This window comes from Streptomyces sp. NPDC001407, from assembly GCF_042895325.1.
Classification (GTDB): Bacteria; Actinomycetota; Actinomycetes; order Streptomycetales; family Streptomycetaceae; genus Streptomyces.
In genome coordinates this window covers 1-57671 of the sequence record NZ_JBIAWF010000026.1, presented here as the reverse complement: position 1 = coordinate 57671, position 57671 = coordinate 1, and the positions used below count along the sequence as shown (strand labels likewise).

At 71.9% G+C, this 57671-nt stretch carries 45 protein-coding genes, 1 tRNA gene and 1 riboswitch (1 of these 47 running past the window's edge); of the genes, 16 read left to right on the top strand and 30 right to left on the bottom strand.

Translation table 11 applies throughout. The annotated features are described in order from the left end of the window. Nucleotides 1–287: the 5' portion of an STAS domain-containing protein gene (locus ACFY1P_RS28880; RefSeq protein WP_361534137.1), read on the bottom strand. Its footprint begins 82 nt before the window's first position; 287 of the gene's 369 nt are visible here — the first part of the coding sequence; it begins with the start codon at nucleotides 285–287; its stop codon lies off the left edge, out of view. A 238-nt stretch (nucleotides 288–525) separates the two neighbouring features. Between ACFY1P_RS28880 and ACFY1P_RS28875 the strand changes: the two genes are divergently transcribed. Beyond that, nucleotides 526–1416, top strand: coding sequence for an RNA polymerase sigma factor SigF (locus ACFY1P_RS28875; protein WP_390752242.1), 891 nt, complete (start codon nucleotides 526–528; stop codon nucleotides 1414–1416). Nucleotides 1417–1813: 397 nt separating this feature from the next. After that, nucleotides 1814–2926, top strand: coding sequence for a DUF5937 family protein (locus tag ACFY1P_RS28870; protein WP_390752260.1), 1113 nt, complete (start codon nucleotides 1814–1816; stop codon nucleotides 2924–2926). A gap of 194 nt (nucleotides 2927–3120) precedes the next feature. On the opposite strand, the gene ACFY1P_RS28865 is transcribed toward ACFY1P_RS28870, so the two are convergent. Beyond that, the gene (locus ACFY1P_RS28865; protein ID WP_390752241.1) at nucleotides 3121–4371 is read right to left on the bottom strand and encodes a helix-turn-helix domain-containing protein; all 1251 of its coding nucleotides are present in this window, start codon (nucleotides 4369–4371) and stop codon (nucleotides 3121–3123) included. A gap of 70 nt (nucleotides 4372–4441) precedes the next feature. Between ACFY1P_RS28865 and ACFY1P_RS28860 the strand changes: the two genes are divergently transcribed. Both ACFY1P_RS28860 and ACFY1P_RS28855 read left to right on the top strand, forming a co-directional pair. Continuing rightward, nucleotides 4442–4672 (top strand): hypothetical protein, encoded by a 231-nt coding sequence (locus ACFY1P_RS28860; RefSeq protein ID WP_390752240.1) that lies wholly within the window; start codon nucleotides 4442–4444, stop codon nucleotides 4670–4672. Nucleotides 4673–4749: 77 nt separating this feature from the next. Further along, on the top strand, nucleotides 4750–4989 hold the full coding sequence (locus ACFY1P_RS28855; protein WP_361534149.1) for a hypothetical protein: 240 nt from the start codon (nucleotides 4750–4752) through the stop codon (nucleotides 4987–4989). Nucleotides 4990–4993: 4 nt separating this feature from the next. Here the strand turns inward: ACFY1P_RS28855 and ACFY1P_RS28850 are convergent, their stop codons facing one another. The 5 genes from ACFY1P_RS28850 to hutU form a co-directional block, all read right to left on the bottom strand. Beyond that, entirely contained in the window at nucleotides 4994–6145 is a 1152-nt protein-coding gene (locus ACFY1P_RS28850; RefSeq protein WP_390752239.1) for a serine hydrolase domain-containing protein, read from the bottom strand. 160 nt (nucleotides 6146–6305) lie between these two features. Next, nucleotides 6306–7475, bottom strand: a complete 1170-nt coding sequence (gene hutI, locus ACFY1P_RS28845; protein WP_390752238.1) for an imidazolonepropionase — start codon at nucleotides 7473–7475, stop codon at nucleotides 6306–6308. Between the two features lie 110 nt (nucleotides 7476–7585). Beyond that, nucleotides 7586–8995 carry a formimidoylglutamate deiminase gene (locus ACFY1P_RS28840; protein ID WP_390752237.1) on the bottom strand — a complete coding sequence of 470 codons (1410 nt, stop codon included), beginning with the start codon at nucleotides 8993–8995 and terminating at the stop codon, nucleotides 7586–7588. Then, complete coding sequence (locus ACFY1P_RS28835; protein WP_361533988.1) at nucleotides 8986–10188, bottom strand: allantoate amidohydrolase; 1203 nt, start codon at nucleotides 10186–10188, stop codon at nucleotides 8986–8988. The genes ACFY1P_RS28840 and ACFY1P_RS28835 overlap by 10 nt, the downstream gene beginning before the upstream one ends. Before the next feature lie 308 nt (nucleotides 10189–10496). Continuing rightward, on the bottom strand, nucleotides 10497–12161 hold the full coding sequence (hutU, locus tag ACFY1P_RS28830) for a urocanate hydratase (protein WP_361533979.1): 1665 nt from the start codon (nucleotides 12159–12161) through the stop codon (nucleotides 10497–10499). A gap of 205 nt (nucleotides 12162–12366) precedes the next feature. On the opposite strand from hutU, the gene ACFY1P_RS28825 reads away from it, so the two are divergent. Then, nucleotides 12367–13668, top strand: coding sequence for a diaminopimelate decarboxylase (locus tag ACFY1P_RS28825; RefSeq protein ID WP_390752236.1), 1302 nt, complete (start codon nucleotides 12367–12369; stop codon nucleotides 13666–13668). Here ACFY1P_RS28825 and ACFY1P_RS28820 read toward each other — a convergent pair. Next, nucleotides 13652–14257 (bottom strand): hypothetical protein, encoded by a 606-nt coding sequence (locus ACFY1P_RS28820; RefSeq protein WP_361533985.1) that lies wholly within the window; start codon nucleotides 14255–14257, stop codon nucleotides 13652–13654. The genes ACFY1P_RS28825 and ACFY1P_RS28820 overlap by 17 nt on opposite strands. A 408-nt stretch (nucleotides 14258–14665) precedes the next feature. Between ACFY1P_RS28820 and ACFY1P_RS28815 the strand changes: the two genes are divergently transcribed. Continuing rightward, nucleotides 14666–15922, top strand: coding sequence for an alpha/beta hydrolase family protein (locus ACFY1P_RS28815; RefSeq protein WP_390752235.1), 1257 nt, complete (start codon nucleotides 14666–14668; stop codon nucleotides 15920–15922). Between the two features lie 7 nt (nucleotides 15923–15929). Here ACFY1P_RS28815 and ACFY1P_RS28810 read toward each other — a convergent pair whose 3' ends face one another. Both ACFY1P_RS28810 and ACFY1P_RS28805 read right to left on the bottom strand, forming a co-directional pair. Next, entirely contained in the window at nucleotides 15930–16781 is an 852-nt protein-coding gene (locus tag ACFY1P_RS28810) for a MurR/RpiR family transcriptional regulator (protein WP_390752234.1), read from the bottom strand. A gap of 107 nt (nucleotides 16782–16888) precedes the next feature. Then, nucleotides 16889–18253 (bottom strand): acyl-CoA synthetase, encoded by a 1365-nt coding sequence (locus ACFY1P_RS28805; RefSeq protein ID WP_390752233.1) that lies wholly within the window; start codon nucleotides 18251–18253, stop codon nucleotides 16889–16891. Between the two features lie 103 nt (nucleotides 18254–18356). Here ACFY1P_RS28805 and ACFY1P_RS28800 point away from each other — a divergent pair, with 103 nt between their 5' ends. Beyond that, entirely contained in the window at nucleotides 18357–18788 is a 432-nt protein-coding gene (locus tag ACFY1P_RS28800) for a hypothetical protein (RefSeq protein WP_361523104.1), read from the top strand. A gap of 379 nt (nucleotides 18789–19167) precedes the next feature. Here the strand turns inward: ACFY1P_RS28800 and ACFY1P_RS28795 are convergent, their stop codons facing one another. Beyond that, nucleotides 19168–20568, bottom strand: coding sequence for a cystathionine beta-synthase (locus ACFY1P_RS28795; RefSeq protein WP_361523107.1), 1401 nt, complete (start codon nucleotides 20566–20568; stop codon nucleotides 19168–19170). Between the two features lie 734 nt (nucleotides 20569–21302). Between ACFY1P_RS28795 and ACFY1P_RS28790 the strand changes: the two genes are divergently transcribed. The 3 genes from ACFY1P_RS28790 (at nucleotide 21303) to ACFY1P_RS28780 (ending at nucleotide 25310) form a co-directional block, all read left to right on the top strand. Next, the gene (locus tag ACFY1P_RS28790) at nucleotides 21303–22328 is read left to right on the top strand and encodes an SGNH/GDSL hydrolase family protein (protein ID WP_361523110.1); all 1026 of its coding nucleotides are present in this window, start codon (nucleotides 21303–21305) and stop codon (nucleotides 22326–22328) included. Between the two features lie 715 nt (nucleotides 22329–23043). Beyond that, on the top strand, nucleotides 23044–24264 hold the full coding sequence (locus tag ACFY1P_RS28785; RefSeq protein ID WP_390752232.1) for an acetyl-CoA C-acetyltransferase: 1221 nt from the start codon (nucleotides 23044–23046) through the stop codon (nucleotides 24262–24264). 218 nt (nucleotides 24265–24482) lie between these two features. Continuing rightward, nucleotides 24483–25310 carry a hypothetical protein gene (locus ACFY1P_RS28780; protein ID WP_361525501.1) on the top strand — a complete coding sequence of 276 codons (828 nt, stop codon included), beginning with the start codon at nucleotides 24483–24485 and terminating at the stop codon, nucleotides 25308–25310. Between the two features lie 12 nt (nucleotides 25311–25322). Here the strand turns inward: ACFY1P_RS28780 and ACFY1P_RS28775 are convergent, their stop codons facing one another. Continuing rightward, nucleotides 25323–25661 (bottom strand): hypothetical protein, encoded by a 339-nt coding sequence (locus tag ACFY1P_RS28775; RefSeq protein WP_361525498.1) that lies wholly within the window; start codon nucleotides 25659–25661, stop codon nucleotides 25323–25325. Between the two features lie 98 nt (nucleotides 25662–25759). Between ACFY1P_RS28775 and ACFY1P_RS28770 the strand changes: the two genes are divergently transcribed. After that, nucleotides 25760–25990, top strand: a complete 231-nt coding sequence (locus ACFY1P_RS28770; RefSeq protein ID WP_361525495.1) for a DUF4287 domain-containing protein — start codon at nucleotides 25760–25762, stop codon at nucleotides 25988–25990. A 136-nt stretch (nucleotides 25991–26126) separates the two neighbouring features. On the opposite strand, the gene ACFY1P_RS28765 is transcribed toward ACFY1P_RS28770, so the two are convergent. Together ACFY1P_RS28765 and ACFY1P_RS28760 are read right to left on the bottom strand one after the other, a co-directional pair. After that, nucleotides 26127–26972: a Bax inhibitor-1/YccA family protein gene (locus ACFY1P_RS28765; RefSeq protein WP_361525492.1), complete on the bottom strand. Its 846-nt coding sequence runs from the start codon at nucleotides 26970–26972 to the stop codon at nucleotides 26127–26129. Between the two features lie 167 nt (nucleotides 26973–27139). Further along, a tRNA-Leu gene (locus ACFY1P_RS28760) sits at nucleotides 27140–27222 on the bottom strand. A 402-nt stretch (nucleotides 27223–27624) separates the two neighbouring features. On the opposite strand from ACFY1P_RS28760, the gene ACFY1P_RS28755 reads away from it, so the two are divergent. Next, entirely contained in the window at nucleotides 27625–28413 is a 789-nt protein-coding gene (locus ACFY1P_RS28755; RefSeq protein WP_361525489.1) for an ABC transporter ATP-binding protein, read from the top strand. 56 nt (nucleotides 28414–28469) lie between these two features. Beyond that, complete coding sequence (locus ACFY1P_RS28750; protein ID WP_361525487.1) at nucleotides 28470–31001, top strand: FtsX-like permease family protein; 2532 nt, start codon at nucleotides 28470–28472, stop codon at nucleotides 30999–31001. A gap of 271 nt (nucleotides 31002–31272) precedes the next feature. Here ACFY1P_RS28750 and ACFY1P_RS28745 read toward each other — a convergent pair whose 3' ends face one another. The 12 genes from ACFY1P_RS28745 to ACFY1P_RS28690 form a co-directional block, all read right to left on the bottom strand. Then, nucleotides 31273–32586: a class I SAM-dependent methyltransferase gene (locus ACFY1P_RS28745; protein ID WP_361525484.1), complete on the bottom strand. Its 1314-nt coding sequence runs from the start codon at nucleotides 32584–32586 to the stop codon at nucleotides 31273–31275. Nucleotides 32587–32780: 194 nt separating this feature from the next. After that, complete coding sequence (locus ACFY1P_RS28740) at nucleotides 32781–34169, bottom strand: NAD(P)/FAD-dependent oxidoreductase (RefSeq protein ID WP_361525481.1); 1389 nt, start codon at nucleotides 34167–34169, stop codon at nucleotides 32781–32783. Nucleotides 34170–34602: 433 nt separating this feature from the next. Continuing rightward, nucleotides 34603–35544, bottom strand: coding sequence for an exopolyphosphatase (locus ACFY1P_RS28735; RefSeq protein ID WP_390752231.1), 942 nt, complete (start codon nucleotides 35542–35544; stop codon nucleotides 34603–34605). After that, nucleotides 35541–36071 (bottom strand): DUF501 domain-containing protein, encoded by a 531-nt coding sequence (locus ACFY1P_RS28730; protein WP_361525475.1) that lies wholly within the window; start codon nucleotides 36069–36071, stop codon nucleotides 35541–35543. Before ACFY1P_RS28730 ends, ACFY1P_RS28735 begins: the two co-directional genes overlap by 4 nt. A 77-nt stretch (nucleotides 36072–36148) precedes the next feature. After that, complete coding sequence (locus ACFY1P_RS28725) at nucleotides 36149–36622, bottom strand: septum formation initiator family protein (protein ID WP_390752230.1); 474 nt, start codon at nucleotides 36620–36622, stop codon at nucleotides 36149–36151. A gap of 128 nt (nucleotides 36623–36750) precedes the next feature. Then, on the bottom strand, nucleotides 36751–38031 hold the full coding sequence (eno, locus tag ACFY1P_RS28720) for a phosphopyruvate hydratase (RefSeq protein ID WP_116212154.1): 1281 nt from the start codon (nucleotides 38029–38031) through the stop codon (nucleotides 36751–36753). A 612-nt stretch (nucleotides 38032–38643) separates the two neighbouring features. Beyond that, nucleotides 38644–39387, bottom strand: coding sequence for a transglycosylase family protein (locus ACFY1P_RS28715; RefSeq protein WP_361525468.1), 744 nt, complete (start codon nucleotides 39385–39387; stop codon nucleotides 38644–38646). A 3-nt stretch (nucleotides 39388–39390) separates the two neighbouring features. Next, nucleotides 39391–39557, bottom strand: a riboswitch (cyclic di-AMP (ydaO/yuaA leader). A 260-nt stretch (nucleotides 39558–39817) separates the two neighbouring features. Continuing rightward, nucleotides 39818–40858, bottom strand: coding sequence for a transglycosylase family protein (locus tag ACFY1P_RS28710; protein WP_390752229.1), 1041 nt, complete (start codon nucleotides 40856–40858; stop codon nucleotides 39818–39820). 164 nt (nucleotides 40859–41022) lie between these two features. Continuing rightward, entirely contained in the window at nucleotides 41023–42273 is a 1251-nt protein-coding gene (locus ACFY1P_RS28705) for a cytochrome P450 (protein ID WP_361525462.1), read from the bottom strand. Nucleotides 42274–42523: 250 nt separating this feature from the next. After that, nucleotides 42524–42955 carry a DUF6479 family protein gene (locus ACFY1P_RS28700; RefSeq protein WP_361525459.1) on the bottom strand — a complete coding sequence of 144 codons (432 nt, stop codon included), beginning with the start codon at nucleotides 42953–42955 and terminating at the stop codon, nucleotides 42524–42526. Between the two features lie 78 nt (nucleotides 42956–43033). After that, nucleotides 43034–43999 (bottom strand): nucleoside triphosphate pyrophosphohydrolase, encoded by a 966-nt coding sequence (locus ACFY1P_RS28695; protein WP_361525456.1) that lies wholly within the window; start codon nucleotides 43997–43999, stop codon nucleotides 43034–43036. Nucleotides 44000–44247: 248 nt separating this feature from the next. Next, nucleotides 44248–44862 (bottom strand): SurA N-terminal domain-containing protein, encoded by a 615-nt coding sequence (locus ACFY1P_RS28690; RefSeq protein ID WP_361525453.1) that lies wholly within the window; start codon nucleotides 44860–44862, stop codon nucleotides 44248–44250. Nucleotides 44863–45156: 294 nt separating this feature from the next. Between ACFY1P_RS28690 and ACFY1P_RS28685 the strand changes: the two genes are divergently transcribed. After that, nucleotides 45157–46626, top strand: coding sequence for a DUF2079 domain-containing protein (locus ACFY1P_RS28685; protein WP_390752228.1), 1470 nt, complete (start codon nucleotides 45157–45159; stop codon nucleotides 46624–46626). A 31-nt stretch (nucleotides 46627–46657) separates the two neighbouring features. On the opposite strand, the gene mfd is transcribed toward ACFY1P_RS28685, so the two are convergent. Then, nucleotides 46658–50212 carry a transcription-repair coupling factor gene (gene mfd / locus ACFY1P_RS28680; protein ID WP_390752227.1) on the bottom strand — a complete coding sequence of 1185 codons (3555 nt, stop codon included), beginning with the start codon at nucleotides 50210–50212 and terminating at the stop codon, nucleotides 46658–46660. A gap of 168 nt (nucleotides 50213–50380) precedes the next feature. Here mfd and ACFY1P_RS28675 point away from each other — a divergent pair, with 168 nt between their 5' ends. Next, complete coding sequence (locus ACFY1P_RS28675; RefSeq protein WP_361525445.1) at nucleotides 50381–50971, top strand: Uma2 family endonuclease; 591 nt, start codon at nucleotides 50381–50383, stop codon at nucleotides 50969–50971. 15 nt (nucleotides 50972–50986) lie between these two features. Here ACFY1P_RS28675 and ACFY1P_RS28670 read toward each other — a convergent pair whose 3' ends face one another. From ACFY1P_RS28670 to ACFY1P_RS28660, 3 genes are all read right to left on the bottom strand, one after another. Then, entirely contained in the window at nucleotides 50987–51688 is a 702-nt protein-coding gene (locus tag ACFY1P_RS28670) for a DUF4097 family beta strand repeat-containing protein (RefSeq protein WP_390752226.1), read from the bottom strand. Nucleotides 51689–51924: 236 nt separating this feature from the next. Continuing rightward, nucleotides 51925–54489 (bottom strand): ABC transporter permease, encoded by a 2565-nt coding sequence (locus ACFY1P_RS28665; RefSeq protein ID WP_390752225.1) that lies wholly within the window; start codon nucleotides 54487–54489, stop codon nucleotides 51925–51927. Continuing rightward, a complete protein-coding gene (locus tag ACFY1P_RS28660) occupies nucleotides 54486–55274 on the bottom strand; it encodes an ABC transporter ATP-binding protein (protein ID WP_361525436.1) in 789 nt (262 codons plus the stop codon). Before ACFY1P_RS28660 ends, ACFY1P_RS28665 begins: the two co-directional genes overlap by 4 nt. Before the next feature lie 498 nt (nucleotides 55275–55772). On the opposite strand from ACFY1P_RS28660, the gene ACFY1P_RS28655 reads away from it, so the two are divergent. Then, on the top strand, nucleotides 55773–57470 hold the full coding sequence (locus ACFY1P_RS28655; protein ID WP_390752224.1) for a lytic transglycosylase: 1698 nt from the start codon (nucleotides 55773–55775) through the stop codon (nucleotides 57468–57470). Nucleotides 57471–57671: the final 201 nt, after the last annotated feature.

Below are 57671 nucleotides of genomic sequence, written 5' to 3'. Positions count from 1 at the left end.
ACCGGCTGCATGGCGGCGAGGTGGATGGACCCACCCGCGGCCTCGGCGACCAGCCGGGCGCCGAGCAGCACATTGAGCCCGGTGGAGTCGCAGAACTCCAGCTTCGAGCAGTCCACGACCACGCGCGCGCTGATATCGGCCACGCTCGCCTCGAGGGGCTCGCGCAGCAGCTCGGCGGTGTGGTGATCGAGCTCACCCGCCGGCGTCACGACCGCACTCGCTCCGTGGCGCCGGACCTCTACATTCAGCCGGCCTTTGCTTGCGCTGCCGACCATCCCGCGGTCCATGCGCATCCCTTCCCGGTTGCCTGCGTGGACGGCTGAACACTACGCCTTCGATACGACGTCCGGTAGCCGAACATCCGTCATTTAACGACAAAGTCGGACAACACGGACTTGCCAGGGGGTGGTGAAGACCGGTAGGGCTAGTAGAGGACATCCACCACGGACGGCTTTGGAGGCGCCGCAAACCGCAGCAAGAGGTCAAGGCATCGGCGGCCATATGCCGAGAATGATGGAGGACACCATGTCACCCCGGCTCGACGCACCGCGCACCGGAACCCTTCGGGAGACCGCGTCGTCGGCGACCCCGCACGAAGAGAGTGAGCCCGGCATCTCCGGGCTCCCCGAGATCCCGCCCTACGACGAGGTGGGGCCGGACGACGCGCGGGCCCTGTCCAAGACCCTCTTCGCCCGCCTCGCGGAGCTTGAGGAGGGCACCCACGAATACGCGTACGTCCGCAACACCCTGGTCGAACTCAACCTGGCACTGGTGCGGTTCGCCGCGTCGCGGTTCCGCACCCGCAGCGAGCCGATGGAGGACATCGTCCAGGTCGGCACGATCGGCCTGATCAAGGCGATCGACCGGTTCGAGCTCAGCAGGGGCGTCGAGTTCCCCACCTTCGCGATGCCGACGATCATCGGTGAGATCAAGCGGTTCTTCCGTGACACCAGTTGGTCCGTGCGCGTCCCCCGGCGGCTCCAGGAGCTCCGCCTCGACCTCGCGAAGACCCGCGACGAGATGGCGCAGCAGCTCGACCGCTCCCCCACGGTCGCCGAGCTCGCCGAGCGGCTCGGCCTGGCCGAGGAAGAGGTCATCGAGGGCATGGCCGCGAGCAACGCGTACACCGCGAGCTCGCTGGACGCCCAGCCCACCGAGGACGACACCGAGGGCACGCTCTCGGCCCGCATCGGCTACGAGGACCACGGTCTCGAAGGCATCGAGTACGTGGAGTCCCTCAAGCCGCTGATCGCCGAACTCCGGCCCCGCGACCGGAAGATCCTCTCCCTGCGCTTCGTCGCGAACATGACGCAGTCGGAGATAGGCGAGGAGCTGGGCATCTCCCAGATGCACGTCTCGCGGCTGCTCTCGCGCACGCTCGTGCGGCTGCGCCGGGGGCTGCTGGTCGAGGAGTGACCCCCCGGTCACTTGCGATGGCAGACGAACTGCCGGCTGCCGTCGTCACCGGTCTGGATCACGGCACTCGCACACCCCTCGGGGCACCGTGGCGGCGCGGCATGCGCGCTGCGGCGGCGCTCCGGGGGGTGATCGCATGTGGAGCAGTACCACACGGGCGCGTACGGGTAGGTGACGTCCCACCACATCGGACTGCCGCAGCGCCTGCACCTGACCAGGGGCGGCCTGCTCTGATCGACGTTCACCCGGGCATGGTCCCGCCCGGCCGCCGCGTGTGACGGGCGTGCCGCCCCTGCCTCACCCGTACGAGGGCCACGAGGACGACCGCGCCGATTCGCACCGGCCGTCAATCCGGGCGACCTCGCCATGTGAACAAGTGCAAGATGTCGCCATGAGCGTGAGCATAGACATCACCGGCCTGCCTCCCGAGCGCATCGTCTTCGAGACGTCCCCGCTGGCAGAGCTGTGCATCACGCTGCACGTGCTGTCCGAGCCCGGCCACCACCCCGGGCAGGCGGCCTGGGCCACCGCCACGGCCGGCGCGCTCCCGCAGGACCTCGCCGACCGGCTGCGCGAAGCGGACTTCCTGTGGCGGCACGCCTTCTCCGACCTCTTCATGCCGTACGCCGGGCTGCGCGAGGGTGACGGCCGTACGGGCCGGACGCTCGCCGAGGAGCTGGACCAGCTGGACCGGCTGGACGACGACCAGTTCGTCACCACCGCGCTGGAGTTCACCTGCCTCGCCTCCTACAACACGGGCGCCCCTTCGCCGCTCGCCGACCCGGCCACCCGCACCAGGGCACTGGAGCTGGCCGCCGCCCGCGGCCCCCGGCAGCTGGACTTCACCGCGCGGCTGCTGAAGGACCCCGCCTCCGTACGCGCCTGGGTGCGCCGCCTGCTGGAGGACTGCGACGACGCCTTCTTCGCGGCCCTCTGGCGGGAGGGCGAGCCCGCGCTCGCCGCCGACACCCGGCACAAGACGGAACTGCTGCGCCGCAAGGGGCTGAGCGGGGCCCTGGCCGAGGTCTCCCCCGCGATCACCCTGGAGGACGGCGGCCGGCTCATCCGCGTCGACAAGTTGACGGAGGGACACACGTCGGCGGTGGACCCTGCGGTGGGTACGGGCCTGTCGTTCGTCCCGTCGCGCTTCGGGTGGCCGCACCTGATGGTGCTGCACCGGCCGGGCTGGCGCCCGGTCGTCCACTACCCGATCGGCTCGCCCGAACTGCCGCCGCCGACGTCGCTTGAGCTCCTCAAACTGCGCCTGGAGGCCCTGGCCCACCCCGTGCGCATCCAGCTGTGCCGCAGCACGGCCCGCGCGCCGCACACGACGGGCGAACTGGCGGGCATCCTGGGCCTCAGCGCACCGGAGGTCTCGCGCCACTTGGGTGTGCTGAAGAAGGCGGGCCTGATCACGACCCGCCGGCGCGGCCGGTACGTCAACTATCAGCTGGACGTGCTGGCGGTGGCGCGGCTGAGCGGGGAGTTCCTGGAGGGGATCCTGCGCTGACGGTTCGCGGCCGGCGACTCAGTCGTGCCCACCGGCCGGCGCCGGGCCTTGCGGCAAGGCGGTCCGGCGTACGGCTGCGCCGGGGCTCAGGCGTGCTCGCTGAAGGCGGTGGCCGACGCCTCCGCCGCATCAGCAACGCGGCTCGCCGCTACGCGGCAAGGGCCGTCCGGCTGAGCCGGGGGGCGTAGGCCGACTCAGTCGTGCTCGCTGAGGGCAGCCGCCAGCCGGCGCCCCTCCGTGGCGCCCCGTCGCATCAGCAGCGCGGCGGTCGTGTGCAGCTCGTTCCACGCGTGCGGGCGGCCGATCGCGGCGGCGTCGCCGAGGGAGCCCAGGGCCACGGAGAGTGCCTGCTGCGGCTCACCCGCGCCCGCCAGGGCGTGGGCGAGGCAGGCGCGGTACCACGTGCCGTCGCGGCGGTAGCCGTCCGGCAGGGCGGCGAGCCCGGCGGTGAGCTCTTCGACGGCGCGTGACCACGCCCGCAAGTGCAGCTCGGCCATGCCGCGTTGGAGCGTGAACCACGTCTCGTCGTAGAAGTACATCCACGGCGGCTGGTCCTCGGGGCGCTCGGCGGCGAGCGCCATGAGCTTCTGGCCCTCGTCCAGCAGGCGGCGCGCCTCGTCGGCTTCCTGGTTGAGCGCGTGCCCGCGTGCCGCCATCTGTACGGCCATGGCCTGTACCCCCAGGGAGCTGCCGGGCGCGGACCACCGCGACGCCTCGGCCATCCGCACGCAACGGGTGGCGCGGCCTTTGGACCACGCCATGTGCGCCTTCATGTTGAGGGTCGTCGCCGCCATGTCCGCGTCCCCGGCCTCCAGCGCCCACTCGTGGGAGCGGTCGTACCAGGCCAGCGCGGTGGCGGTGGCGTCCTGGTCCTGCGCCATCCAGGCGAGGAACTGGGCGTGCTCCGAGGCGAGCAGCACCAGGCGGTCGGCCATGGCCCCGCGCGCGCTCGCGTGCAGGTCCATGACGGTACGGAGCTGGCCGCGCACGAGGGCGACCAGGGGGCGCGAGCCGATCACGTCCTCCGCCCGGCGGTGCTCGGCGAGCAGCCGGTCGAGCCAGTCCAGTGTGGCGGCGTCCACGCGCGCGGAACCGTCGACCACGCTGGTCACCCGCGCGAGGAGATCCACGTCCGGAGCGGTGCCGGGAAGCCGCAGGCCCGGGACGGCGCCGGCGTCGGCCCGCTCCCCCGTGAGCGGCCACGACTCCGGCGGGACGCCGAGGCCGGAGGCGATGCGCTGACGCACCTCCACGGAGGTCACGCGGCGCCGCCCGCGCTCGATGTCGGACACGTCGGACTGCGCGAGCCCGGTCAGCTCCCCGGCCTTCGTCTGGCTGATGCGCGTGAGCTTCCGGTAGGTCCGCAGGACAGCCCCCCAGTCCTCGTCCGCGACTGCCGCCACCAGCTGAGGATGAGCCCAGATGTCCACCACGTGATCCCTCACCATCCGAATATAGGGCGCCCTATAGGGCCTTGGGATGGGTTCGCCCTTCGGAGTGCGTGACGGTACCGGCATGGATGACACGCAGAGCTCCGCGCAGGAGCGAACGAATCCGGGCGGGGTGCCCGAGCCCGGAACGGAGCAGGGCGCACGCATGACCACGGCACCCCGCCCCACCCGCTCGTGCCTCGCGTGTTCGAAGATCCTGCTGGCGCGGGCAAGTGCGGTCCGGGAGGGGCGCTTCGGCGTCGTCCAGGACCTGACGCGGCAACTCGAAAATCATCGGCGGGCCGCGCAGGCGTGACGCGGCCCGTACGCGGATAGGAGGAGACGAGAACGAAGCGTCACCGTGCGGCACCCTCCCGGAGGATCATCACCGGCATGAGCGAAGAGTGCTGCACCGGCCCGCATCAGTTCTGCAAGGGGTGCCGGGGAAGCGGCTATTACCAGGCACTCACGCTCTATGTGAGTCAGTCGGGCCAGGCCGGTGAGATGTCGGCGGCGCACACGTGCACGGCGTGCAGGGGGCGCGGGTTCTTCTGCAGGCGGTTCGCGCCGTGCGAGGAGGAGCACGAGGACGAGACCCCGGCGATCGGCCCGGACGTCGTCCCGCCGGTGTGACGGGCTACTTCGTGCACAGCGCTGTGGACAGGACCTTCAGGGCAGCGGTGTCGGCCCGCTCGGTCTTGGTCATGTCCTTGGACAGGGCGAGGGTGATCTGGCGCTTGCCGTCGGCCGAGGTGAAGCTGAAGGTGTTGTAGCCGGGGACGCTGCCGGTGTGGCCCCAGGCCGGCTTCTCGCCGGGGCAGTAGGCGGCGTTGCTCTCCAGGCCGAGGCCGTACTTGCGGGTCTCGCCGCGGTCCGTGTCGTGCAGGGTGTTCATCTCGCGCCACAGGTGCGCGGGGAGCAGCTTGCCACCGGCCAGCGCGCGGTAGAAGCGGTTGAGGTCGGCGGTGGTGGTGACGAGGTTGCCGGGGCCCCAGAAGGCCGTGGGGCTGAAGTCGGCGTAGTCGGTCGGGGCGCCCTCGCCGGGGAACTGTTCGTAGCCGTGCAGATGGGGCCCGGACAGCCGCTCGGAGGTGGGCATCGAGGTGCCGGTGAGGTGGAGCGGGCGGATGATGCGCCGGGTGACGGCCTGGTCGAGGGTGGTGCCGGTGCGCTTCTCGATCAGCATGCCGAGGATGACGTAATTGGTGTTGGAATAGGCCCACTTGCCCGCCTCGCCGGGCTCGAACGTGCGCGGCTCCTTCAGCGCCATGTCCACCAGCTCTCGGGGCGTGTGGTGGGAGTGCTGGAGGGTGCGCAGGGGGTCGGGCTCCCGCCGGAGCACGTCGGTGTAGTTGGCGATGCCGCTGGTGTGGCCGAGCAGCTGCCGCACGGTGACGGGCGCGCCCTTCGCGGTGTCCGGGACCAGGCCGGGGAGGTGGCGCCCGATGGGGTCGTCCAGCTTGACCTTGCCCTCGTCGACGAGCTGGAGGACGACGGTGGCGACGAAGCTCTTGGTCACGCTCCCGGCCCGGAACCGGTCGCCGGGCTGGGCCCGCCGCCCGTCCGCGAGGTCGGCGACGCCGCTGCCGCCGCGCCAGACGCCGCCGGCGTCCCGTACCTCGGCTATCGCGCCGGGCACGCCCTCGGCGACGACCGCGTCGAGCGCGTGCTGGAGGGCGGCGCGGTCGGCGCCGCGGGCGGCGGGTGCGGCGGCGTAGGCAGGTGCGGCGGCGGGCGCGAGGGCCGCGGCGGCGAGCACTACGGAAACGACGGCGGTTCTGCGGCGCATGATCGGGGTGCCTCTCGATGGCGGCGGCTGATGCTCCGTCAACCTATGCGGCGGTTGCGCCCTCCACGCTCATGACCAGGAAGGATTCCCGGCCGGCCGCCCCTTGGGGTGCACCCTTAGGCGCACCCTGAGGAGCCCCCCCCTGAGGAGCCCCCTGAGGTCAGACCTCCCGCACGCCGCCCCGCCAGACCGCCGACACCAGCGGGACGCCGGGCCGGTAGGCGAGGTGCACGTGCGAAGGAGCGTCGAGGAGGGCGAGGTCGGCGCGGGCGCCGGGGGTGACGCGGCCGATGTCGGTGCGGCGCAGGGCGGCCGCGCCGCCCGCCGTCGCCGCCCAGACGGCCTCGTCGGGGGTCATCCCCATGTCGCGCACGGCGAGGGCGATGCAGAAGGGCACCGAACTCGTGTAGGACGAGCCGGGGTTGCAGTCAGTGGAGAGCGCGACGGTGGCGCCCGCGTCGAGCAGTCGGCGCGCGTCGGGCCAGGGGGCGCGTGTGGAGAACTCCGCGCCGGGCAGCAGCGTGGCCACCGTGCTGCCGTTCGCGAGCGCGTCGACGTCCGCGTCGGTGAGGTGGGTGCAGTGGTCGGCGGAGGCCGCGCCCAGCTCGACGGCCAGCTGCACGCCGGGTCCGTAGGAGAGCTGGTTGGCGTGGACGCGGGGGATCAGGCCGCGCGCCGCCCCGGCGGTGAGGATCGTACGCGCCTGGTCGCCGTCGAAGGCGCCCTTCTCGCAGAAGACGTCGACCCAACGGGCGTGCGGCGCGCAGGCGTCGAGCATCGCGCCGGTGACGAGGCCGACGTACGCGGCGGGGTCGTCGGCGTAGTCGGGGGAGACGATGTGCGCGCCGAGGTAGGTGACCTCGTCGGTGTGGGCGGCGGCGATCCGCAGGGCGCGGGCCTCGTCCTCGACGGTGAGGCCGTAGCCGGACTTGGTCTCCAGGGTCGTGGTGCCCTGGCGCAGCGCCTCGCGTATGTGGCGCAGGAGGTTGGCCTCCAGCGCCTCGTCGGTGGCGGCGCGGGTGGCGGCGACGGTGGTGCGGATGCCGCCCGCGCTGTAACTCTGCCCGGACATGCGCGCGTTGAACTCGGCGGTGCGGTCGCCCGCGAAGACCAGGTGGGAGTGGGAGTCGACGAAGCCGGGGAGCGCGGCCCGGCCCTCGGCGTCGACGTGATTGTCAGTGGCGGGTGCTTTGCTGGAAGCACCGACCCAGGCGATGCGGTCACCGTCGATGACGACGGCCGCGTCCTGGATCTGACCGAGGGGGCCTTCACCGAGGGAGGGGTCGTTGGTGACGAGATTGCTGATGCCGGTGATGACCGTGGTCGCCATGGGGGTGTGGCTCTCCTTCGGCTTCTGCTGGTTCGGTTCGTGGGCGGACGCGGGGGCCGGGCGGGGGGCCGGGCAGGGGCGGCGGGCCCCCGCCCGGGATGTCCCGGGGATCAGTCCCGCAGCGCCGCGATGGACTCCGCGAGCGCGCCCGGCACGTCGGGCACGAGCTGGTGGACCCCGTCGCGTACGACGTGGCGGCCGCCGACCACTGTGTCCCGCACATCCGCGCCGGTCGCCGCGAATACGGCCGTCTCGGCGCCCAGGTGCGGCGGCGGGCCCGCGGTGCGCACGGAGTCCAGCGCGATCGTGGTGAGGTCGGCGAGCGCGCCCTGCTCGATGCGGCCCGCCTCGTCCCAGCCGAGGGCCGCGTGGCCGTCGGCTGTGGCCGCGCGGAGCAACTGGGCCGCGGTCCAGTGGCCGCGGGTGTGGGAGTGCAGCCGCTCGTCGAGCTCCATCGCGCGCGCCTCTTCGAGGATGTCGATGACGGCGTGGCTGTCGCTGCCCAGCGACAGCGGGGAGCCCGCGCTCTGCAGCCGGTGTGCGGGGCCGATGCCGTCGGCCAGGTCCCGCTCGGTGGTGGGGCACATGCAGATGCCGGTGTGCGAGTGACCGAGGAGGCGGATGTCACCGGGGGTGAGGTGCGTGGCGTGGACGGCCGTGGTGCGCGGGCCGAGCACGCCGTGGTCCGACAGCAGCGCGGTGGGGGTGAAGCCGTGGGCCTCGACGCAGGCGTCGTTCTCGACGGTCTGCTCGGAGAGGTGGACGTGCAGCGGGGCGTCCCGCTCCTGCGCCCAGGCGGCGACGGTGCCCAGCTGGTCGACGGGCACGGCGCGTACGGAGTGGACGGCCGCGCCGATGCGGGTGTTGCCGTCGCCCTTGAGCGCGGCGGCGCGCGTGGCCCACTCCTCGGCGGTGCCGTCGCTGAAGCGGAGCTGGTGCTGATTGGGCTCCGCGCCGAAGCCGGAGGAGAGATAGCAGGTGTCGAGGAGGGTGATGCGGATGCCCGCCTCGGCGGCGGCCGCGATCAGTGCCTCGCCCATGGCGTTGGCGTTGGCGTAGCGCCCGCCGCCGGGGGCGTGGTGGAGATAGTGGAACTCCCCGACGGCCGTGATGCCGGCGAGGGCCATCTCGGCGTAGGTCGCCCGCGCGAGCGCGAAGTAGCTGTCGGGGGTGAGGCGGTCGGCGACGCCGTACATCACCTCGCGCCAGGTCCAGAAGTTGCCGGGCGCCCGCTCGGCGGCCTCCGCCGCGGCCTGCCCGCTGTGGGCCCGCGCGGGGGCGGCCGTGGCGTGGCCCGCCTGGACGACGCCGCGCAGGGCGCGGTGGAAGGCGTGGCTGTGGGCGTTCGCCAGGCCGGGGAGCGTGAGTCCGCGCAGGGTCACCGAGCCGGGCGGCGGGGCCGTGGCCCGGCGCACGGCGGAGATCCGGCCGTCGTCGCCGGTCTCCACGATCACGCCGGGTTCGACCCCGGTGTCGAGGAGGGCGTGCTCCGCCCAGTAGGTCTGCCTCGTCAGCGACACGCCAGGCCCTCCAGTACGTCGGCGAGTGCGGTCACCCCGGCCAGGCAGTCGTCCTCGGCCGCCGTTTCGGCGGGTGAGTGGGAGACACCCGTGGGGTTGCGTACGAACAGCATGGCGGTCGGGACGGCTCCGGAGAGGATTCCGGCGTCGTGTCCCGCGCCCGTGCCGAGGACGGGGAGCTCCGGGCGGCCTGCCTCGGCCAGGATCCGGCCGAGCTCGTCGCGCAGGGCGTGCTCGAATTCGACGACGGGGGTGAAGGACTCGCGGGTGACCGTCACGTCGATGCCGTCGCGCTCGCCGCGCTCCACGGCCGCCTTCTCGATCTCGGCGACGACCAGGTCGAGGGTGGCCTGGTCGGCGGCGCGGGAGTCGAGCCAGCCCCTGACCAGGGAGGGGATGGCGTTGACGCCGTTCGGCTCGACGCCGACCTTGCCGAAGGTGGCGAGGGCACCGGCGAGCCGGGCCTTCTTCCGGGCGGCGAGGACGGTGTTGGCGTAGGTGAGCATCGGGTCGCGGCGGTCCTCCAGGCGGGTGGTGCCCGCGTGGTTGGCCTCGCCGCGGAAGTCGAACCGCCAGCGGCCGTGCGGCCAGATGGCGGAGGCGATGCCCACGGGGTGAGGGGTGTCGGCGAGGGCCCGGCCCTGTTCGACGTGCAGCTCGACGAACGCGCCGATGCGGGCGAGCCGCTCGGGGTCGGCGCCGATGCCCTCCGGGTCGTATCCGGCGCGCTCCATGGCCTGCGGGAGGCTGATCCCGTCGGCGTCGCGGAGCGCGTGGGCCGCCTCGACGGTCAGCTGCCCGGCGGTCAGCCGCGAGCCCACGCAGGCGAGCCCGAAGCGGGCGCCTTCCTCGTCACCGAAGTTGACGATGGCGAGGGGCCGCGCTGGCCGGGCCCCGCGGGCGCGGAGCTCGTCGAGCGCGGCGAAGGACGACACGACGCCGAGGGGGCCGTCGAAGGCGCCTCCGTCGGGGACGGAGTCCAGGTGCGAGCCGGTGACTACGGCGTCGCCCGCGGTGGGGTCGCCGAGCCAGGCCCACTGGTTGCCGTTGCGGTCCCGCTCGTAGGTGAGGCCGCGGGTCTCGGCCTGGGCCTGGAACCACGTGCGGCAGTCTTTGTCGGCTTCCGTCCAGGCGTAGCGGCGGTAGCCGCCGGAGGCTGCGGCGCGGCCGATGGGGGCCAGGTCGCGCCACATCTCGTGGAAGGAGGGGGTGGTGGGCGGTGGGGTGGGGGTGGCGGGTGCGGCGGGTGCGTCTGCGGCGGGCTTTTTCCCCACCCCGCCCCTTCCCGAACCGGGGGTAGCCCCCGGGCCCCCGGCCGCGCTTCGCGGGGTGTCCTCAGCGGTGTCCTCAGCCGCCGGACGGGCTTGATTGCGCTCGGGCCGGTTTCCACGCGGGCCGTCCGCCGTCGCGGGAGTCCGCGATTCGTCACCGGCCGCGGGCCGGTGGGGGCCGGTCGCGCAGTTCCCCGCGCCCCTTTCGGGGCGCGGCACATCCGAGTCGGTCATGCCTGGTCACCCTCGCGCATCGGGACGCGGACCCCGCGGTCCTGTGCCACCGACTCCGCGATGTCGTAGCCGGCGTCCACGTGCCGGATCACGCCCATGCCCGGGTCGTTCGTCAGGACGCGGCGGATCTTCTCGCCCGCCAGCGGCGTGCCGTCGGCGACCGTCACCTGGCCCGCATGGATCGAGCGGCCCATGCCGACGCCGCCGCCGTGGTGGAGGGAGACCCAGGACGCGCCGGAGGCCACGTTGACCATGGCGTTCAGCAGCGGCCAGTCCGCGATCGCGTCGGAGCCGTCGAGCATGGCCTCGGTCTCGCGGTAGGGCGAGGCCACCGAGCCGCAGTCGAGGTGGTCGCGGCCGATGACGATGGGCGCGGACAGCTCGCCCGAGGCCACCATGTCGTTGAAGCGCTCGCCCGCGCGGTCCCGCTCGCCGTAGCCGAGCCAGCAGATGCGGGCCGGGAGGCCCTGGAAGTGGACGCGCTCCTGCGCCATCTTGATCCAGCGCGCGAGGGACTCGTTCTCGGGGAAGAGGTCGAGGATCGCCTTGTCGGTCGCGTGGATGTCCTTGGGGTCGCCGGACAGCGCCGCCCACCGGAAGGGGCCCTTGCCCTCGCAGAACAGCGGCCGGATGTACGCGGGCACGAAGCCGGGGAACGCGAAGGCCCGGTCGTAGCCCGCGAGCTGCGCCTCGCCGCGGATGGAGTTGCCGTAGTCGAAGACCTCGGCCCCGGCGTCCATGAAGCCGACCATGGCCTCGACGTGCCGGGCCATCGACTCGCGGGCCCGCTGGGTGAAGTCGGCGGGCTTCTCGGCGGCGTACGAGGCCATCTCGTCGAAGTCCACGCCGACCGGCAGATACGCGAGCGGGTCGTGGGCGGAGGTCTGGTCCGTGACGATGTCGATGGGGGCGTCCATGGCGAGCAGCTGCGGTACGAGCTCCGCCGCGTTGCCCAGGACGCCGATCGACAGCGGGCGGCGCGCGTCGCGTGCCTCGACCGCGAGCTGGAGGGCGTGGTCGAGGGAGTCGGCCTTGACGTCGAGGTAGCGGTGCTCGATGCGGCGCTCGATGGCGCGCGGGTCGCAGTCGATACAGAGGGCGACGCCGTCGTTCATCGTGACGGCCAGCGGCTGGGCGCCGCCCATGCCGCCGAGCCCTGCGGTCAGCGTGATCGTCCCGGCGAGCGTGCCGTTGAACTTCTTGGCGGCGACGGCGGCGAACGTCTCGTACGTGCCCTGGAGGATGCCCTGGGTGCCGATGTAGATCCACGAACCGGCCGTCATCTGGCCGTACATGGTGAGGCCGAGGGCCTCCAGGCGCCGGAACTCCTCCCAGTTCGCCCAGTCGCCCACGAGGTTGGAGTTGGCGATCAGGACGCGCGGGGCCCACTCGTGCGTCTGCATCACGCCGACCGGGCGGCCGGACTGGACGAGCATCGTCTCGTCCTGCTTCAGCGTCTCCAGCGTGCGGACCATGGCGTCGAAGGAGCGCCAGTCGCGGGCCGCCTTGCCGGTGCCGCCGTAGACGACCAGCTTGTCCGGGTGCTCGGCGACCTCGGGGTCGAGGTTGTTCTGAAGCATGCGGAGGGCGGCTTCCTGCTGCCACCCCAGGGTGCTCAGCTGCGTGCCGCGCGGCGCTCGGACGGGTCGCGGTCCGGACATGGGCCCTGCCTCCCTGGCGGCGCTCCGTGGGGCGCCGGTGATCTAGCCGGTGATCTGAAGAGAACCTTGAATAGAACGCTTCACATCTTGTGACAGTGAATACCACCAGTCAACAGGTGGGCCCGCCGGAAACGGAAGTGGCCGCTGCCGGTATTCGCCGCGCGACTTCGGGGCAATCAGTACGGAGCCACCGAAAGGGAGCCCCATGACCTCCAGAGACCAGGCCGTGCGCGCAGCCGTCGCCCAGGGCGTCGTCGGCCCCCGCGAGCCGCTCGCCGGCCTCCTCGACGTACAGGGCATCCGCGACGCCGCCACCGCCCTGCACGCCGCCTTCCCCACCACCGCCCTGCACACCTTCGCCGTCAAGGCCGCGCCCTTGGTGCCCGTGCTCCACCTGCTCGCCGGGCAGCGCGTCGGCTGCGAGGTCGCCAGCTCCGGCGAGCTCGCCCTCGCGCGCACGGCCGGGGTGCCCCCGGACCGCATCGTCCTGGACTCCCCCGCCAAGACGACGGAGGAACTGCGCGAGGCGCTCGCCCACGGCATCGCGGTCAACGCCGACAACCGGCAGGAGCTGGCCCGCCTGGACCGGCTCACGGCCGGGGCCCCCACAGCCTCGTCCCTCGGGATCCGGGTCAACCCGCAGCTCGGCACCGGCAGCATCGCCGCCCTGAGCACGGCCACGGAGACCTCGAAGTTCGGGGTGGCCCTGCGGGACGAGGGGGCACGGGAGTGGCTGGTGCGGGCCTTCGTGGAGCGGCCGTGGCTGACCCGGCTGCACGCGCACGTCGGCTCGCAGGGCTGCCCGCCCCCGCTGATGGCCGAGGGCGTACGGGACACGTACGAGCTGGCCGAGGAGATCAACCGCGCGGTGGGCCGGCCGCAGGTGCGGACGCTGGACATCGGCGGCGGCCTGCCCGTGAACTTCGCGTCGGACGAGGTGACGCCGACGTTCGAGGAGTACGCGCGGCTGCTGTCCGCCACCGTGCCGGGCCTGTTCGACGGCCGCTACGGCGTGGTGACCGAGTTCGGCCGGTCGCTGCTCGCGAAGAGCGGCATGGTGCTGGCCCGCGTGGAGTACACCAAGTCGGCGGGCGGCCGCCGGATCGCCGTGACGCACGCGGGCGCGCAGGTGGCCACCCGTACGGTCTTCGCGCCGGAGTCCTGGCCGCTGCGGGTGGTGGCATACGACGCGCAGGGGTGGCCCAAGCAGGGCCGTCCCGTGCCGCAGACCCTCGCCGGACCGTGCTGCTTCGCGGGCGACCTGATCGCCGTGGACCGGCCGCTGCCACCGCTGGAGCCGGGCGACCACGTGGCGCTGCTGGACACCGGCGCGTACTACTTCTCGAACCACTTCGCGTACAACTCGCTCCCCCGGCCGGGGGTTTACGGCTACGCGTCGGCAGAAGGCCGGACGCGATTCGCCACCGTGCGTGCCCCGCAGAGCATGGCGGAGCTGGTCGCCGAGAGCGGCGCCGCCCACGCCACGGAACTCAGCGCGCTGCGCTGACCGCCGCACCGCGCGCGGCACGGCGAGGTCCGCGGCGACGGGCGCCGCCGGGGAGCGCGTCGCCCGCGGCGAGCCCGGTGGTGAGGTAGCCGGGCACGGCCTTGGCGGTGGGAGCCGAACGCGCCCACTCCGCGCGCACCCAGAACAGCGTCTCGGCGTCCCGCTCCAGCCCGCCGATCCACAGCGCCTTCGCCCACAGGCCCGCACCCGCACCGGCGAGCGCGAGGCCGCCCGCGGCGGGCACCGCGAAGGACGAGCCGACGGCCGCGAGGAAGGCGACCAGCAGCCACCAGCGGCGTGCGCGCCGCCAGTTGCGCATGGTCACGCGGCGGTCCTGGAGGAAGACCGCCTTGCCCGCGCGGGACGCGCCGCGCGCCAGCTCTCTGTAACGGCCGCGCCGGGCGAGAAAGACCGCGCCGCCCACGACCAGGAAGAGAGCCACCCCCGCGAGCAGCCCGATCCGCCGCCCGGTGACCCCCGGGACGAGCGCGCCGACGGCCGCGCTCAGCAGCCCTGGCCACCACAGCCAGGCGGCGGGTGCTCTGACGATCACTGCTACTCGGGCCAGTGCGTGTGAGCCGCGCCCCATGGTTTGTTTCCTCCCTTTTGCGTGGGTTTCGGGTGGGTGTTGCCTGCGGCAGGCTAGCGAATGTTTCTGAGCGGGGGCTGAGAATGGGGGGCGGTGGGGTGGCGCCTGCGGCGGGCTTTTCCCCTACCCGCCCCTTCCCGAAACTGGGGCTCCGCCCCAGACCCCGAAGCACGCTTCGCGCGCTGTCCTCAATCGCCGGACGGGCTGGATTTGGCTGATGTGGGTGCGCCATTCTTTTCAGCCCGTCCGGCGTTTGAGGACGCGGCCGCAGGCCGCTCCCGCCGCAGGCGGCAACCCCACCGCCCTCATACCCCGGTATCACCCCACCCTTGCCCCCACCGTATGACGACACCGCCCCCACCCCCCGCCTAAATTCACCGCATCCGGCGAGCAGAAAGGGGCCCCGAAATGCCCGCACAAGAGCAACGACTGAAGAGGCGAGCCCTCCTCGCCGCCGGAGCGCTCGCGCTGACCGGGCTGCTGAGCGCGCTCACGCCCGTATCGCACGCGCACGCGCAGCAAAGGGCACAACTACCCGCCCCCACCGGCCCGTACGCCGTCGGCACGACAACCCGGCATCTGGTGGACACCGGCCGCAAGGACCCGTGGAAGGGAGGCGACCGGGAGCTGATGGTCAGCCTGTTCTATCCGGCGGACCCGGGCGCGCAGGAAGTCGCGCCGCAGATGGACCGGCCCTCCGCCGCGCACTTCGGGTCCGGGCGCGGTGCCGCCGTCTTCAACTACGGCGTGAAGGCCGGCGCCGCCGACTGGGCGGGCACGCGTACGCACGCGCGCGTGGACGTGCCCGTGGCGCGCGGGAGCCGGGGGCTGCCGGTGGTGCTGTACTCGTCCGGCCTGGGCGACCCGCGCACCTGGAACACCGGGCTCGTGGAGGAGCTGGCCTCGCGCGGGTACGTGGTCGTCACCGTCGACCACACCTACGACTCCTCCGAGGTGCGCCTGCCCGGCGGCCGGCTGGCCGGGTCCGTGCTGCCCTCCCTCGCCGGCGCGCCGGTGGAGAAGGTCGACGAGACGCTGCGGACGGCGATGGGGGCCCGGGTGGGCGACAGCCGGTTCGTCCTGGACACGCTGGACGACGCGAAGTGGCGAGCGGGTCTGCCGCGTGGCCTGGGGCGCTCGATGGACGTGGGTCGGGTGGGGATGGCCGGGCAGTCCGCGGGCGGGTTCACCGCGGCCCAGACGATGCACGACGACCGCCGGGTGAAGGCGGGCATCAACATGGACGGGCAGATGGACTTCCCGCTGCCGGACGCCTCCGGCCAGACGCTGAGTCCGGCCGCGCGCGAGGGCGTCGACCGGCCGTTCCTCCTGCTGGGCTCGGACGGTGCGGGAGCGGCGGACAACAGGCCGTCGTGGGACGCGTTCCGACAGCACACACGCGGCTGGCAGGCGGAGTGGAAGATGACGGGCGCGGAGCACGGCACGTACACCGACGCGCCCTCCCTGCTGCCCGCGTTCGCCGAGCAGGGCGCGCTGACGGCGGAGCAGCTGGGCAAGGACATCGGTTCCGTGCCGCCGGGGCGGGCGGTGGCGGCGGAACGCGCGTACGTGGTGTCGTTCTTCGACCGGTTCCTCAAGGGCCACGACGACCACCTCCTGGACGGCCCGTCGGCCCGCTTCCCGGAGATGGCACCCAAGGGCTGAGCCAGGCCTACTCCACGAACAGCCCCCGCGCCGCCGCCTTCGCGTCGAACTCCTCCAGCCGCGCCTGCGCGTCCGGCAGCGCGTCGCACATGGACTCCAGGAGCACTCGTCCCAGGAGCATCGGCGCACACGCGGTGTCGAAGGCGAGGCCGGTGCCGACGGCGGCCGGCAGGAGGAGGTCGCTGTGGCGGGCGACGGGGGCGAAGGTGGAGTCCGCGACGGTGACGACCGTCAGGCCCTCGCCACGCGCGTATTCCAGCGCCTCGACGACCTCGCGCGGGTGGCGGGGCAGCGCGAAGCACAGCAGGGTGCTCGCCCCGGCGCGCACGGCCGCGTCGATGCGGTCGGCGAGCAGCGTGCCGCCCTCGTCCAGGAGCCGCACGTCGGGGTGGACCTTGCGCGCGAAGTAGGCGAACCCGGCGGCCTGCGCGGTGGCGGCGCGCAGCCCGAGCACGGGCAGCGGCCGGGACCGGGCGAGCAACCGCCCGGCGCGGGTGACGGGTTCGGGGTCGGCGAGCAGCGAGGAGAGGTGGCGGAGGTTGTCGATCTCCGCCTGGACGGCCTGCTGGTATTCGTTGTACGAGCTGTCGCCGTCCGTCGCGGCGGCGGGGACGACGTCGCGCAGGTGCCGCCGAAGCGCGGGGTAGCCGTCGAAGCCGAGGGCGACCGCGAAGCGGGTCACGGAGGGCTGGCTGACGCCGGCGAGCTCGGCGAGCTCGACGCTGGAGAGGAAGGGCGCGTCGGCGGAGCGCCGCACCATGCAGTGGGCGATGCGCCGCTGGGTGGGGGTCAGCCGGTGGCCCTCGAAAAGCTTCTGCAGCCGGGCGGTGGCTTCGGGTTCGCCTCCGTTGTCGCTCATCGGGCCCTCCATCGGTCGTCGGCTGTGCGCGGTCCCGGACCACCTCGGCCATTCACCGATCCCGGGCTCTGCATGGAATTATGCAGGGCCCGGGGCGGCCGTGCGGCTCACACGGGTGGAAGCAGCTTCTTCTGCGGCTTGCCCATGGCGTTGCGGGGCAGCGCCTCCAGGAAGCGGACGCGACGGGGCCGCTTGTGGACGGAGAGGTGTCCGGCCACGAAGTCGATCAGTGCCTGCTCGCTCACGCCGTCGGCCACTACGTAGGCGACGATCTCCTGGCCGAGGTCGTCGTGCGGGACGCCCACGACGGCGGCCTCGCTCACGGCCGGGTGGTCGAGCAGGGCGTTCTCGACCTCGCCCGCGCCGACGCGGTAACCGCCGGACTTGATGAGGTCGGTGGAGGCGCGGCCCACGATGCGGTGCATGCCGTCGGGCTCGACGGTGGCGATGTCGCCCGTACGGAACCAGCCGTCCTCCGTGTGCGCCGCCGCGGTCGCCTCCGGGCGGCCCAGGTAGCCGGTGAAGAGGGTCGGCCCGCACAGCTCCAGCTCGCCGATGCCGTTCTCGGTCCGCGCGAGCCGCGTCCGCACGCCCGGCAGCGGCAGGCCCACCGAGCCGGGGCGGCGCTCGCCGTCGGCGCGGGTCGAGAGGGTGATGAGGGTCTCGGTCATGCCGTAGCGCTCGACGGGCCGCTGCCCGGTGAGCTGCTCCAGGTCGCGGAAGACGGGCGCGGGGAGCGCCGCGCTGCCCGACACCAGCAGCCGCGCCTTGCCCAGCGCGCGGGCGGCCGCCGGGTCGCGCACGACGCGGGACCACACGGTCGGCACGCCGAAGTAGAGGCTGCCGCCCGCCGCCGCGTACGCCTCGGGGGTCGGCCGGCCTGTGTGCACCAGGCGGCTGCCGGTGCGCAGCGCGCCCAGCACGCCGAGGACGAGGCCGTGCACGTGGAAGAGCGGCAGGCCGTGCACGAGGGTGTCCTCGGCGGTCCACTGCCAGGCGTCGGCCAGCCCGTCCAGGCCCGCGGCGACGGCGCCGCGCGGGATCTCCACGCCCTTGGGCGAGCCGGTGGTGCCGGAGGTGTAGAGGATCAGGGCGGTGGTGGCGGGGTCCGCCTCGGGGCCGGTCCAGTCGGCCCGTTCCCGTATGTCGACCGGGAGGTCTCCCCCGGCGCCCAGGACCAGCGCGGCGCCGGAGTCGCGCAGGATGTGGTCGCGCTCCGCGGGCCCGGCGTCCGGGGGCAGCGGCACCACGGGCACCCCGGCGAGCAGCGAGCCCACGACGGCCACCACGGTCTCCAGCGTGGCCTCCGCCTGTACGGCCACGCAGGGCGCGCCGGCGACGCGGGCGGCCACCGCCCGGGCGGCGCCCAGCAGTTCCTCCCGCGAGCAGGGGCGGCCGGCGACGGTGAGGGCGTCGGCGGAGTCGGTCCCTGTGGTGAGGGACGCGAGCAGGGGTACGGTCGGTCCGTGCACGTACTGCTCCTTCCACGGGGGCGGCGGCCGGGGCCTCCCCCACTGCGGATACGGGTGCTAGCCCCAGCGACGCGGGGCGGGCTCCGACCGTATCGTCACTGCCATGACGGCCCATGACCCCGACCTCAAGCCCGAGCTGCGCAAGGAACTCGACGCGACGCTCCAGACCCGCAAGGAGCTGGGTCCGGAGTACGAGCCCGAGCTGGTCGAGAGCTTCCTGGAGAAGGTCGACCACAAGCTCGACGAGGCGATCGACCGGCGGGTGCGCAGGCACCTCGCCGAGGCGCAGATGAGCGCCGCCCGCGGCACCCGCCCCGGCGCGGGCGGGCCGGGCGGCGGCAACTTCGGCGAGCGCTTCGGCTTCGCCGCGATCTCCCTGGTGCTGGCGATCCCGCTGTCGGCCATCGCCGTGGTGAACGCGCACCTGGCGGGCCTGGTGGTGTGCTGGGCGGGCATCGTGGGCGTCAACGCCCTCAATTCCTCGGGGGTGTTCCCCTGGCCGGGGCGGCGCAAGCCGGACTCCGACTGGAAGTAGCGGGAGTTCACGGGCGGTGCGCCGCGGGCGGTGACAGAGCCGCGCCCTGGTGACGGGCGGACACAGAACGCGGCCCCGCTTCCGGCGGGAAGCGCGGGGGCCGCCGCACCCCGGCCGTGGCCGGGGTCGGGACGACGGCGGTCCCCGCGAGGACACGGGCCCCGGCCTGGGCCGGTCCTCCGCGTCCGGACGGCCGTGGAGTCCGGGAGCCGCTCCGGAAGTCCTGCCGCCGCTTCGGGGTGCCGGCCCGGGAGCGCGCTCCCTGCCGACACCCCTCAATATGCCGGACCGTTGTTAAGCCCGTGCTGCGGGCGCGTGACGCATACGTACCTTTTACGGCTCGGGTGCGCCTCTTGCCGTTCACCTGACGCCGGCGGCCTTACTTGGCCGCGGTGCCGTTCGCGTCCTCGGCGAGGAAGGCGAGCAGGTCCTGACGGCTCACCACGCCCTTCGGCTTGCCCTCGACCAGCACGACCGCCGCGTCCGCGCTGCCGAGCACGGCCATCAGGCCCGCGACCGGCTCACCGGAGCCGACCTGCGGCAGCGGGGCGCACATGTGCTTCTCCAGCGGGTCGGAGAGCGAGGCGCGCTTGGCGAACAGCGCGTCCAGCAGCTCCCGCTCCACGACCGAGCCGACGACCTCGGCGGCCATCACATCGGGGTGCCCCGCGCCCGGCTTGACGATGGGCATCTGCGAGACGCCGTACTCGCGGAGCACCTCGATGGCCTCGCCGACGGTCTCCTCGGGGTGCATGTGCACCAGCGAGGGGAGCTCGCCGTCCTTGCGCTTGAGGACGTCGGCGACGCGGGCGGTCGCGCCGCCCTCGTCCAGGAAGCCGTAGTTGGCCATCCACTCGTCGTTGAAGATCTTGCTGAGGTAACCGCGGCCGCTGTCGGGCAGCAGCACGACGACGACGTCGTCCGGGCCGAGCCGCTCGGCGACGCGCAGCGCGGAGACGACGGCCATGCCGCAGGACCCGCCGACCAGCAGGCCCTCCTCCTTGGCGAGGCGGCGCGTCATCTGGAAGGCGTCCTTGTCGGAGACCGGGACGATCTCGTCCGCGACGCCCTGGTCGTAGGCGGTCGGCCAGAAGTCCTCGCCGACGCCCTCGATCAGATACGGCCGGCCCGAGCCGCCGCTGTAGACCGAGCCCTCCGGGTCGGAGCCGATGACCTTGACCTTGCCGCCGCTGGCCTCCTTCAGATAACGGCCGGTGCCGCTGATGGTGCCACCGGTGCCGACGCCCGTGACGAAGTGGGTGATCTTCCCCTCCGTCTGCTCCCAGATCTCCGGACCGGTGGTCTCGTAGTGGGAACGCGGGTTGTTGGGGTTGCTGTACTGGTCGGGCTTCCAGGCGTTGGGCGTCTCACGGACGAGGCGGTCGGAGACGTTGTAGTACGAGTCGGGGTGCTCGGGATCGACGGCGGTCGGGCAGACCACGACCTCGGCACCGTAGGCGCGGAGCACATTGATCTTGTCCATGGACACCTTGTCCGGGCAGACGAAGATGCACTTGTAGCCCTTCTGCTGGGCCACCATCGCCAGCCCCACGCCCGTGTTGCCGGACGTCGGCTCCACGATCGTGCCGCCCGGCTTGAGCTCCCCGGACTTCTCCGCGGCTTCGATCATCCGCACGGCGATGCGGTCCTTCACCGAACCGCCGGGGTTGAGGTACTCGACCTTGGCAAGGACGGTGGCCTGAATGCCTTCGGTCACGTTGTTGAGCTTCACCAGCGGGGTATTGCCAATGAGCTCAATCATCGAATCGTGATACTGCACGGTGATCTCCGCGGTCGGGGGCACTAGCGGCTGTCGCGTGCCCGTGTCTCCAGCCTATGCGCGTCCGCGCTTGGCGGGTGGGGTGCGGGTGATCTTCCGGGTTGCCGTCCGTGCCGCCTGCGGCGGGGGCGGCGCCCTGCGGGCGCGTGGGCTGGATGGTGCGGGTCCGTGGCGCCTGCGGCGGGCGGCCTCAAACGCCGGCCGGGCTGGATTCGCGGACCGTAGTCCGTAGCCTGCGACGCCGCACGAGCTGGATGGTGCGGGTCCGTCGCGCCTGCGGCGGGCGGCCTCAAACGCCGGCCGGGCTGATTTTGCGGACCGTAGTCCGTAGCCTGCGACGCCGCACGAGCTGGATTGCACGGACCGTGGCTCGTAACCGGCGGCGCCGACCAGGCTGGATGTACGGACCGCAGTCCGCAATCCCTGCGGCCCGCAGGCTACGGACTACGGTCCGTGCAATCCAGCCCGTCCGGCGTTTGAGGACACCGCGCGAAGCGCGGTCAGGGGGTCTGGGGCGAAGCCCCGCACGCGGCGGAGCCGTACATCAGACGCCGCCGGGAAGGGGCGGGGCAGGGGAACAAAGCGCCGCAGGCGAAGCCCCGCACGCGGCGGAGCCGCACATCAGACGCAGCCGGGAAGGGGCGGGGCAGGGGAAAAAGGCCCGCCGCAGGCGTACCCGTTTCGGGGAGGGGCGGGGCTGGGGAAAGAACCAGCAGCAGGAGGTGAAGCAGACCATGTCCATGTCGAGAGCGCGCGCAGCCCGCCGCATCGCCGCCGCGGCAGCGTACGGCGGCGGCGGCATCGGCCTGCTCGGCGCCACCGCGTTCGGCGTGCTGCTCACCGAGGCCCGGCTGGCCCGGCGGATCGTCGGCGGCCTGCACGAGGCACCCCCGCACGCGGACGGCCGCTACGGCTCGGCCTTCGTCCACCGGCTCGGCCGCGAGCCGCTGCTGCTCGGCGTCCTCGGCGACTCCACCGCCGCGGGCCAGGGCGTGCACCGGCCCCGCCAGACCCCCGGCGCCCTGCTGGCATCGGGGCTCGCCGCCGTCGCCGAGCGGCCGGTGGAGCTGCGCAACGTCGCGCTGTCCGGCGCCCAGTCGCACGACCTGGACCGGCAGGTGACCCTCCTCGTCGAGGACGGCGTCCGCGCCCCCGACGTATGCGTGATCATGATCGGCGCCAACGACGTCACCCACGGCATGCCCGCCGCCCGCTCCGTACGCCTGCTCTCCGACGCCGTCCGCCGGCTGCGCGAGGCGGGCAGCGAGGTCGTGGTCGGCACCTGCCCGGACCTGGGCACGATCGAGCCGGTCTATCAGCCGCTGCGGTGGCTGGCCCGGCGGCAGAGCCGGCAGCTGGCGGCGGCCCAGACGATAGGAGTGCTGGAGGCCGGAGGCCGTACGGTCTCGCTGGGCGCGCTGCTGGGGCCGGAGTTCGAGCAGAACCCCCGGGAGCTGTTCGGTCCCGACAACTACCACCCCTCCGCCGAGGGGTACGCGACGGCGGCCATGGCCGTGCTCCCCACCCTCTGCGCGGCGCTCGGCCTCTGGCCCGAGGACGAGGAGCGCCCCGACGCGGCCCGCCGCGAGGGCATCCTGCCGGTCGCTCGCGCGGCGGCGGAGGCGGCGGCCGAGGGCGGCACGGAGGTCACGGCGGCGCGTGGCCGGTGGGCGCTCCTGAAACACCGCAAACGGCGTCGCCTCCCGTCTCACACGGAGGCGACTCCGCACCACATGTGGTCCCGCGTCCCGCGAGGCTAGCCGCCTGCGGCGGGCGGCCTCAAACGCCGGCCGGGCTTGGGTTGTGGGTGCCGGGGGTGGGGCCTCCGGGCTGAGGACCTGGAACGCGGTGCGGGCACCGTGAGACGCATTGGGTGCCGTGACGACGCACCGCGTTCCAGAACCCCACCCTCCGACCCCACCCCCTCCCGCCGGAGAGCAACATCAGGTTCCGGGGCACGCCATACTTTGCTTTTCGCCGGGTGCGCCATGCTTTTGCTTTTCAGCCCGTTGGGGGCACCTCTGGGGGCACCCCCGGACGGAGTCTGGGGGAGGTAGCTGGGGGAGTTTGAGGACGCGCCCGAAGGGCGCTCTCCGCCGCAGGCGGCAACGGACCTGAGGTTCGGGGTCTGGGGCAGCGCCCCAGTTTCGGGGGTCTGGGGGCTTGCCCCCAGTTTCGGGAAGGGGCGGGGTAGGGGAACAAAGCCCGCCGCAGGCGGCCACGGCGAGACAGCCGGGGGTCCGGGGCACGCAGCCCCCACGCGGCGGAGCCGCACATCAGATGCAGCCGGGAAGGGGCGGGGTAGGGGAAAGAGCCCGCCGCAGGCGCCAACCGACCCGCAGCCACCAAAGCAACCGCACGGAAAGCGTACGCTTGCAAAAGAGGTCCGCATCACAGTGAAGCCCCCGTGACCCCAGCCCTACGCGCGGGTAACTTCCATCAGAGTCCAGCCCCCTCACGCCCCCTGGAGCCGTGATGCCCGAAGCCGTGATCGTCTCAACCGCCCGTTCCCCGATCGGTCGCGCCTTCAAGGGCTCGCTGAAGGACATGCGGGCCGACGACCTGACCGCGACGATCATCGAGGCCGCCCTCGCGAAGGTCCCCGGGCTCGACCCGCGCGACATCGACGACCTGATGCTCGGCTGCGGCCTGCCCGGTGGCGAGCAGGGCCACAACCTCGGCCGGATCGTGGCCGTACAGATGGGCATGGACCACCTGCCCGGCTGCACGATCACCCGCTACTGCTCCTCCTCGCTCCAGACGTCGCGGATGGCGCTGCACGCGATCAAGGCCGGCGAGGGCGACGTCTTCATCTCGGCGGGCGTCGAGACGGTCTCGCGGAGCGTGAACGGCTCCTCCGACGGCATGCCGGGCAGCCACAACCCCTTCTTCGCCGAAGCCGAGGCGCGTACGGCCGCCCGCGCGGAGCAGGGCGGGGAGGGGTGGCACGACCCGCGCGAGGACGGCCTGGTGCCGGACGCGTACATCGCGATGGGCCAGACCGCGGAGAACCTCGCCCGCCTGAAGGGGATCACCCGGCAGGAGATGGACGAGTTCGGCGTCCGCTCGCAGAACCTCGCCGAGGAAGCCATCAAGCAGGGCTTCTGGGAGCGCGAGATCACCCCGGTCACCACCCCGGACGGCACGGTCGTGAGCAAGGACGACGGGCCGCGCGCGGGCGTGACGCTGGAGGGCGTGCAGGGCCTGAAGCCGTCCTTCCGTCCGGACGGCCTGATCACGCCCGGCAACTGCTGCCCGCTCAACGACGGCGCCGCCGCCCTGGTGATCATGTCCGACACCAAGGCGCGGGAGCTGGGCCTGACCCCGCTCGCCCGGATCGTCTCCACCGGCGTCTCCGCGCTCTCCCCCGAGATCATGGGCTACGGCCCGGTCGAGGCGAGCGAGCAGGCGCTGCGCCGGGCCGGGCTCGGCATCGGTGACATCGACCTGATCGAGATCAACGAGGCGTTCGCCGCCCAGGTCATCCCCTCCTACCGCGCGCTGGGCGCCGACCTGGACAAGGTCAACGTCAACGGCGGCGCGATCGCGGTCGGCCACCCCTTCGGCATGACCGGCGCGCGCATCACGGGCACGCTCATCAACTCGCTCCAGTGGCACGACAAGCAGTTCGGCCTGGAGACGATGTGCGTGGGCGGCGGGCAGGGCATGGCGATGGTCATCGAGCGACTGAGCTGAGCTGCCGCGGAGTCCGTATGTGAACGTGACCGAATCGCCCCCAGGATGTGATGTGCGTCGTGAGGGCGATTCGTTTCCCCAGGTCAGGGATGTTGAAGGCACAACGTCCAGGACCTAGGTCCCGTCCGTTTCATGACGTTTCGCACTGGGGCCGTACGGCGCGGAGCGTCAACCTGAGGTAGGAATCTGGGGGATCCATAGCAACCGGGAGTACGTCAGTGAGCGCCATGAACCTTGCCCTGCTGCTGGCCGCTGCCTCGGCGGCGGCCGTGGGAGCCGCCGCCCTGTACAGCACCCGCGGCCTCCGCCGGCAGATCAGCGCCCTGCGTGCCGACCTCGCGGCGGCCGCCGCGACGGAGCGGCGCGGCATCGCCCCGGTGCCCGCGGCGCGCACCGCGCCCGCGGCGGCGGAGATCTCCGAGATACGTGCGGCCGTCGCCGACGCGCTGGCCGAGGAGCGGGAGCGGGAGCTGGCCGAGGCCCGCGCGTTCTGGGCCGCGCAGGAGAGCCGGGACCTCAGCACCGCCGCCGACGCCCCGTCGCTGCTGGGCGGGCTGCCCGGATTCGGTGACGACCTGCTCGCCCCCGAGGGCCCGTACGGCGGCTGTCTGCCCCGGCAGGCGGACTTCGTCGGACTGGATCCGCTCGACGCGGCGGACGGGTCCGAGGCGGACGGGTCGCCGGAGCTGGCGGCCGCGCGCCGCCGCCACCCCTCGCACCCCGACTTCACGCCCATGCCGCTGGTGGGCGACCACGAGAGCACCGTCGAGCGGCTCGGCGAGCTCGCGGACGCCCGCGTCCCGCTCACCGACGTGCGCCCCGGCCCGCTCGGCACCCTCGACGTCTATGCCTTCGCCGACGGCACCACGCTCTGCATGACCCCCGGCCACCGCGAGACCGCCGAGCGCCTCGCGGACGCGCTGCACGCCGGGGACGCGCCCGTGCTGCTGGGCGGTTCCGGCGTGTCCGGCGCGTACACCCTGACGTTCGGCTGCGCGGCGGAGCGGATCTACGTCCTCGCGGACCGCGTCATCGCCTCGCTGTAGTCGCGGGCGGGGTCAGAGCCCGCAGCGCTGCGCCGCGGCCTCGATCAGTGCCATCGCCTCGGCGGCCCCGATCCCCTCGGGCAGCGGCTTCCCGTCGGTCGCGGTGAGCGCTTCGGCCAAATCGTGACCGGCGACGGCCACTTGGTCAGCCACCGCGAACATGCCCGCTTCCGGCATCTCCCTCGGCTCGCCGGCCTCCGGTTCCTCGATCCGCTGGGTCCACGCCGCCAACTCGCGAGCGAGTGCCAGCGCTTCCGCGGCGGCTCCCCTGCTCAGGCGGGACTGCGGCAGGGCACGCAGCCGGTCGGCGAAACCGTCCACGGCGGCCAGAAGAGGCGTCAGATCATCCACGCCGTGAGCCTATGCGCTGTGGACGGACTGTTGCCAACGTCTGAACACTCAGGCACGGTGGCAGGAAGGACCATCATCCGACGCGTCCGGAGGCGCCGATGTCCCACGTCTTCTCCGACGAAACCCACCGGAATCTGCTCTCCCGGATCCCGCACTGCACCGGCCGCGAAGTGGCCGACTGGCTGCGCACGGTCGACGAGGGCCCCTCTCTCCTCCGCTTCGAGGAGAAGGTCAGCTGGCTGCGGGGAGAGCACGAGCTCGCTTACGGCCACGCCAAAGCGATTGTCCATGAGTACGACCTCCGGCGGGCGGCACGAAAGCTGCGGTAGCGGACGTACGCGATCCCCCCGGCCAAACCACCGACACCACGGCGCGCAACGGGGCACCCACGGCGAAGGGCCCGGGATCCACCTGGCAGGTGGATCCCGGGCCCTTCGTCAGTCACAGCGGACCGGCCCCGTGGGGTCAGTCGTCGCCCTGGAGGATGGAGACCAGGCGCAGCATCTCCAGATAGATCCACACCAGCGACATGGTCAGGCCGAAGGCGGCCGTCCAGGAGGCGTCGCGGGGGGCGCCGTACTGCACGCCGTCCTCGATCTCCTTGAAGTTCATCGCCAGATAGGCCGCGCCGAGCAGCACGCCGATGACACCGACGCCGATGCCGAGCGCACCGCTGCGCAGGCCGAGGCCGTCACCGCCACCGAAGGCGGCGAACAGCAGATTGACCATCGTCAGCAGGAAGAAGCCGATGGCGGCGGCCGTCACCACGCGGTAGAAGCGGTTGTTGACCCGGATCAGGCCGGACTTGTAGGCGATCAGCGTGCCGACGGCGACCGCCAGCGTGCCGAGGACCGCCTGCACCGCGGCACCGTCCGCGTAGCTGTTGTACGCCTTGCTGACGACGCCGAGGAAGACACCCTCGAAGAGGGCGTAGCCCAGGATGAGCGCCGGGGAGGGCTTCGACTTGAACGTCTGGACGATGGCGAGCACCGCGGCGACGATGGCGGCGCCGAAGCCGATCATCGGCGACAGGTCGGTGGCCCAGCCGAAGGCGGCGCCGACGATCACCAGGCCCAGCGTCATGGCCGTGCGCATGACGACGTCGTCCATCGTCATGCGGCCCGGGCGCGCGGGGGCGCCCTGCCGGAGGTCCGGCCCGCCCTGCGCGTAGGGGTTGGTGGGCTGTGCGTAGGGGTTGCTCGCGTAGGGGTTTCCCTGGGCCGCGGTCCCGGCCTGCGGCCCGGCGGTGAAGCCCGCGTAGCCGTTGTTGTCGCGGAACCCTCGCGAGAAGACCGGGTTGCTGCTCCTCATCTCACTCCTCCATGGCCACCGTGCGCGGCCTTGCGAACCAGGGTAATGGGTAGGCAAAGGAATGAGCTCGTACCGGGGGACGATCTTTTCTCCCCTGCCACAGGAGGAGAACGAGAACCGGGGGCAGTCGGTTCCCTACGGAGAGTGGGCGCCATGAAGCAGAAGAGTGCCCGGAGCCGGACTTGAACCGGCACGGCCCGAAGGGCCAGCGAGGTTTAAGCTCGCCGTGTCTGCATTCCACCATCCGGGCAGGGCTCTCGGGCGTGCGGGCGGGTAGGCGCGCGAGCCTCTCTGTTACAAGGAGAGCAGGATGAGCCTAGCCCGGGAGCGCCCCCCAAACAGCGGAACGAGGACCCGAGGTTGTCTTATTTTATTGGCAACTGAGGGAGCATCAGCGCAAGAACCACGTCAAAGGCACATGCCACGGGCCGATACCCCCTGCTCCGTGCCCCGCCCCCGGCCGCGACCGGAATTGTCGCAATCTCGACGCCGTTCGGTCAGGGTTTCCGTCATACCCAAGGAGGAGGCGACCGCTTCCGGATACCTCCGTGGTCTGCCCCGGGAACGGGAGCTGGGGCTGATCCCCGGGGCCGATCCACGACGGACGATGGTGTAAGTCCCCCGCACCCCGTCCCGATCGGAGCGCTCCACCGTGCGACCCTCCAGCTCCCCCCTCGGCGTCCAGACCGCCGCCCGCCCCACCGCGGTGGCGGCCCACGCCACGGATCTCACCAAGGTCTACGGACACGGCGAGACCCAGGTGGTCGCGCTGGACTCCGTCTCCGTGGAATTCCGCCAGGCCGAATTCACCGCGATCATGGGCCCGTCCGGTTCCGGCAAGTCCACGCTGATGCACTGCATGGCCGGCCTGGACACCGTCTCCCGCGGCTCCGCCCGCATCGGTGACACCGAGCTCACGTCGCTGGGCGACAAGAAGCTCACCCGCCTCCGGCGCGACAAGATCGGCTTCATCTTCCAGGCGTTCAACCTGCTGCCGACGCTGACCGCCCTGGAGAACATCACGCTCCCCATGGACATCGCCGGCCGCAAGCCCGACCAGAAGTGGCTGGACATGGTCGTCGACACCGTCGGCCTCTCCGGGCGCCTGAAGCACCGGCCCAACCAGCTCTCCGGCGGCCAGCAGCAGCGCGTCGCCGTGGCCCGCGCGCTGGCCGGCAAGCCCGAGATCATGTTCGCCGACGAGCCGACCGGAAACCTCGACTCCCGCTCCGGCGCCGAGGTCCTGGGCTTCCTGCGCAACTCCGTCCGCGAGCTCGGCCAGACCGTCGTCATGGTCACCCACGACCCCGTCGCCGCCTCCTACGCCGACCGCGTCGTCTTCCTCGCGGACGGCCGCATCGTCGACGAGCTGTACGACCCGACCGCCGACACCGTCCTCGACCGCATGAAGCGCTTCGACGCCAAGGGCCGTACGAGCTGATCACGCAGCCCGCCCCGCCAGCTCACGCCAGCCCACTCCCCCAGGACTGACCGACCATGTTCCGTACCGCCTTGCGCAATGTGCTCGCGCACAAGGCCAGGCTGCTGATGACCGTACTCGCCGTGCTGCTCGGCGTGGCCTTCGTCTCCGGCACCCTGGTCTTCACCAACACCATCTCGGACGCCTTCCAGAAGAGCTCCCAGAAGGGCTTCGACCACGTCGACGTCGCGATCCAGCCCCACACGGCGGACAGCGACCAGGGCAGGCCGGGCGAGGCGCCCAAGCTCACCCAGCACCTGCTCGACCAGGCCGGCAAGGTGCCCGGCGCCGCCTCCGCGACCGGCACCGTCGGCGGCTTCGCCGCGGTGGCCGACAAGCACGGCAAGCTCGTCGGCGAGGGCTTCAACTCCGCCGGCGCCAACTACTACCCCGGCGCCGACGGCAAGGACTCCCGCTATCCGCTGAAGGACGGCCGCGCGCCGCGGAACGCGAACGAGCTCGTCCTCGACGCCAAGACCGCCGACCGCGGCGGCTACAAGGTCGGCGACACCGTCCGCCTCTCGGTCGACGGCCCGGTCCTGGAGAAGAAGCTCACCGGCGTCTTCACCACCGACGACGGCAACGTCTCAGCGGGCGGCAGCCTCGCCCTCTTCGACACCGCCACCGCGCAGAAGCTCTACGGCCGGCCCGGCGAGTTCAGCGAGATCGACGTCAAGGCCGCCCCCGGCACCTCGCAGGACGCCCTGAAGAGCGCCCTCGGCAAGGTCATGCCGAAGGACGCCGAGGCCACCACCGGCAAGGAGCTCGCCGACGAGCAGGCGAAGGTGATCGCCCAGGGCATGGACGGCATGAAGACCGGCATGCTGGCCTTCGCGGGCATCTCGCTCTTCGTCGGCATCTTCATCATCGCCAACACCTTCACCATGCTGGTCGCCCAGCGCACCAAGGAACTGGCCCTGATGCGCGCCGTCGGCGCCAGCCGCGGCCAGGTCACCCGCTCGGTGCTCACCGAGGCGTTCGTCGTCGGCGCGGTCGCGGCCGTCACCGGCCTGCTCGCGGGCATCGGCATCGGCGCCGGGCTGCGCTCCCTGATGAACGGCGCCGGGGCCACCGTCCCCGACGGCCCGCTCGTCGTCTCCCCCGGCACGGTCGTCACCTCCCTGGTCGTCGGCATCGTCGTGACCATGCTCGCCGCCTGGCTGCCCGGCCGCCGCGCCGCGAAGATCCCGCCGGTCGCCGCGATGAACAGCGTGCACGCCGTAGCCACCACCCGCTCCCTGGTCGTGCGCAACACCATCGGCGCGCTGCTGTCCGGCGCGGGCATCGCCGCGGTCCTCGCCTCCACCGGCATGAGCGACGGCAAGGGCGTCATGGGGCTCGGCGCGGGCCTGCTGCTCATCGGCGTCTTCGTGCTCACCCCGCTGCTGTCCCGCCCGATGATCGCGGCCGCGGCGCCCGTCCTGCGCCTCTTCGGGATCTCCGGCAAGCTCGCCCGGCAGAACGCGGTCCGCAACCCGCGCCGCACCGCCGCGACCGCCTCCGCGCTGATGATCGGCCTCACCCTGATCACGGGCCTGACGGTCATCGCGGGCAGCGTGCAGCAGGCCATCGACAAGATGGCCACCTCCGCCATCAAGGCCGACTACGTCGTCTCCATGGCGTCGCACACCCCGCTCTCCCCCGACGTCGCCAAGAAGCTCGCGACCGCTCCCGGCGTCACCGCCAGCAGCCCGCTGCGCATGTCCGCCTCCCGGATCGACGGCGACCGCGAGCAGCTGACCGGCGTCGACGGCAAGAGCATCAAGGAGCTCACCAAGCTCGACTTCACCGCCGGTTCCTTCGACGGCCTCACCGCCGGCAAGGCGGTCGTCGACGAGAGCACCGCCAAGTCCCACGGCTGGAAGCTCGGCTCGACGGTGAACGCCACCTTCGAGGACGGCAAGCAGGGCAAGCTCACCGTCTCGGGCGTCTACAAGGGCAACGAGCTGATGCGCGGCATCATGGTCGACGCCTCGACCCTCGCCCCGCACCAGAGCGTCGTCAATGACCAGCAGGTCATGGTCAAGACGAAGGCCGGCACGAGCGAGTCGGCCAAGGACTCCCTGCGCACGGCCCTCGGCGACAACCCGGCCATCCAGATCCAGGACAAGAAGGACATCTCCAACGAGATAGCCAAGGCCATCAGCCTGCTGCTGAACATGCTCTACGGGCTGCTCGCCATGGCCGTGATAGTCGCCGTCCTCGGCGTCGTCAACACCCTCGCGATGTCCGTCTTCGAGCGGTCGCAGGAGATCGGCATGCTGCGCGCCATCGGCCTGGACCGCAAGGGCATCAAGCGCATGGTGCGGCTGGAGTCGCTGATCATCTCGCTCTTCGGCGGAGTGCTCGGCGTCGGCCTCGGCGTGTTCTTCGGCTGGGCGGCCGGTGAACTCATCGGCAAGAGCCTCGGCACGTACGAGATGGTGCTGCCGTTTGGCCGGATGGCCGTCTTCCTGCTGATGGCCGCGCTGGTCGGCGTCCTGGCGGCGCTCTGGCCTGCGCGGCGGGCGGCTCGGCTGAACATGCTCTCCGCCATTAAGGCGGAGTAGGCAGTCGCGGGTGCGGGTGCGGGGCGGGGCCGGGGTTTCCTTTCCCCAGCCCCGCCCCTTCCCGTAACTGGGGCTCGTGCCCCAGACCCCCGGCTGCCGGTCCGTTGCCGCCTGCGGCGGAGAGCGCCCTGCTGGGGGTCCCCCCGGACGAAGTCTGGGGGAGCGTCCTCAAACGCCGGACGGGCTGATTGTGCGGACCGTAGTCCGTAACCTGCGAGCCGCAGGTTACGGGTACCGCCCGTGCAATTCAGCCCGTCCGGCGTACGTGTTGCTAACCCCGCCACTCCCGCGCCCGCAGCGGCATGCCCGACGCCCCCGACTCCGGTGTGCGGACGGCCAGGACCTGGTTCACCCCGATGCGGTTGCGTTCGAAGGAGAGGGCGGACGCCGCCATGTAGAGGCGCCAGACCCGTGCGCGGCCGGGGGACGTCAGGCGGGCCGCGTCGTCCCAGTGGGACTCCAGGTTCTTCACCCACTGACGCAGCGTCAGCGCGTAGTGCTCGCGGATCGCTTCCACGTCCCGGACCTCGAAGCCGGCTTCCTCCAGCTGCGCGACGGTCCGGCCCACCGGGGCCAGCTCGCCGTCCGGGAAGACGTAGCGGTCTATGAACTCGTCCGTCTCGTAGCCCTCTTCGTCCATCAGCGGGCGCCGCGCGATCTGGTGGTTGAGCAGGCGGCCGCCCGGCTTGAGGAGGGCGTGCACATCGGCGGCGTACTCCGCGTAGCGCACGGAACCGACGTGCTCGGCCATGCCGATGGAGGAGATGGCGTCGAAGGGGCCGTCGGAGATCTCGCGGTAGTCCTGCACCCGGATCTCGACGCGGTCCGCGAGCCCGGCCTCGGCGACGCGCTTGCGGCCGTACGCGGCCTGCTCCTCGGAGAGGGTGATGCCGACCGCGCTCACGCCGTACTCGCGGGCCGCGTGCAGCACCATCGAGCCCCAGCCGCAGCCGACGTCCAGCAGCCGCTGGCCGGGCTGGAGGTCGAGCTTGCGGCAGACCAGGTCGAGCTTGGCCCGCTGGGCGTCCTCGAGGGTGCCGTCCGGGCTCTCCCAGTAGGCGCAGGAGTAGACCATGGAGGGGCCGAGCACCTTCTCGTAGAAGGCGTTGCCCACGTCGTAGTGGTGGCTGATGGCCTCTTTGTCGCGGCGCAGGGTGTGCAGGCGGCCGCCGGTCCTCGGGGCCTCCTCGCGCGGCGGGCGGGGCGGGAGGCCGGGGCCGCCGAGCTTGGCCAGTGTGGCGGCCGCGGCCCGCAGGCGCGGGTCGCGCGCGGCGGCCAGCAGGGCGGCCGGGCCGCTCTTGCGGCCGCTGTCCTCGCCGCGCTCCCAGAGCGTGCCGGCGAGCAGGTCGAGCGCTTCGTAGAGATCGCCCTCGACGTCGATCTCACCCGCGACCCAGGCGCGGGCCAGGCCCAGCTCGCCGGGCTTCCAGAGCAGCCGGCGGAGGGCGCGGCGGTGGCGGATGACCAGGGTGGGCGTACCCGGAGGGCCGTACTCGCTGCGGTCCCAGGCGCGGATCCGGACGGGGAGCGGCGCTCCCAGTACGTCTTCCACGAGCGTGGTGAGCCGTCGAGCGGCGTCGGCCATGTCGCACACCTCCATGATGCAAGGTCAGGAGAAACGTTCAACTGACACCTAAACACCAAGAGCGAGCCCGGTAGTCCCGTTCCGTCAGATTAGATCGGCACTCTGTCACTGGATACGCCGAAGGGCGTCCACCCCACGGATTGGTGGACGCCCTTCGGCGTATTGACCGCGGCGCGCGCGGCGGTGACCTTGCGTCAGGAAGCCTTGGCCTTGGTGCTGTCGGCCGGAGCGTCCTTCTTCACCTGGGGAGCGGGCTTGGCGGCCTCGTAGAACTCCTCGCGGGGGTTCTCCATGGCGCCGAGCGAGACGACCTCACGCTTGAGGAACATGCCCAGGGTCCAGTCCGCGAAGACGCGGATCTTGCGGTTGAAGGTCGGCATGGCCATGCCGTGGTAGCCACGGTGCATGTACCAGGCGAGACGGCCCTTGAGCTTGATCTTCATCTTGCCCATGACGATCATCGCGACGCCCTTGTGGAGGCCGAGGCCCGCCACCGCACCCTTGTTGGCGTGCTCGTACGTCTTCTGCGGGAAGCCCCGCATGCCCGAGACCACGTTGTCGCCGAGGACCTTGGCCTGGCGCAGCGCGTGCTGGGCGTTCGGCGGGCACCAGGCGTTCTCGTTGCCCGCCTTGCGGCCGACCATGTCCGGGACCTGGGCGTTGTCGCCCGCGGCCCAGATGTAGTCGGTGCCCTGGACCTGGAGGGTCTCGGAGGTGTCGACGTGGCCGCGCGGACCGAGCGGCAGGCCGAAGCGGGCCAGCGCCGGGTTGGGCTTGACGCCCGCGGTCCACACGATCGTGTTGGAGTCGACCTCCAGGCCGTTCTTCAGCACGACGTGGCCGTCGACGCAGGAGTCCATCGAGGTGGAGAGGTGGATCTCCACGCCGCGGCTCTCGAGGTGCTGCTTGCCGTAGGCGCCGAGCTTCGGGCCGACCTCGGGCAGGATCTTGTCCGCGGCGTCGACCAGGACGAAGCGCATGTCCTCGCGCTTGACGTTCGGGTAATACTTCGCGGCGTCGCGGGCCATGTCCTCGACCTCGCCGACCGTCTCCGCGCCGGCGAAGCCGCCGCCGATGAAGACGAAGGTGAGCGCCTTGCGGCGGATCTCCTCGTCGGTGGTCGAGTCGGCCTTGTCGAGCTGCTCGAGGACGTGGTTGCGCAGGCCGATGGCCTCCTCGATGCCCTTCATCCCGATGCCGTTCTCGGCGAGGCCGGGGATCGGGAAGGTACGGGAGACGGCGCCGAGCGCGACGACCAGGTAGTCGAAGGGCAGCTCGTACGCCTCGCCGACGAGCGGCGCGATCGTGGCTACCTTGCGGTCCTGGTCGATGGTCGTGACGCGGCCGGTGAGGACCTCCGCCTTGGGGAGCACGCGTCGCAGCGGCACCACGACGTGGCGGGGGGAGATACTGCCGGCAGCTGCTTCGGGGAGGAAGGGCTGGTACGTCATGTACGAGCGCGGGTCGACGACCGTGACGGTCGCCTCGCCGTACCGCATCTTCTTAAGGATGCGGCGCGCCGCGTACAGGCCGACGTACCCACCGCCTACTACGAGGATCCGTGGACGCTCCGTGGTGCTCATGTTTCGAGTATCCAGCACTCCGGACGGGGGTGCTCGTGAGCCCCTTCACAAGGAGTGGGGAGGGGTCTGCTACACTCCGCCGCCCCCGTGACCCATGCCATAGCGCTCCGGGGGAACCACGGTGTAGACGCGCGCGTTGAACACCCCCGCTGAACTGGCCTTGCGGCTTCGGCGAGGGGTGGACCACTGCCCCGCGGCGGCCCGCATAAGCGTCTCTTTAACTCGACAGATACCAGCCGGTATCCGGCTGCCGAAGGTTTGGAACGACCCAAACGGGGCACTTCGGCGCTTCGGCTTGCCTGACGCCTTGTTTTTTCATGTGAAGGATTTCACGAACTTTCCTCCACGGTGGCTCCCGAAGGGGGTTCCACAGGGCTTCCGACGGCCCCGCAGGGGCTCTCAGGAGCCCCTGCGCGACCCTTCGGCGCTCTCCTCAGGCGACACTCCAGGCGATGCCGTCCAGGATGTCGTGCTCGCTCACCACGACCTCCTGGGCGCCCGCCCGCTCCATCACGCGGCGGAGCACCAGCGCGCCCGCCGCGATCACGTCGACGCGGCCCGGGTGCATCACCGGGATCGCCGCGCGCTGCTCGTGCGTCGAGGCCAGCAGCATGTCGCTGATCTCCTGGACCCGCTCCAGGGAGATCCGCGCGTGGTGGATCGCCGCCGAGTCGTACTCCGGCAGTCCCAGCGCGATGGCCGCGACCGTGGTGACCGAGCCGGCCAGGCCCACGAGGGTGTGCGCCTCGCGCAGCGGCACCTTCTCCTCCGCGAGGTCCAGCGCCGCGTCGATGTCGGCCCGCATCGCGTCGAGCCCGCCGGAGGACGGCGGGTCGGCGACCACGCCGTCCGCCGCGAGGTGACGCTCGGTCATGCGGACGCAGCCGATGTCCACGCTGCGCGCGGCCCGGACGTGGTCGTCGCCGACGACGAACTCCGTGGAACCGCCGCCGATGTCCACGACCAGATACGGCCTGTCCAGGTCCTCGCGGCCGACGAGCTCCTTGGTCGCGCCGGTGAAGGAGAACTCCGCCTCCTGGTCGCCGCTGATCACCTCGGGCTCCACGCCCAGGATCTCCACGATCCCGCGCACGAACTCCGCGCGGTTCTCCGCGTCGCGGGAGGCGGAGGTCGCCACGAAGCGGGTCCGCTCGGCCTTCAGTTCGCGGATCACCTCCGCGTACTCCCGGCAGGCGGCGAAGGTGCGCTCCAGCGCCTCCTGGGCCAGCCGGCCCGTGCGGTCCACGCCCTGGCCGAGCCGGACGATCCGCATCCGGCGGTCGAGCTCGGTGAGCTCGCCGGTCGCCGGGTCGAGGTCGGCGACGAGCAGCCGGATGGAGTTCGTGCCGCAGTCGACGGCGGCTACGCGGGTCACTTCTCCTCGCCCCCGCACGGGTTGACGCACGGGCCCTTGGCCCACCACTCGGGCAGCATGGCGATCGCCTCGTCGCCCAGCGGGTTGACGCCCGGGCCCGCGGCCAGCGAGTGACCCACCAGCACGTGCAGGCACTTGACGCGGTCCGGCATGCCGCCGGCGCTGGGGAAGCCCTCCAGGACCTCGATCGCGTCACGGCGCGTGATGTAGTCCTCGTGCGCCTTCTCGTACGCCGCGGCGAGCTCCGGGTCGGTCTTCAGACGCTCCGTCATCTCCTTCATGACGCCGTCCGCCTCCAGCGTGCCGATCGCGGAGGCCGCGCGCGGGCAGGTCAGATAGAAGAGCGTCGGGAAGGGCGTGCCGTCCTCCAGCCGCGGCTGGGTCTCGACGACGTCGGGGTTGCCGCACGGGCAGCGGTGGGCGATGGCGCGCAGCCCGCGCGGCGGGCGGCCCAGCTGCTCCTTGAACGCCGCGATGTCCGCGTCGGTGGGCTCGGTGGGCTCGGTCTTCGGAGGAGGGGTGTCCATGTGCTCGCTCGTGCTCGGTCTCGGTGGAGGTCTCGGTGAAGCTCGGGGGGGGAGCTGCGTGGCGGGGGGGGGCGCGGTCAGCGGCCGGTGTCCGGGGCGTCCGAGGCGTCGGCCTGGTCCACGCCGTCCCAGAGATTGCTGTACCACGGGCGGTCGGCGGCGCCTTGGTCCTTGGGCCGCCGGGCGGCGGCGCTGCCGTCGACCACGCTGTAGCCGGTCTCGCCGGGGCGGAGATAGTGCAGGTGCTCGCGGGCCTGCTGCTCGACATACGCCGGGTCCTCCAGGCGCGCCTTCTCGTCCAGCAGCCGCTGCACCTGCTTGCGGGCCTGCTCGGTGCGCTGCCGCTGGCCGGCGATGTCCGAGCGCTGGGTGACCCATTGGCGCATCGGATAGGCGAGGGCGACGACCAGGGAGCAGACGACGAGCGCGAGCAGCGCCGCGCGCCCGGTGAGCCTGCCGCGGCGGCGGGTCCGCGCGCGGTACACCCGGGCCCGCGGGCCCCGCACCAGCGCCTTGAGTCTGGCCGCGGTCGAGAACCGGTCGCCCGCCACTTCGCCTCCCCGTGGTCTCTCGACAGCCTCGCCTGCGAACGTACGTCCCCGGCCACGGTACGGGACCGTGGCCGGGGACGTGGTGAGGCTGTGGATATCGCCCGGGGGTTTCCGCCCCCCGGCGGGTGTCAGCCCTTGAAGCGCGGGAAGGCGCTGCGGCCGGCGTAGACCGCGGCGTCGTCGAGGATCTCCTCGATGCGCAGCAGCTGGTTGTACTTCGCGACGCGCTCGGAGCGGGCCGGGGCGCCGGTCTTGATCTGGCCGCAGTTGGTGGCGACGGCGAGGTCGGCGATGGTGACGTCCTCGGTCTCGCCGGAGCGGTGCGACATCATGCACTTGAAGCCGTTGCGCTGGGCCAGCTCGACGGCGTCGAGGGTCTCGGTCAGCGAGCCGATCTGGTTGACCTTGACCAGCAGGGCGTTGGCGGCGCCCTCCTCGATGCCGCGGCCGAGGCGCTCGGGGTTGGTGACGAACAGGTCGTCACCGACGATCTGCACCTTGTCGCCGAGGCGCTCGGTGAGGGTCTTCCAGCCGTCCCAGTCGTCCTCGAACAGCGGGTCCTCGATGGAGACCAGCGGGTACGCGGCGACGAGCTCGGCGTAGTAGTCCGTCATCTCGGAGGCCGAGCGGGACTTGCCCTCGAAGTTGTACGAGCCGTCCTTGTAGAACTCGGAGGCGGCGACGTCCAGGGCGAGCGCGATGTCCTGGCCGGGGGTGTAACCGGCCTGCTTGATGGCCTCGAGGATGAGGTCGAGGGCCTCGCGGTTGGAGCCCAGGTTCGGGGCGAAGCCGCCCTCGTCGCCGAGGCCGGTGGACAGGCCCTTGGCCTTCAGCACGGACTTGAGGGTGTGGTAGACCTCGGCGCCCCAGCGCAGGGCCTCGGAGAAGGACTCCGCGCCGATCGGGGCGATCATGAACTCCTGGATGTCCACGTTGGAGTCGGCGTGCGACCCACCGTTGAGGATGTTCATCATCGGAACGGGCAGCAGGTGCGCGTTCGGGCCGCCCAGGTAGCGGAACAGCGGCAGGTCGGAGGCCTCGGACGCGGCGTGCGCGACGGCGAGGGAGACGCCGAGGATGGCGTTGGCGCCGAGCGAGCCCTTGTTGTCGGTGGCGTCCAGGTCGAACATGGCCTGGTCGATCAGGCGCTGCTCGGTGGCGTCGTAGCCGACGAGCTCCGGGCCGATCTGCTCGATGACGGCCAGGACGGCCTTCTCGACGCCCTTGCCGAGGTAACGGTTCTTGTCACCGTCACGGAGCTCGATGGCCTCGAAGGCACCGGTCGAGGCACCGGACGGCACGGCGGCACGGCCCGTGGAGCCGTCGTCGAGGCCGACCTCGACCTCGACCGTGGGGTTGCCTCGCGAGTCGAGGATCTCGCGAGCTACGACGACGTCGATGGACGGCACGAGGGTCTCCTTCGTGTGTGTCTGGAGTTCTGCGAGCACGAGCCTAACGGGCGGCGGGGGGTCGCCCTGCCGTCGGGACGGCCCACGGGCCGAAAAATGCCACAAAGGCGCAGATGGCGGGGCGAATGGCGGCAATGTTCGCTGAGCGATGAAGTGGGCCGGGGTTGGGTGCGGGTTGCTTTGCGCCTGCGGCGGGCTTTTGTTCCCCTACCCGCCCCTTCCCGAAACCGGGGAGACCCCGGACCCCTACCCGGCTTCGCCGGGTGTCCTCAAGCGCCGGACGGGCTGGATGTGCGGTCCGTAGTCCGTTGCCTGCGACGCTGGATTGCGGGCCGCAGGTTACGAACCCACGCTCCGTGCAATCCAGCCCGTCCGGCGTTTGAGGACACCGCGCGTCAGCGCGGTCAGGGGTCTGGGGCGAAGCCCCAGTTTCGGGAAGGGGCGGGGTAGGGGAACAAAGCGCCGCAGGCGCAGTCAAGCCGCACCCGGGCACGGGTCCGGGGCGGAGCCGCGCATCAGATGCTGCGGGAAGGGGCGGGGCCGGGGAAACAAACGAACCCCGCTCCGGCGCGCTCGGGGTACGCGTCGGGGCGGGGCCGTGGGGCTGAGGCGTCAGCTCAGGTGCAGGTGCTGACCCGGGAAGATCAGGTCGGCGTTGTCGACGACGTCCTTGTTGAGGTCGTAGAGCTTCTCCCAGCCGCCCTTGACCTTGTTCGCATCGGCGATCTTGCCGAGCGTGTCGCCTTCCTTGACCTCGTACTCGCCGTCACCCTTCTTCACCGTCTTCGGGGCGGCGTGCTTCGGCGCGGTCTGCTTCGGGGCCGGGGCGGCCTCGGACTCGTCCTCGTCGGAGCTCTGCGCCTGCGGCGCGGCGTGCTTCGGGGTGGTCTTCTTCGGCGTGGCCTGGCGCTCGCTGCGGTCGGCGTGCGACTTCGTGGAGGTGCCGCGGTCGGCCTTCTCCGAGCCGGAGGTGTCCGCGCCGGCACCCGAACCACCGGGGGTCATGCCGGACACGGCGCAGCCCCAGGCGCCCGGGCCCTGCATGGCGAGGAGCTTCTCGGCGACGGCGATCTGCTGGGACTTGCTGGCGTGGTCGGCTCGGTCGGCGTAGCTCTGGCCGCCGGCGGCGTTCCAGGAGGACTGCGAGAACTGCAGGCCGCCGTAGTAGCCGTTGCCGGTGTTGATGGACCAGTTACCGCCGGACTCGCACTGGGCGACCTTGTCCCAGGTGGAGACGGAGGCGGCGTTCGCGGAGGTCGCGATCATCAGCGGGGCCGCGACCGCGGCGCCGGTGACACCGGCGAGCGTGACGATGCGGACGGCCTTGGACGGACGACGGTGCTTGCCCTTGGACATGAGTCGTTTCCTCACCGACGCCTACGAGGTGAGCTGTCGGGTTCGGGCTGTGAGTTCGCCCGGCCTCGTGTGCGAGCACACTCGGCTTCACCCCAAGCCGTTCCGGTCCTCGCGGACCGTTCCGGCGCCTACCTTGGTTCCCCCGCTCCTGCCTACGGCGCTTTCGCGACGACTCCGCCGGTCGCCGGCAGGATTCGGCGTGGCGACCGTGGTGCTCGCGGTGGCGAGCGGTCATGACGGTAAGCACTCCGGGCCGACGGGTTCAAACCCCTCTTTCCAGCCACAGTTGCCTCTTGTTACCCATGGAAACCTGACATATCCGCAGGTGGGAGCGGGTGCGCCAAGTTTCGGAGGAGGCCGTTCCGCGGAAGTTCAACGAGACCCATGTCTCACTTTCGACTGGAACGGACATTCCCCCCGAACTGTCGGGCTATTTACCGACCTCAAGCCGCTGACCAGGAAGGATCAGATCGGGATCGGATCCGACAACTTTCTCGTTCCGCTGGTACAGCGATTGCCATCCACCGCTAACGGAGTGAGCCTCCGCGATGACTGACAGGTTGTCACCCGGCCGCACGGTGTAATCCCCCGCGGCGGGCCTGCCGGTGCGGGCGTCATCGCCACCCCGGGACGCGCGGCCCTCGTCGTCCGAACGCGGCGGCTCCGCGCGGTGCTTGCCCGAGCCGGAACCGGAGCCCGGGTCCGAGCTCGAACCGGAGCCGGGCTCCGGGCTGCCGGTGGACGGCGCGTGCGGCGACGCGGGGTCCGTGGGCCGCTCACCGGCGGACGGGTCGGTGGGTGCCTGCGTGGACGGCGAAGCGCCCGACGTGGGGATTTCGGTGGGATCGCCCGTGGGTCCGCTCGTGGGACCCGTCGTGGGACCGCCCGGGTCCTTGCGGTGCTTGCCGCCCTCGGGCTTGTCGCTCTTGCCGCTCGCGGAAGGCGAGGGCGTCCCGGAAGAGGGCTTCGCATCCGGCTTCGCGTCCGGGTTTGCGGACGGTGAGGCCGGGGCAGCCGGGGAAGCGGTGGAGTCCGACGGCGCGGAGCCGCCCGTCGCGGGTGCGGAGGGAGTGCGCTCCGGTGCACGAGGCGCGGGCGCGTCGTACGTGGGCTCCTTGGTGCTGCCGGGGGTCACCTCCGGAGCCTCGCCGCCCTTGGTGAGGCCCGCGGCGGAGCCGCAGGACTGCCAGGTGCTCGCCCCGGCGTTCAGGACGTTCTCGGCGACGGCGATCTGCTGCTGCCGGCTGGCGAGGTCGGGCCGCGGGGCGTACGTCCGGCCGCCGTACTGCTCCCACAGCTCCTGGGTCATCTGCAGCCCGCCGTACGCGCCGTTGCCGGAGTTGGTGCTCCACGTCCCGCCGGACTCGCACTGGGCGACGCGGTCCCACGTGGGGGCGCCGGCGGCGTTGGCGCCGGTGGCCGCGAGCAGCGGCATGGCGAGGGCCGAGCCCGTCACCCCCGCTGCGACCACGACGGCGGGTACCTGACGGGGGCGACGATGTCGACCGTTCCCGGAGCGCATGCGATGGCCTCTCGTGTGGCGGCGAATATGGTGGTCGAACATAGCCACCGCCCTCACGAGTCACAAGCCGGTGTAGCGCAGGTCACGCGGTGGTCACGCCAGTTGACGCAGGGTCATCCGGAGCGCGGTGCGAACTCGACCGGCAGGGTGCGCAGTCCGCGCATGATGAGCCCGCCGCGCCACCGCAACTCCTCGGGGTCGACGGAAAGCCGCAGGTCAGGGAGGCGGCGCAGCAGTGTCGCGAGCGCGGTCCTGCCTTCGAGGCGGGCCAGCGGGGCGCCCAGGCAGTAGTGGATTCCGTGCCCGTATCCGAGGTGCTGGTTGTCGGCCCGGGAGAGGTCGAGGGTGTCGGGCTCCGCGAAGCGTTCCGGGTCCCGGTCGGCGGCCGCGAGGACGACGAGCACGGGGTCGCCCTCGGCGATGCGCTGACCGCCGATCGTCAGCTCCTGCTTGGCGAACCGCCAGGTGGCGAGCTCCACCGGGCCGTCGTACCGCAGCAGTTCCTCCACGCCGGTGGCGAGCAGGCTCTCGTCCCCTTCGGCGAGCGCGAGTTGGAGCCGCTCGCGCTGCCCCGGATTGCGCAGGAGTGCGTGAAGACCGTTACCGATCAGGTTCACAGTTGTTTCGAAACCCGCAAAGAGGAGGATGAAGGCCATGGCCGCGGCCTCGTTCTCGGTGAGGTGCTCACCGTGGTCGCTTGCCCGGATCAGACCCGAAATCAGATCCTCGCCGGGGTTCTCCCGCTTTCGGTGGATCAGCTCCGCCAGATAGGTGCGCATCTTCTTCACCGCGCGCGCGACGCCGCCGCGCGGTCCGCCGCCGTGGCGGATCATCATGCCCGCCCAGTCGCGGAAGTCGTCCTGGTCCTCGGCCGGCACGCCGAGCAGGTCGCAGATGGCATAGATAGGGAGGGGAAAGGCGAACTCGTGGATGAGGTCGGCGCTCCCCCGCGCGCAGAAGTCGTCGATGAGCTTGTCGGTCAGCTCCTGGACGCGCGGTGCGAACTCGGCGACGCGACCCGGCGTGAACGCCTTGGACACCAGCCGCCGCAGCCGGGTGTGGTCCGGCGGGTCGATGTTGAGCAGGTGCGTCATCAGGTTGGCGCTGCGCTCGCCCGGGATGCCGACCTTCCCCTTGCCGTGCGCGGACTCGCTGTGGTGCACGGGGTTCTTCGACAGCCGCTGATCGGCGAGCGCCTGCCGGGCGTCGGCGTAGCGGGTCACGAGCCAGGCGTCCACGCCGCTGGGGAGCACGGTGCGGTGGACGGGGGCGTTCTCGCGGAGCCAGGCGTACGTGGGGTACGGGTCGGCGGCGAATTCCCAGGTGAAGAGCGGGGGGATCGTGGCGGGGAGGTCGTGGTGCACGTGCACTGACGCTACCGGTCGGGCGGGGCCCGCTCGCGGGGACGGGTCGGCCACGTCCGCGGGTGGCGACGCCCGCACCACCGCCGCGCGGCGGTGTCCTCAAGCGCCGGACAGGATGGAGGTGGCTGACGCGGGCGGGCAACCCGGGCCCCGGCGGCAGGAGCGGAGCTTGAGGACGGACCCGCGGGGCGCCCCCGCCGCAGGCGGCGGACGGACCCGCGGGGCAGACCCGCCTCGGTCCCGGCAGGGCCTACGTGTGGCCCCCGCCGCCGCTGCCGAAGCCGCCGCTGCCGCCGGGGTTCCACTTCTTGCGTTCCTCGCTGAGTTCCTCGGGGTGGCTGCCGGGGTTCCTGACCTCGTGCGGGAGGACGCGCTCCCCCTCCGCCTCGGGGTGCAGCTCGTCGGACTCGCGGTGCTCGGTGACGTAGCCGATCACGCCGTTCTCGTCGTTGTGCCCCGGCCCGTGGTCGGGCGACTCCGGGCCCGTGTCGTATTCCTGGCGGGTCTGCCAGGCACCGGCGCGCCGCTGGGGCTGGGACGGCGGGGGCGGCTCCTTGTCCCGCTTCCGGAAGCCGTAGACGACCGCCAGGATCAGCAGGGCGACGACGCAGATGCCGACGATGAACTGGACGATGCCCCCGAGCCAGTCGGGGGCGGCGATGTCGGTGTACTCGGTACGCATGGAACTCGGGTACCCGCCGACCCGCAGGACAAGTCGACATCTAGGCCGAACGGGTGTTTCAACGCCACGGGTCCGGCGCTACCGCTCCGCGCGTTCCGCCGCGCGGATCGCGTCGCGGTAGGTGCGGGCCGCCGCTCGCAGGGCCGTTTCCGGGTCCACGCCGTCCGCTTCGGCGCGGGCCGCCAGGGCCAGCAGTTCGTAGCCGACGCCGGCCCCGGAGGGGAGGGGGACGTCGATGCCCTCGTTACGGACCCGGGAGGCCAGCTTCGCGGCGAGGGCGAGTGCGGGCTGGCCCAGGGGCACGCCCTCGGTCACCGAGACACGGCCCTTCTCCTCCGCCTTCGTCCGCAGCCAGTGCGCCTTGACGTCCTCCGGGGTCTTTGCGCTCTCCTCGCCGAAGACGTGCGGGTGGCGGTGGACGAGCTTGTCGACGATCGTGCCGGCCACGTCGTCGACGGAGAACGGCTCGTCGGGGTCGTCCTGGGCGATCCGGGCGTGGAAGACGACCTGGAGCAGCACGTCGCCGAGCTCCTCGCGCAGCGCTTCCCGGTCGCCGGTCTCGATGGCCTCCAGGAGCTCGTACATCTCCTCCAGCCCGTACTTCGCGAGGTCCTCGTGGGTGCGGATGCCGGTCCACGGGCAGGTGGCCCGGATCCGGTCCATGACCTGCACCAGGTCCAGGAGGCGGGCCCCGGGCAGGTCGTACGCGCCGGGGAGCAGCTCCAGGGCCGGCATGTCCTCCCGGCCGGATCCGGCGAGCCGGGCCAGGCCGTCGGTGAGCGCGGCGTCGCCCTCGGCGGTGGTGAGCACGACGACGTCCCGCCCGCCGCCCGCCACGCAGTGGTCCACGAGCTCCCGGGCGGTGGCGCTGGCGTGCTCCACCTCGACGCCGGCCTCCCTGAGATAGGGGAGCTGGGGGTGGGCGGGGTCGGCGCAGAGCACGCGATCGGCTTGGCGCAGGGCTTCCCAGGCGGGCCAGGAGAGGAGGCCGGGGGCTACGCGGTGGCTGGTCGTGAGCAGGATGATGCGGCCGGAGTCGTTCACGGGTCGAGCGTACGCTTCGCGGTGGGCGGTGCCGGTGGGTGCCTGCGGCGCTTTCTTCCCCAGCCCCGCCCCTTCCCGGCTGCATCTAATTTGCGGCTCCGCCGCGTGGGGGGCGCTGCCCCAGACCCCGAGCTGCGGGTTCGTCGGCTGACGCGCAGCGCCTGCGGCGCTCGACCGCGCGCCAGCGCGGTCCGGGGTCTGGGGCGAAGCCCCAGTTCGGGAAGGGGCGGGGCTGGGGAAGAAAACAACTACGCCGGGTTCGCCGGCTGCGGCTCCGGGTGGAGCCACGGTTCACGCAGCGGCTGCGCCGTCCCCCGCTTCGCGTCCCAGACGCCGTAGCGCGGGTTCACATCCACCCGCATCGCGTCCGACGTCCGCATGAGGATCTCGTTCGTGCGCGCCGTCCCGAACTTCGCGTCGAGCTTCGCGCGCGTGAGGTCCATCGTCAGGGCCTGGTCGATCTGGTCGGGGGCGATGCCGAGCGTGAGGAAGCGGGCGCGCACCGCGTCCGCGCCGCCGTTCGCCCGCTCGACGGCCGCGCGCTGTTCCTGGAGCTCGCGGCGGGTGACGTCGATGCCGTTGTCCGCGCCGGCCCGTTCGACGATGCGGTACTGGATGAGCCGGACGAGGGTGTCCTGGCCCAGCCGGGCGCTGTTCTCCGTGAGCTGCTGCCCCTGCGGGGAGGACCGCTGCGCGTCGCGTACGTCCGACACCTGGCTCTGCAGCTGGGTGACGGTGATCCGGTCCTTGCCCACGACCGCCGCCGCACCCGGGTGCGCGGTGGAGCCGCAGGCGGTGAGGGCCGGGGCCGCGGCGAGGAGGGCGGCGGCGGAGACGGAGAGCGCGGTCCTTCGGCGGATCATGGAGCCTCCCGGCAGAGATCGTGCGGTACCTGGACCTGGTGGTGATCGATGGTAGGCAGTCCGTGTGATCCGGGCCACCCGTACGACCAACGATTCGCGGGTCGTTGAGGTGCTCGGGCACCGACTCTCCGTCAGCTCGGCGGTTCCGCCGACCAGTTGCCCCGGCCACACGCGCCCCCGTCCTCGCGGGGAACTTTCCGGCAGCCGCCCCGGGCGCGCGCGGCATCCTGGACACTTCACTGAGGCCCCGGGGAGTCCGGGGAGGAAACCGCCGGAGAAGAAGAGGGAACGCGCATGGACCCGGCCGCAGCCGCCACCGGACCGGCACCCGCCCGGCGCGCGGCCGAGGAAGCACCCGCCGCCCGGCCCCGCGCCACGGCCCTGCGCGCACCCCGGCTCGACCCGTACTGGCTGGCCGGCGTCCTCTTCGTCCTCTTCACCGCGCTGTCCGTGTGCCGGCACCGCAGGATGCTCACCATGTCCTGGGACCTGGGCATCTTCGAACAGGCCATACGCGGCTACGCCCACCTCCAGGCGCCCATAGCCGACCTCAAGGGCCCCGGCACCAACATCCTCGGTGATCACTTCAGCCCGGTCACCGCGCTCGTCGCGCCCTTCTACCGGATCTTCCCCTCCCCCGTGACGCTCCTCGTCGTGCAGGCCGCGCTGTTCGCCCTGTCCGCGATACCCGTCACCCGGCTCGCCGCCGGGCTGCTGGGCCGCAAGCGGGGGCTGGCCATCGGCGTCGCGTACGGACTGTCCTGGGGGGTCCAGCGGGCCGTCGACTTCGACTTCCACGAGATCGCGTTCGCCATGCCGCTGCTGGCGTTCTCCCTGGAGGCGGTCGTCCGCAAGCGGTGGCGGGCCGCGGTGTGGTGGGCCGCGCCGCTCGTCCTCGTCAAGGAGGACCTGGGCATCACCGCCGCCGCGATCGGCGCGCTCGTCCTGATCCGGCTGCACGGCGACCGGCGGCGCGACGGCGGCACCCGCGACACCCGGGCGACCGCCCTCGGCGTGGGCCTGCTCGTCTTCGGGCTCGCCGCCGCCGCCCTCACCTTCGGCGTGATCATCCCGTCCTTCAACACCGGCGGCGCCTACGACTACTGGGACAAGCTCAAGGGCGGCGACGGCCCCGCCCCCGTCATCCCCCTCGACACCGCGGTGCGCACCCTGCTGTGGACCCTGCTGCCCACCACCGGGCTGCTCGCCCTGCGCTCACCCGTGCTGATCGTCGCCCTGCCCACCCTGGGCTGGCGGTTCGTCTCCCACGACGACCACTACTGGACCACCGACTGGCACTACAGCGCCGTGCTCATGCCCGTCGTGTTCATCGCCCTCACCGACGCGCTCACCGGCGCGCACCGCGACCGCCGGCCCTGGCTGCGCTCCTACGCGCACCACCTGCCCGGCGCCGTACTCGCCGCGGCCCTCGCGCTGACGGCCTCGCTGCCGCTCTACTCCCTCACCCAGGGCGAGACCTACCGCGTGCCCGCGAGCGTGCGCGCGGCCGAGAACCTCCTCGCCCGCATACCCGACGACGCCACCGTCGAGTCCGACGTGGGCCCCATAAGCAGGCTCGCGGGCCGCTGCCGCGTCTTCTGGATCGGCGACACCCGCGGCATCACCCCCGACTACGTCGCCCAGCACGTCCTCGACGGCAGGCCCCCGGCCGACCTCGTGGCCGACGCCGAGAAACTGCACCCCGGCGCCCGCTACGCCCTCCTCGGCAACGACGGCGGCTACGCCGTGCTCCAGCGCGTCTAGCCGCCCGCCCCGGCCGACCCGCTCAGGCCGCTCAGGACCCGAGGATCGTCGTCAGGAACTCGCCCGTCCACGCCAGCAGCTCCCGGCCGACCAGCGGCTTCCCGCCGATGGGGCGGGTCGCCGGGCGCGGCACCAGGATCTGCTGGGTCGCGGGCTTCATGACCGTACGCGGATAGAGCCGCTTCAGCCGCAGCTCCTGCGACTCCCGCAGCTCCACCGGGCCGAAGCGCACGTTCGCGCCCTGGAGGGTGATGTCCGAGACGCCGCACGCGCGCGCCAGCATCCGCAGGCCCGCGACCAGCAGCAGATTCTCCACCGGCTCCGGCAGCTTGCCGTAGCGGTCGGTGAGCTCCTCGCGGACCGCGCGGATGTCCTCCTCGCTGTTGGCCGAGGCGATCGCGCGGTACGCCTGGAGGCGCAGCCGCTCGCCCGGCGCGTAGTCGTGCGGGACGTGCGCGTCGACCGGCAGCTCGATCTTCACCTCCAGCGGCGCTTCCTCCTCCTCGGCGCCCTCCAGCGACGCGCGGTAGTCGGCGACCGCCTCGCCGACCATGCGGATGTAGAGGTCGAAGCCGACGCCCGCGATGTGGCCCGACTGCTCCCCGCCGAGCAGATTGCCCGCGCCGCGGATCTCCAGGTCCTTCATCGCCACGTACATGCCCGCGCCCATCTCCGTGTGCTGGGCGATGGTGGCCAGCCGCTCGTGCGCGGTCTCGGTGAGCGGCTTCTCCGGCGGATAGAGGAAATAGGCGTAACCGCGCTCACGGCTGCGGCCCACCCGGCCGCGCAGCTGGTGCAGCTGCGACAGGCCGAAGTTGTCGCCGCGCTCCACGATCAGGGTGTTGGCGTTGGAGATGTCGATGCCCGACTCCACGATCGTCGTGGAGACCAGCACGTCGAACTTCTTCTCCCAGAAGTCGACGACAACCTGCTCCAGGGCGCTCTCCCCCATCTGCCCGTGCGCCGTCTGGATCCGGGCCTCCGGCACGATCTCCCGCAGCCGGGCCGCGGCCCGGTCGATGGACTCCACGCGGTTGTGGATGTAGAAGACCTGGCCCTCGCGCAGCAGCTCGCGCCGGATGGCCGCGCCGATCTGCTTCTGGTCGTACGGCCCGACGAAGGTCAGCACCGGGTGCCGCTCCTCCGGCGGCGTCGTGATCGTCGACATCTCCCGGATACCGGTGACGGCCATCTCCAGCGTGCGGGGAATGGGCGTCGCGGACATCGTCAGCACGTCGACGTTGGCGCGCAGCTTCTTCAGCTGCTCCTTGTGCTCGACGCCGAAGCGCTGCTCCTCGTCGACGATGACCAGGCCCAGGTCCTTGAACCTCGTCTCCGAGGAGAACAGCCGGTGCGTGCCGATGACGACGTCGACCGAGCCGTCCCGCAGCCCCTCCAGCACCGCCTTCGCCTCGCTGTCCGTCTGGAAGCGCGACAGGGCCCGGACGTTGACCGGGAACTGGGCGTAGCGCTCGGAGAACGTCCCGAAGTGCTGCTGCACCAGCAGCGTGGTGGGCACGAGCACCGCCACCTGCTTGCCGTCCTGCACCGCCTTGAAGGCCGCGCGGACCGCGATCTCCGTCTTGCCGTAGCCGACGTCGCCGCAGATCAGGCGGTCCATGGGGACGGACTTCTCCATGTCCTCCTTGACCTCGGCGATGGTCGTGAGCTGGTCGGGCGTCTCCGCGTACGGGAAGGCGTCCTCCAGCTCGCGCTGCCAGGGGGTGTCCGGGGCGAAGGTGTGGCCGGGGGCGGCCATGCGCGCCGAATAGAGCTTGATCAGGTCGGCGGCGATCTCCTTGACCGCCTTCTTCGCGCGCGCCTTCGTCTTCGTCCAGTCCGCGCCGCCGAGGCGGTGCATGGTGGGCGCCTCCCCGCCGACGTACTTCGTGACCTGCTCCAGCTGGTCGGTGGGGATGTAGAGCCGGTCGCCGGGCTGGCCGCGCTTGGCGGGGGCGTACTCCACCAGCAGATACTCGCGGGTGGCGCCCTGGACCGTGCGCTGCACCATCTCGACGTAGCGGCCGACGCCGTGCGCCTCGTGGACGATGTAGTCACCGGCCTGGAGCGTCAGCGGGTCGATGGTCTTCCGGCGGCGGACGGGCATCCGGCCGAGGTCCTTGCTCACGGACTTCTGGCCGGAGAGGTCCGTCTCCGTGAGCACGGCGATCTTCAGGCCGGGGTCGACGAAGCCGTTGTCGAGGCTGCCGCAGGAGACGTGCACGACGGACGGCGAGAGGCCGTCGATGTCGGCGTCGAGGCGGGCGGCGATGCCCTCGCCGCCGAGCACCTCGACCGTGCGGGCGGCCGGGCCGTGGCCCTCGGTGACGAAGACGGTGCGCCAGCCGTCGGACAGCCAGCCCTTGGTGTCCGCGAGGGCGCGGGCGGTGTCGCCGCGGTAGGTCTCGGGGGCGTGCATGCCCAGCTTGAGGGTGTCGCCGTCACCCTCCGCGTCAGCGGAAAATGTCAGCGTTTCGTCGGCGGCGAAGGGGCTGACGGACCACCACATCATGCCGAGCTCGCGGGCGCGGTCGCGGACATCGGCGATGCCCCACAGGGAGGCCGCGTCCACGTCGATCGGCGCCTCGCCGCCGCCGGCGGTCGCCGCCCAGGACGCCTGGAGGAACTCCTGGCTGGTGGCCACGAGGTCGGCCGCCCGGGTGCGTACGCGCTCCGGGTCGCAGACGACGGCCATGCTGCCCGCCGGGAGGACGTCCAGCAGCAGCTCCATGTCGTCGACCAGGACGGGGGCGAGGGACTCCATGCCCTCCACGGCGATGCCCTCGGCGATCTTGCCGAGGAGCTCGCCCAGCTCCGGGTGCTCCTCCGCGAGCGCGGCGGCCCGCTCGCGCACGCTGTCGGTCAGCAGCAGCTCACGGCAGGGCGGCGCCCACAGGCCGTGCTCGGCGGCCTCCAGGGACCGCTGGTCGGCGACCTTGAAATAGCGGATCTCCTCGACGTCGTCGCCCCAGAACTCCACCCGCAGCGGGTGCTCCTCGGTCGGCGGGAAGACGTCCAGGATGCCGCCGCGGACGGCGAACTCGCCGCGCTTCTCGACCAGTTCGACCCGGGCGTACGCGGCGGCGGCCAGCGCCTCGGTGACCTCGCCGAGGTCGGCGCTCTGCCCGGTGCGCAGGGCGACGGGCACCAGGTCGCCGAGCCCCTTGACCTGCGGCTGGAGCACGGAGCGCACGGGCGCGACGACCACGCTGACCGGCCCCGCCGCCGGGTCGTCCGCGCTCGGGTGCGCCAGCCGGCGCAGCACGGCGAGCCGCCGGCCGACCGTGTCCGAACGCGGCGACAGCCGCTCGTGCGGCAGCGTCTCCCAGGCCGGATACTCCGCGATGCCGTCCGGCGGCAGCAGCGAGCGCAGGGCCGCCGCCAGGTCCTCCGCCTCCCGCCCGGTGGCGGTCACCGCCAGCACGGGCCGCTGGGCCTCGCGCGCGAGCGCGGCGATGGCGAAGACCCGCGCGGCGGGCGGACCCACCAGGTCGACGTGCGGCCGATGGCCGTCGGCGGCGGCTTTCACCGCTTCGGCGAGCGCCGGATCATTGACGACGGCGTCGAGCAGACCGTGCAGACTCATGAAGGGCTTCCGTCCCGGGGGTGGGCAACGCGAACGGCCCGGCACGTGCATGACGGGCCGGGGCTGGGTCCCAGCGTACGACGGGGGGCTGACAGCGGCCGCCGGAACGATCCTGCCGGGGCGCCTCGCGGCTAGGCTGGATCACACCGACAGTGAGGGAGGTGGCATGTGACCGCCGAGCCGATCGACTGGATGCACCCGCCGTCCAAGGGCTGGACGTACGACCAGGTCAAGGACCTGGATCTGCCGTTCGACTGGGAACTCGTGGATGGGGCGATCGTGGTCCGGGGGATGACGAGCCAGTGGCACGACCGTGTGCGCGACAAGCTGTACTTCCAGCTTGAGAGCGCCCGGCAGGATCCGTACGAGGTGAACACCGAGCGCTGCATACTGGTCGACGAGTACAACCCCCCGAAGCCCGACGTCGTGGTCTTCGACCGCACCGGTCTGGACTTCTTCACCTTGGAGTGCGTGCCGGTCGAAGCCGTGTCGCTGGTGGTCGAAGTGGTGTCGCACGGCTCACGGACCGACGACCGCTTCCGTAAGCCCGCCATGTACGCGGAGGCGGGAGTCCCGCACTACTGGCGCGTAGAGCGCGGCGAGGACAACTTTCCCGTCCTCCACGAGTTCTGGCTGGACGAGCCGAGCGGTGTCTACGCGCCCGCCAACCGGCCCGAAGGCGCTTCCCACACCGATCGCTTCCGCGCCGAGGTGCCGTTCCCCGTGGAGATCGACCTCAAGTCGATCTTCCGCTTCTGAGCGGCGGGGAACCGTTCACGACGGCGAGACCGTGACGTCCCCGCCCTGCGTGTGCGCCTTGATCGTGTGCGTGGAGCGGTCGTCCGTGGGGACGGTGACCTCGCGGGTGCCGCCCTGCGTCGAGGCTTCCACCGCGTAGGAGTCCCTGGGCACGTGGATCTCGACGTCGCCGCCCTGCGTGCGGCCGTCCACGGCGTCCGGCACGCGGGTGAAGGTCGCCGTGACGGTCCCGCCGCTCGTCCGCGCGGTCGCCTTCTTCGCCGCGGAATCCTCGATGGTGATGTCACCGCCGCTGGTGTGCGCGGCGATCTCGCCGGACGTGCCGCGCACGGTGATGTTGCCGCCGCTGGTGCGCAGGTCGACGGCGACCGTGCGGGGCACGAGCACCTCGACGTTCACGGTGCACCGGTGGTTCGAACCGCCGCAGTCGTCGCGCTCCAGCGTGAAGCGGCCGTCCTTGAGGCTGTGCCGGGGGTCGGGCTTCTGGCTGCTGTACTCGTACTTCTCCGTCACCCGCACCGGCCCGCCGCTCCCCTCCATGGGGACGACGGTGATGTTCCCGCCGTTGGTCGCGGCGTCGACGACCTTGACCTCGCCGTCGAGCGTGTACGTCCGCTCGGCCTTCTTCGTCGGCCCGTCGATCATCGAACAGCCTGCGGTCAGCACGGCCGCCGCCGTGCAGGAGAGAACGGCGAGGGGAACGAGACGGCGGGCCATGATGGTTGAGGGCTCCTTTTTCTGAGGCTTTTCCCGAGGCTTCTTCTGAGACTCGGTCAGGGCGAAGGTGTCCATTGTCGACGCGGCATCGCCCCCGGCGACTCGGCCCGGCGGACGAGGTCTTCCCTAGGGGACGCGCGGCCCGTACCCGCGCGACAAAGGGCCCGGCCCGGACGCGCACCCCCGTGGCGCGTCCGGGCCGGGCCCGGCAGGAAGGGCAGCAGCCTGCCCGGTGGTCAGTCCGTCGCGATCGCGTTCAGCACGTTCATCCGGCCCGCCCGGAACGCCGGGACGAGCGCGGCCAGCAGGCCCACCACCGCGGAGCCGACGAAGACGGTGACGATCGTCGGCCAGGGGATGTCCAGCACCCCGAGGCCCTCCAGGGCCAGGAGCTTCTGGGCGACGATGCCCCAGGCCATGCCGAGGCCGAGGCCCAGGAGGGCGCCGAAGAGGGCGATGACCACCGACTCCAGGCGGATCATGCGGCGCATCTGGCGGCGGGAGAGGCCGATGGCGCGCATCAGGCCGATCTCCCGGGTCCGCTCGACGACCGACAGGGCGAGGGTGTTCACGACGCCCAGGATCGCCACGATGATCGCGAGGGCGAGGAGCCCGTAGATCATGTTGAGGAGCTGGCCGATCTGGTCCTTGATGAGCTTCTTGTAGTCGGACTGGTCGCGGACCTTGATCTGCGGGTAGTCCTTGACCGCGGCCTTGAGGGACGCGGCGGCCTCCTTCGCCTGGCCGTCGGCGGCCTTGGCGAGGATCATGCCGGTCAGCGGCATCTTGTCGGCGGGCAGGTAGCTCTTCGCGGTGGCGATGTCGAGGTACATCGCGCCCTTGTCGATGCTGGTGTCGTCCGAGGTGATGGCGTTGACCTTGAGCTTCGCGGGCCGGCCGTCGGTCATGACGACGGTCAGCCGGTCGCCGAGCTTGATGCCGTGGTCCTTGGCGTAGCCCTCGGGCACGGACATGGCGTCCTTGGCGTAGGCGTCCTTCAGCCTGCCCTGGACGGTCTCCGAGCGGAGGTCGTCCGGGTAGGTGGGGTCGGTCGCGTTGAGCCGCTGGGTCGCGGTCTTCCCGTCGGGCGTGGTGACCTTGGCGATGACACCGACGTAGCGGGTGAAGTGGTCGATGTGACCGGCCGAGGTGATGGCCTTCTCCGTCGCCGGGGTGATCGGGTTGTCGCTCTGGTCCTGGATGATGAAGTCCGCGCCGACCGACTTGTCGAGCTGGTCCGTGGCCGAGGCGACCATCGAGGAGCCGACGACCGACAGGGCGGCGACCAGCGCGAGGCCGATCATCAGGGCGGAGGCGGTGGCTCCCGTACGGCGCGGGTTGCGCAGCGCGTTGCGCTCGGCGAGCCGGCCGACGGGGCCGAAGACCCGCAGCACGACCGCGCTGATGACGCGGACGACCAGCCCGGCCAGCAGCGGGCCCACGACCACGAAGCCGATCAGGGTGAGCGGGATGCCGAGCGCGATCAGGCCGCCGCCCGCGGTGGCCTTGTCCGCGTTCGCCGCGCCGACCAGCGCGAGCGCCCCGAGGCCGGTGAGGACCAGGCCGATGACGGCCCGCACCTTGCCCGCCTTGCCGTCGGCCGGGGTGCCCGCGTCGCGCAGGGCGGACATCGGGGAGATCTTCCCGGCCCGGCGGGCAGGCAGGAAGGCGGCCAGCACGGTCACGACCACACCGAGCACGAGGCCCACGACGGGCGTCGTGGCCTTGACGGTCAGCTCGCCCATGTCGAGCTTCATGCCCATGGACCCCATGAGCTCCATCAGGCCGACGGCCAGCGCGATGCCGCCGCCGATGCCCAGGACGGAGCCGACGACGCCGAGCAGCAGTGCCTCGACCAGCACGGACCGCAGGATCTGCCGGCGGCCCGCACCGATGGCCCGCATCAGGCCGATCTCCCGGGTGCGCTGGGCGACCAGCATGGAGAAGGTGTTGACGATCAGGAAGATGCCGACGAGGACGGCGATGCCGGCGAAGCCGAGCAGCGCGTACTTCAGCACGTCGAGGACGGAGCCGATGTCCTTCTTGTTCTCCTCCTTGGTCTCCGCGGCGGTGTGCACGGTGTAGCCCGTGCCGATCGCGGCGGTGACGCGCTCCTTGAGCTGCTCGTCGCTGACGCCGGAGGCGGCGGTCAGGCCGTAGCCGCTGTACGCGGAGGTGCTGCCGAGCAGCTTGGCCTGGGCGGTCGCGGTGTCGAAGTAGAGGACCGCGGCACCGGGGTTGGTCGACTTGTACGTCGCGATGCCGACGACCTTGACGGTGAAGTCGCCCGGAGCGGCGATCACGCGGAGCGTGTCACCGGTCTTGACCTCGTGCTTGTCGGCGGTGTCGGAGTCGAGCACGGCCTCGGCCGCGCCGCGCGGCTCGTGGCCGCTGGTGATCTCGACGGACTTCTTCTGGCTCTCGTCCCAGTTGGTGCCCACGGTGGGGGCGCCGGAGCTGGGGCTCAGGCTCTCGTTGTCGCGGTCGGCGACGGTGATCTGCTGGCTGGTGACGTGCGGCTCGACCCTCGCGACGCCGTCGACCTCGCCGAGCCGGGCCAGCAGCGAGGCCGGCAGGGTCTGCGGCTTGCCGGTCTGCTGCGCGTCGTCGTTCTTCTCCGGGCTGACCGAGACGTCCGAGGCGGTGGAGGCGAAGAGCTTGTCGAACGTGGCGTTCATGGTGTCGGTGAAGACGAGCGTGCCGCACACGAACGCCACCGACAGCAGGACCGCGATGGCGGACAGCGCCATGCGCCCCTTGTGCGCGAGGAAGTTGCGCACGGAGGTCTTGAGGATGGTCACGACACCCGTCCACGGGCGTCGAAGTTCTTCATGCGCTCCAGGACCGCGTCGGCGGTCGGGCTGTACATCTCGTCGACGATCCGGCCGTCGGCCAGATACAGCACCCGGTCCGCGTAGGAGGCGGCGACCGGGTCGTGGGTGACCATGACGATGGTCTGGCCGAGCTCGTCCACCGACTGGCGCAGGAAGCCGAGCACTTCGGCACCGGCCCGCGAGTCGAGGTTTCCGGTCGGCTCGTCACCGAAGATGATCTCCGGGCGGGCCGCGAGGGCGCGCGCCACGGCAACGCGCTGCTGCTGGCCGCCGGAGAGCTGGTTGGGGCGGTGCTTCAGCCGGCCCGCCAGGCCCACGGTCTCGACGACCCGCTCCAGCCACGCACGGTCCGGCTTGCGGCCCGCGATGTCCATGGGGAGCGTGATGTTCTCCAGGGCGGTCAGCGTCGGCAGCAGGTTGAACGCCTGGAAGATGAAGCCGATCCGGTCCCGGCGCAGCTGCGTGAGCTTCTTGTCCTTGAGCCCGACTATCTGGGTCTCATCGAGGAATATCTGGCCGGAAGTGACGGTGTCGAGACCGGCCAGGCAGTGCATCAGGGTCGACTTGCCGGAGCCGGACGGGCCCATGATCGCGGTGAACTGCCCGCGGGCGATGTCCACGTCGACGTTGTCGAGCGCCACGACGCGGGTCTCCCCCGCGCCGTACGCCTTGACGACCTGACGGGCCCTCGCCGCGACGGCCGCATGCCCTCCACTGCCCCCGGTCCTGGGAATCGATACGGCGGTTGTCACGGTGGGTCTCCTATGTCTGCGGTGTCCGCTGCGCCCTGGTGCGCGCGTCACTGAGGTACGTACTCAGCCTGCTGGAATCCGGCCACGGCCACATTGGTGGCTGTCCGTGTCTTCGGGGTGGGGCTAGCCCCACCTCCGCGCTCGGGCCGTCTCGAAAAAGGCTAGACAGCGATCGGGGGGCGTTCCTCCTGCTCCGGTACGACCGGGGGGCGGGGGCGAGGAGGAGGCGCGGGGGAACATCCCCTAGGGGTCGGGCCGTTGCGCCCGGCCCGTCCCTCGGGGTCGACAACTACATATAACCGGACGAAGCGTACGCAATACGGGCAGATTCGCTCATCCGGAGATCACCGAGGGGAAACGAAGCGCGGAGAATACGTGAAGCCTGGCCCGCTGCAAGACAATTGCGGTCAGAGGGAATTAGTGTTCGGCTTTGATGGTCGAGGGGGGCGACGTGCCACCCCTTCGAACCGGCCGCCGGTCTTTCGAAGGAAGCAGCCCGTGAAGATTCTTCCCACGCGCGCCGCGAGCGTCTCCCGGCAGGGCCTGTGCACGGCCCTGCTCGTCGCCAGCCTGACCGCGGCGGTCGGCGTCAGCCCGCCGCACAACACCGCCGACGCCGACGAACCCACGCCGGGCTCCGACAACCCCCAGTCGCTGCCGCACGGCACCCCCAACCTCACGCTGCCCGACCTCAGACCGCACTCGCCCGGCGGCCTCCCCGGCACGCCCTCGGCGGGCGGCAACACCCCCGACGGCTCCACCGGCATCCCCGCGACGGCCCTCGACGCCTACAAGAAGGCCGAGGCCCAGGCACGCACCGAGCTGCCCAACTGCCACATCCCCTGGCAGCTCATCGCCGGCATCGGCAAGGTCGAGTCCGAGCACGGCACCATCTTCGGCACCCACCTCCTCCCCGACGGCACCACGGACAAGCCGATCCTCGGCCCCGCGCTGACGGGCCGGGAGTTCGCCCTGGTCAGGGACACCGACGGCGGCTTCTGGGACGGCGACACGCAGTACGACCACGCCGTCGGCCCCATGCAGTTCATACCGTCCACCTGGAAGCACATCGGCTCGGACGGCAACGGCGGCTACAAGAACCCCAACAACATCTACGACGCCGCCCTCGGCACCGCCCGCTATCTGTGCGCGAACGGCCGGGACTTGAACAAGCCGGGGGATCTCGACAAGGCGATCCTCAGCTACAACCCCTCCCGCGAATACGTCAAGAGCGTCGTCGCGTGGATGCGCGCGTACCAGGGCGGCGACGTCACCGCCCTGCCGGACGCCTCGGGCAGCCCTTCCGCTCCGCGGATCCCGGCGGGCAACACGCCCAGCTCGCCGAGCGCGCCCAGCACGCCTGGCACGTCGCGGCCTTCGCCGCAGCAGAGCCAGAAGCCGAGCACCCCGAACAAGCCGAGCACTCCGAGCACCCCGAGCAAGCCCAAGCCGTCGGAGCCCGGCAAGCCCACGAAGCCGACGGACCCCGGCAAGCCGACGCCTCCGGCGCCCACGACCGCCCGGCTGGAGCGGGTCGGGGACGCGCAGTGGACGGCCACGGCGGGCGAGACGTTCAAGGAGCAGGCCCGCGTACGGACCCTCACCGACGCCGGCAAGCCGACCGCGGGCACACGCGTGCGCTTCGAGATCATCGGCGAGACCAAGGCCCGCTTCCCCGGAACCGGCACGGTCTTCACCGTCACCACGGGCAAGGACGGCACCGCCGCCGCACCGGCGGTCATCGCGAACGACCAGGCGGGGCAGTTCACGGTGCGGGCCACGGTCGAGGGGCGCGACATCACGCCGGTCGACTTCGCGGCCACGGTCAAGGCGATGCCGGTGGAGAGCGTGGTGCTGGTGGGCGACAAGCCGGGCCCGGCGGCGCCTTCCACCACCTTCGGGGCGATCCGGGTCCAGACCCTGGGCAAGAACGGGAAGCCGCTCGCGGGCGTCAGCGGCCTGACGGCGACGGTCCTGGCGGCGGACGGTGTGACGCCCACGACCGTCGGGCCGTACTTCAAGAAGGACGGCAAGGCGGTGCGGACGATCGCTCTGGGCCCGACAGACGAGAAGGGATCGGTTTCCCTGCCGGACCTGTTCGCGGACGCGAAGGTTGGGCCCTACCGGCTGAAGATCTCGACGGCGGACGGGCAGGTGCTTTCGTTCGAGGTGCGGGTGGAGGCGGCTCGGGGGTAAGGGGGCGTGCTCCAGGCCCCCCACGGCGGGCCGGCGTGCGCCTGCGGCGGGCTCTTCCCCCACCCGCCCCTTCCCGGCTGCATCTCATGTGCGGCTCCGCCGCGTGGGGGGGCGCTGCCCCAGACCCCCGACTGCGGGCCGGTCGGCGCCTGCGGCGCTTTCTTCCCCTACCCCGCCCCTTCCCGAAACTGGGGGCAAGCC

What these genes read in the sequence shown, in the direction of transcription:
- ACFY1P_RS28875 (WP_390752242.1), top strand. Translation starts at nt 526, where the DNA reads ATGTCACCCCGGCTCGACGCACCGCGCACCGGAACCCTTCGGGAGACC.
- ACFY1P_RS28860 (WP_390752240.1), top strand. Translation starts at nt 4,442, where the DNA reads ATGGATGACACGCAGAGCTCCGCGCAGGAGCGAACGAATCCGGGCGGG.
- ACFY1P_RS28855 (WP_361534149.1), top strand. Translation starts at nt 4,750, where the DNA reads ATGAGCGAAGAGTGCTGCACCGGCCCGCATCAGTTCTGCAAGGGGTGC.
- ACFY1P_RS28850 (WP_390752239.1), bottom strand. Translation starts at nt 6,145, where the DNA reads ATGCGCCGCAGAACCGCCGTCGTTTCCGTAGTGCTCGCCGCCGCGGCC.
- hutI (WP_390752238.1), bottom strand. Translation starts at nt 7,475, where the DNA reads ATGGCGACCACGGTCATCACCGGCATCAGCAATCTCGTCACCAACGAC.
- ACFY1P_RS28835 (WP_361533988.1), bottom strand. Translation starts at nt 10,188, where the DNA reads ATGTGGCGCGACCTGGCCCCCATCGGCCGCGCCGCAGCCTCCGGCGGC.
- hutU (WP_361533979.1), bottom strand. Translation starts at nt 12,161, where the DNA reads ATGTCCGGACCGCGACCCGTCCGAGCGCCGCGCGGCACGCAGCTGAGC.
- ACFY1P_RS28825 (WP_390752236.1), top strand. Translation starts at nt 12,367, where the DNA reads ATGACCTCCAGAGACCAGGCCGTGCGCGCAGCCGTCGCCCAGGGCGTC.
- ACFY1P_RS28820 (WP_361533985.1), bottom strand. Translation starts at nt 14,257, where the DNA reads ATGGGGCGCGGCTCACACGCACTGGCCCGAGTAGCAGTGATCGTCAGA.
- ACFY1P_RS28815 (WP_390752235.1), top strand. Translation starts at nt 14,666, where the DNA reads ATGCCCGCACAAGAGCAACGACTGAAGAGGCGAGCCCTCCTCGCCGCC.
- ACFY1P_RS28810 (WP_390752234.1), bottom strand. Translation starts at nt 16,781, where the DNA reads ATGAGCGACAACGGAGGCGAACCCGAAGCCACCGCCCGGCTGCAGAAG.
- ACFY1P_RS28800 (WP_361523104.1), top strand. Translation starts at nt 18,357, where the DNA reads ATGACGGCCCATGACCCCGACCTCAAGCCCGAGCTGCGCAAGGAACTC.
- ACFY1P_RS28790 (WP_361523110.1), top strand. Translation starts at nt 21,303, where the DNA reads ATGTCCATGTCGAGAGCGCGCGCAGCCCGCCGCATCGCCGCCGCGGCA.
- ACFY1P_RS28785 (WP_390752232.1), top strand. Translation starts at nt 23,044, where the DNA reads ATGCCCGAAGCCGTGATCGTCTCAACCGCCCGTTCCCCGATCGGTCGC.
- ACFY1P_RS28770 (WP_361525495.1), top strand. Translation starts at nt 25,760, where the DNA reads ATGTCCCACGTCTTCTCCGACGAAACCCACCGGAATCTGCTCTCCCGG.
- ACFY1P_RS28765 (WP_361525492.1), bottom strand. Translation starts at nt 26,972, where the DNA reads ATGAGGAGCAGCAACCCGGTCTTCTCGCGAGGGTTCCGCGACAACAAC.
- ACFY1P_RS28750 (WP_361525487.1), top strand. Translation starts at nt 28,470, where the DNA reads ATGTTCCGTACCGCCTTGCGCAATGTGCTCGCGCACAAGGCCAGGCTG.
- ACFY1P_RS28745 (WP_361525484.1), bottom strand. Translation starts at nt 32,586, where the DNA reads ATGGCCGACGCCGCTCGACGGCTCACCACGCTCGTGGAAGACGTACTG.
- ACFY1P_RS28740 (WP_361525481.1), bottom strand. Translation starts at nt 34,169, where the DNA reads ATGAGCACCACGGAGCGTCCACGGATCCTCGTAGTAGGCGGTGGGTAC.
- ACFY1P_RS28730 (WP_361525475.1), bottom strand. Translation starts at nt 36,071, where the DNA reads ATGGACACCCCTCCTCCGAAGACCGAGCCCACCGAGCCCACCGACGCG.
- ACFY1P_RS28715 (WP_361525468.1), bottom strand. Translation starts at nt 39,387, where the DNA reads ATGTCCAAGGGCAAGCACCGTCGTCCGTCCAAGGCCGTCCGCATCGTC.
- ACFY1P_RS28700 (WP_361525459.1), bottom strand. Translation starts at nt 42,955, where the DNA reads ATGCGTACCGAGTACACCGACATCGCCGCCCCCGACTGGCTCGGGGGC.
- ACFY1P_RS28690 (WP_361525453.1), bottom strand. Translation starts at nt 44,862, where the DNA reads ATGATCCGCCGAAGGACCGCGCTCTCCGTCTCCGCCGCCGCCCTCCTC.
- ACFY1P_RS28685 (WP_390752228.1), top strand. Translation starts at nt 45,157, where the DNA reads ATGGACCCGGCCGCAGCCGCCACCGGACCGGCACCCGCCCGGCGCGCG.
- mfd (WP_390752227.1), bottom strand. Translation starts at nt 50,212, where the DNA reads ATGAGTCTGCACGGTCTGCTCGACGCCGTCGTCAATGATCCGGCGCTC.
- ACFY1P_RS28670 (WP_390752226.1), bottom strand. Translation starts at nt 51,688, where the DNA reads ATGGCCCGCCGTCTCGTTCCCCTCGCCGTTCTCTCCTGCACGGCGGCG.